The organism is Duganella kummerowiae (genome assembly GCF_053572355.1).
Map to the genome: position 1 here is coordinate 111302 of NZ_JBKFEH010000021.1, position 55551 is coordinate 166852.

Genomic DNA, 55551 nt, shown 5'->3' on the forward strand with positions numbered 1-55551 from the left:
GGTCACCTCGCTCTCGGCCACGTGCACCGGGCCGCGCGGCAGCTGCACCAGCGACTTGCGCTCGCTGCCGTCGGCCGGCGCGTTCCAGCAGCCCAGCGACTGCGGATAGGAATAGGTCTTGTACAGCAGCTTGCCGGACGGGTCGCAGAAGCCCAGGCCGAACAGGCGTTCGTCCTGGATGGCGTTGTCGAACAGGTTCTTGATCTTTTCCTTGTCGCGGGTCAGCACGTATTCGCGCAGCGGCACCTGCAGGGTGGAGGCCAGCAGCTGGGAGCGGTTATCGAGGTCGCGCACCGACCAGCGCAGGGTCAGCTTGTCCATCAGCGGCACCACGATGTAGGCGAACAGGCCCAGCAGCACGGCCAGCGGCAGGATGAAGCGCAGGGATAATTTCACGGAACGGGACAGCATGGGGATTCCTCTCATGTGTCGGCCGGGGGTGTAGGGAGATCCGGCCTCAGCTCGGTCTATTGTGTCATTGCAAAGGGTTTCAGCTTCGTTCGCTGGCGCACACAAGGACCAAGTTTTTGTGCAGCGCACCAGTGCGACACGGATCTCTGACATTGCCTACAATCGCCCGCCATGGACCTCGACTATTTCAACGATATCCGCGAGGGGCCGTGGCGCGCGCTGGCCGTGGTCGGCGTGTCGGCCGTGATCTTCGTGATCGCGGGGCTGCTGCTGCACCGGGCCGGCATCCTGCTGCTGCGCCGGATCGCACGCAACCGCCCCTTTACCACCAACGCCCTGCAATGCGGCTACCGCGCCAGCCAGGTCAGCGCCGTGCTGTTCGCGCTGCGCCTGGTGCTGAGCGGCGCGCCGGATAATACGCCGGGCCTGGTGTCCATGGCGCGCATCAACAGCGTGCTGCTGATCGCGGCCCTGACCTGGCTGGCCATCATGGCGGTCAGCTCCATCCAGCGCACCATCGCCCAGCTGCACCCGGTGGACGTGGCCGACAACCTGCGCGCGCGGCGCGTGCTGACCCAGACCCAGGTGCTCACGCGCAGCGCCAATTTCGTGATCGGCCTTCTGGGCCTGTCCTTCATCCTGCTGACCTTGCCGGGGGCGCGCCAGTTCGGCGCCTCGCTGCTGGCCTCGGCCGGGGTGGCCGGGTTGGTGGCCGGTATCGCCGCCCGTCCGGTGCTGGGCAACTTCATTGCAGGTCTGCAGATCGCGTTCTCGCAGCCCATCCGTCTGGATGATGTGCTGATCGTCAACGGCGAATGGGGCCGGGTGGAAAAGATCACCGGCACCTACGTGGTGGTGCGCATCTGGGATGAGCGGCGCATGATCGTGCCGCTGCAGTGGTTCATCGAGAACCCGTTCGAGAACTGGACCCACACCTCCTCCACCATCCTGGGCACGGTGTTCCTGTGGCTGGACTTCAACGTGCCGGTGGCGGACATCCGGCGCGAGTTCGAGCGCGTCACCCGGGCTTCCAAGCGCTGGGATGGCCGGGTCTGCGTGCTGCACGTGACCGACGCCAACGAGAAGGGCATGCAGCTGCGCCTGCTGGTCAGCGCCACCGACTCCGGCACCGCCTTCGACCTGCGCTGCGAAATCCGCGAAGCCATGATTGCCTATGTGGCCCAGCATTATCCGGATTCGCTGCCGCGCATCCGGCCCATCCTGGATTCGCCCGGGCCGCACGAGGATACGGGCGCTGGCCGGCCCGTCCGCCTCCCCGACAGTCCCGCGCCCTGAGCAGTGCATGGCGTCGTTGCCGCGCCTCGCCCTGCACACGCTGAGGCTCGATATTCATGCCAGAAATTGGTTTTTCCATGGCGCACGATTGAACCGTGGCTCTGCCTGGCCGTGTATTTGCGATAAACTTAATCTTCTTTACCGTAAATTCGCGCCATGCCCAACTCCACCCTGGACACCCAGAGTTTCCGCCGCATTCTTTCCCGCAACATCACCCTGCCGCTGGCTGCCGGCGTGGTCAGCGCCGGGGTGTTCGTCGTGCTGCTGGTGTACCTGATCTCGGTGATGAACTGGGTCGAGCACAGCGAACGGGTGATAGGCTCGGCCAACGAGATCAGCAAGCAGATGGTGGACATGGAAACCGGCATGCGCGGCTACCTGCTGGCCGGCGATGAAAGCTTCCTGGAGCCCTATGTGCTGGCCAAGCCCAAGGTGGCGGCCAACCTGAACGCGCTGATGAAGCTGGTCGAGGACAACCCGGCCCAGGTGCAGCGCCTGCGCAACGTGGAAGCCCTGCAAAAACAGTGGGACCAGTACGCCCAGGAGATGGTCAGGCTGCGCGCCACCGGCGGCGACGTGGTGGGGCCGGTCAGGACGGCGCGCGGCAAGATACAGTTCGATGAAATCCGGCGCCAGATCGACAGCTTCGTCAACGTCGAGCTGCGCATGCGCCAGGAACGCAACGACGACGCCCGCACCGTCACCATCACGGTGGCCGTGGTCTACCTGGTGCTGACCCTGGGCGTGGGCGGCTTGCTGGCCTACATGGGGCGACGCGAGATGCTGCGCCTGTCGGGCATCTTCACCACCGCGCTGGACAAGCAGACCGTGTTCAACGAGGAACTGCAGGCCCAGGCCTGGCTGCGCTCGGGCCAGACCGCCCTGGCCGAGCAGGGCATAGGCCAGCTGGCGCTGCCGGCCCTGTCGTCCGTCCTGCTGGAATTCCTGGCCGGCTACCTGGGCGTGGCCCTGGGCGCGCTGTACGTGCGCGAGGGCGACGGCCGCCTGCGCCGGGTCGCCACCTACGGCTTCCGCCAGGAGGATGCCGAGCGCACCGAAGTGCTGCAGCCTGCCGAGGGCCTGGTCGGCCAGGCGGCGCGCGAACGGCGTTTGATACGCCTCGATAACGTCCCGGCCGATTACCTCCACGTCAATTCCGGCCTGGGCCACGCGGCCCCGGCCAGCGTGCTGCTGGCCCCGGTGCATGGCGACGCCGGCGTCAACGGCGTGGTGGAGCTGGCCCTGCTGCGGCCCGTGACCCAGCGCGACATCGATTTCCTCCACCTGGTGGCGGGCAATATCGGTACCGCCATCGAGGCTACCCTGGCGCGCCAGCGCATCCAGGAAGTGCTGGCCGAGACCCAGCAGCTGAACGAGGAATTGCAGGTGCAGCAGGAGGAACTGCGCACCGCCAACGAGGAACTGGAAGAACAGTCGCGGGTGCTGGAGGAATCCCAGGCCAGCCTGGAGAACCAGAAGGCCGAGCTGGAGCAGACCAACGAACAGCTGGCCGAGCAAAGCCTGATCCTGGACCAGAAGAACGCCTCGCTCAGCATCGCCCAGCGCCAGCTGGAGGAGCGCGCCGGGGAGCTGGAAAAAGCCAGCCAGTACAAGTCGCAATTCCTGGCCAATATGTCGCATGAACTGCGCACCCCGCTCAACAGTTCGCTGATCCTGGCCAAGCTGCTGGCCGAGAACGCGGCCGGCAACCTGAACGAGGAACAGGTACGCTTCGCCAACACCATCTACTCGGCCGGCAACGACCTGCTCAACCTGATCAACGACATCCTCGACATTTCCAAGGTGGAGGCGGGCAAGCTGGAGCTGGTGCCCGAGCACCTGCCGCTGCGCCACCTGGTGGACGGCATCGCCATGACCTTCAACCCGCTGGCGGCGCAGAAGAAGCTGGAATTCCACGCCGTGCTGGAGCCGGATGCGCCGGAGACCATGTACACCGACCGCCAGCGCCTGGAACAGATCCTGAAGAACCTGATGTCCAACGCGCTCAAGTTCACCAGCACCGGCAGCATCGTGCTCAGCGTGGGCGGAGCCGATGGCAAGGTGCGCTTCTCGGTGCAGGATACCGGCATCGGCATCCGCAAGGAAGACCAGCAGGCCATCTTCGAAGCCTTCCAGCAGGCCGACGGCACCACCAGCCGCAAGTACGGCGGCACCGGCCTGGGCCTGTCGATCTCGCGCGACCTGGCCGGCCTGCTGGGCGGCGGCATCAGCCTGCACAGCGCGCCCGGCGAGGGCTCGACCTTCACCCTGACCCTGCCGGTGGTGTGGACCGCCGGCGCCGATCCGGTGGCCTCCTCGCCGGCCCCGGCCCCGCTGCGCCTGCCGCCGCCCCCGCCCAAGCAGGAAGCGGCGCCCACCCCGGCCTTGGCGCGGGTGCGCCTGTTCGACGATGACCGCGCCCGCCTGGGCGCCGGCGCCGGCCGCCTGGTGCTGGTGGTGGAGGATGATGCGCCGTTCGCCCGCATCCTGTACGAACTGGCCCACGAGCAGCAGTACCGCTGCCTGGTGGCTTTCGACGCCGACGAGGGCCTGGAACTGGCGCGCCAGCACAAGCCGGACGCCATCCTGCTCGATATCCGCCTGCCGGACCGCTCCGGCCTGTCGGTGCTGCAGCTGCTCAAGGACGACCCGGCCACCCGCCACATCCCGGTGCACGTGGTGTCGGCCTCGGACAATGGCGAGGCGGCCCTGCACCTGGGCGCGATCGGCTTTGCCGCCAAGCCCACCACGCGCGAGCAGCTGATGGAAGTGTTCAGCAAGATCGAGAACAAGCTGACCCAGAAGATCAAGCGCGTGCTGCTGGTGGAGGACGACAGCCGCCAGCGCGACAGCGTGGTGCAGCTGATCTCGGACGAGGACGTGGAAATCGTCGCCGTCGGCACCGGCGAGGAAGCCCTGGCCCTGCTGCGCGGCACCGTGTTCGACTGCATGATCATCGACCTCAAGCTGCCCGACATGCAGGGCAACGAGCTGCTGCAGCGCATGTCGGCCGAGCACATCGCCGCCTTCCCCCCGGTGATCGTGTACACCGGCCGCAACCTGTCGCGCAGCGAGGAGGCCGACCTGCACAAGTATTCGCGCTCCATCATCATCAAGGGCGCGCGCTCGCCGGAGCGGCTGCTGGACGAGGTGACCCTGTTCCTGCACAAGGTGGAAGCGCAGCTGTCCAGCGAGCGCCAGAGCATGCTGCGCACGGTGCGCGCGCGCGACCGCGTGTTCGAAGGGCGCCGCATCCTGCTGGTGGACGACGACGTGCGCAATATCTTCGCCCTGACCAGCGCCCTGGAGCAGAAGGGCGTGCTGGTGGAAGTGGGCCGCAACGGCTTCGAGGCCATCGCCAAGCTGGACGAGCAGCCCGACATCGACCTGGTGCTGATGGACGTGATGATGCCGGGCATGGACGGCCTGGAAGCGACGCGCCGCATCCGCGCCGACAGCCGCTTCGAGCGCCTGCCCATCATCGCCATCACGGCCAAGGCCATGAAGGACGACCAGGAGCAGTGCCTGGCGGCCGGCGCCAGCGATTACCTGGCCAAGCCCATCGACCTCTCGCGTTTGTACTCGCTGCTGCGGGTGTGGATGCCCAACGGTGAGCGGAGCTGAGCATGCAGCCGAGATACAGCGACATCGACATCGAGCTGAAGATGCTGATGGAAGCGATCTACCTGAAATACAGCTACGACTTCCGCGACTACACGGGCGCCTCGCAGAAGCGCCGCGTGCTGCACGCGCTCAAGGAAATGAAGTGCGAGACCGTGTCCGAGCTGCAGGCGCGCGTGCTGCACGAGGCGACCGCGTTTTCCGAGCTGCTGCAGTACCTGACCATCCCGGTCACCTCGATGTTCCGCGACCCGGCCTATTTCGCGGCCCTGCGCGAGCACGTGGTGCCGGTGCTGCGCACCTATCCCTCGCTCAAGGTGTGGGTCGCCGGCTGCAGCACCGGCGAGGAAGTGGTTTCCATGGCCATCCTGCTCAAGGAGGAGGGCCTGCTGGAGCGCACCATGATCTACGCCACCGACATCAATCCGCAGTCGCTGGACAAGGCAAGGCGCGGCGTATTCCCGCTCGACAGCATGCAGGAATACACCCAGAACTACCAGCAGGCCGGCGGCCGCAGCAGTTTTTCCGACTATTACACGGCGGCCTACAATGCGGCCCTGTTCGACCGCTCGCTGTGCGAAAACGTGACCTTCGCCGACCACAGCCTGGCCACCGACAGCGTGTTTGCCGAAACCCATTTGATCAGCTGCCGCAACGTCATGATCTACTTCAAGAAGAAGCTGCAGGAGCGGGCCTTGGGGCTGTTCCACGAATCGTTGTGCCACCGCGGCTTCCTGGGCCTGGGCAGCAAGGAAAGCATCGATTTTTCCGCCTACGCGCCGGCCTTCGAACCGGTGGTCAAGCGCGAGCGTCTGTTCCGGAAGCGCTGACATGGAGCGCGCGCACATCGAGGCAGTGCTGGCCGGACGCGCCATCGAGGCGGTGGTGATAGGCGCCTCGGCCGGCGGCGTGGGCGCCCTGCTGCATCTGCTGCCGGACCTGCCCGCCGGCTACGGGCGCGCCGTGGTGGCGGTGTTGCACTTGCCGGAAAACCGCCAGAGCCAGCTGGCCCATGTGTTTCAGCAGCGCATGGCGTTGCCGGTGCGCGAGGCGGCCGACAAGGAGCAGGTGTTGTCCGGAACGCTATACTTTGCCGGTTCCGGTTACCATCTCTCGGTCGAGGAGGACCGCAGCTTCTCGCTCAGCTGCGAGGCGCCGCTGCATTTCGCCCGTCCCGCCATCGACTATTTGATGGAATCGGCGGCCGACGCCTACGGCCCGGCCCTGCTGGGCATCCTGCTGACCGGCGCCAACAACGATGGCGCGGCCGGCCTGGCCGCCATCGGTGAAGCGGGCGGCCTGACCGTGGTGCAGGACCCGGAGCAGGCCGAGGTGCCGACCATGCCGCGCGAGGCCATTGCGCGGCGCCGTCCCGACCTGGTGCTGGGCCTGGACCAGATACGTACTTTGCTGTTGATGCTGGAGAATAAGAAATGCTAGCCCACCCCACCAAACTCCTGATCGTGGACGACCTGCCGGAAAACCTGCAGGCGCTGAACGCCGTGATCCGGGGCGAGGGACGCGAGATCTACCAGGCCTCGTCCGGCGAGGAAGCCCTGGCCCTGCTGCTCGAGCACGACTTCGCCATGGCCATCCTGGACGTGCAGATGCCCAACATGGACGGCTTCGAGCTGGCCGAACTGATGCGCGGCACCGAGAAGACGCGCCAGATCCCCATCGTGTTCGTGACGGCGGCCGGCAAGGAGCTCAATTACTCGTTCAAGGGCTACGAGGCGGGCGCCGTCGACGTGCTGTACAAGCCGCTGGATGTGCGCGCCGTGCAGGGCAAGGTCAAGGTGTTCGCCGCCATGTACCAGCAGCGCGAGGAAGTGCGGCGCCAGGTCGAGGCGCTGGAGGCGGCGCGGCGCCAGCAGGAAGCCACCCTGGCCGAGCTCAAGGCGGCCCAGGACCAGCTGCAGCGCGCCCTGGCCATGCGCGACGAATTCATGTCCATGGTGTCGCACGAGATGCGCACGCCGCTCAACACCCTGTACCTGGAAACCCAGCTGCGCAAGATCCAGCTCGAGCGCGGCAACATGGCGGCCTTCGGCGCCGAGCAGCTGCAGCGCATGGTGCAGCGCGACGACCGCCAGATCCAGGCCATCATCCGCCTGATCGACGACATGCTGGACGTGTCGCGCATCCGCAGCGGCAAGCTGTCCATCCGCCCCGGCGAGGTCGAGCTGTCCGGCCTGTTGCGGCGCGTGGTGCACGACCTGCGCCCGCAGGCCGACAACGCCGGCAACAGCATCATCCTCGATGCGCCGGAGCCGGCCAGCGGCTGGTGGGACGAGTTTCGCATCGAGCAGATCGTGGTCAACCTGCTGACCAATGCGCTGCGCTACGGCGGCAGCGAGCCGGTCGAGGTCAGGCTGCTGGTGGGGCCGGACATGGCGCGGGTCGAGGTGCGCGACCGCGGCCCCGGCATCGCGCCCGAGGTGCAGGAAACCATCTTCGAGCCTTACGAGCGCGGGGTCGGCAACGAAGTGCCGTCCGGGCTGGGACTGGGGCTGTATATCTCGCGCCAGCTGGCCCAGCTGCACCAGGGCTCGCTGACGGTGGACAGCACGCCGGGCCAGGGCGCCATATTCACGCTGGCCTTGCCACGCCGTGATGCTATAGAGTAATTGTTGCTCTATAATTCATGGGTCATGTACGAGGAGTGAGCCATGAGTGAAAAAGTCCTGCTGTTGCACGGCCCGACCCAGTCGACCGGCATCGTTTCGGTGCTGGAAAAGGAATACAAGGAACGCACCGGCGAGATCGGCCCCTACGCGCCCTATGACGGGCGCGCCAACATCCTGGGCATGGCGCTGGTGTACCGCGCCTGCGGCTTCAAGGTGGCGTTCGCGGGCTGGCACGAGGACCGCGACTGGCTGCAGGAACACATCGCGTATTTCGACTGCGCCATCACCCAGGACCAGCACCAGCTCAATACCGACAGCACCTTCTTCGGCCAGCGCATCGCCAACAACAAGGAAAAGCTGTACTTCATTTCGCTGCGCGGGCTGCAGCTGGTGCGCCAGCACTACGGCGACGACGCCCAGGTGTTCAAGCTGCGCTGCGACGTGGTGGTGGACCAGCGCGCCGCCGTCGCCAACCTGGAGCGGCTGCGCCACAGCCCCAGGGATATCGCCATCGAGTACATCCGCACCGATAACATGTTCTCCTCGCCGGACTTCATGGTCATGGGCCGGGCCGGGGTGCAGGAGCGCATCTTCGACCACCTGTACCGCAACAGCGCGGCCGGCACGTCCTTCCACGTGTCCTCGCACGTGGACCACACCTTCACCTACCTGACGTTGCAGGAACAGGGCCATATCGACCAGATCCGCAGCATGACGCGCGACGTGTTCGATTCGGTGGTGTGGCGCGGCATCCCGCGCTATCTGCAGACCGTGGATCCTGCCTACGCCCGCCACTATTCCTTCGACAGCGCCATGCAGATCAACCCGGCGGTGAAAGTGGCGCAGCTGGTGGCGCTGATATCGCCCGAAGTCTCAGGCAAGGAACAGCGCGCAGCAGTTTAAGAACCCGTTTCAAAATGACCATGGCGTCGTTACGGCTCCTAGCCGTGCAGGCGCACTGTCTTCGGAGCCGCGCCTAGCCACGCTCATGTTGAAACACGCTCTGGCCGAGCAGGCGCCCCGCGTGGTGGGCCAGGAAGTATTCCAGGTCGTCCGGCACGCCCAGGCCGTACATGCCGGCGCGGTCGCTGCCGATGTTGTAGATGCCCAGCCGCGCGCCCCTGGCGATCATGTGGTTGTAGGCCGGCGCCACGTAGAATTCGCCGTTGACGCGCTCGTTGTTGGCGATCATGGCGTCCGCCGCCGCCACGAAATCGGCGCCGCGCGCATAGTTGTAGATGCCCACCGTGGCCTCGTCGGAGGCCACCACCTTTTCCACCACCTCGACGATGGCGCCGTCCGCGCCGAAGCGCACGTAGGACCATTTGGGATGGTCGGCCGTCATGGTCATGATCAGGCCGTCCAGGCCGCGCCGGTCCATGCTGTCCAGGTAGTCGTCGATGCGCAGGTCGACGTACTGGTCGCAATTGGCGATCATCAGCGGGTCGCCATTGTCGATCAACTCGCGCGCCAGCAGCACGGTGCAGGCCGCGCCTTGCGTGACGCTGTCGACCGCAATGATGGCGCAGCCGGGCGCGATGGCCTGCAGGCGCTCGCGCAAGCCATAGCGCTCCAGGTGGGCCTGCTGGCACAGGAAGATGTAGCGGTGCGGCCGGCTCGGGCGCAGATTCGCTATCACCACTTCCACCATGGGGCGGCCGGCCACCGGGATCAGCGGCTTGGGATCAGTGTAGCCGGCGCTGGCGAAGCGGCTGCCGTGGCCGGCCATGGGCAGGACGATGTTCAGCACGGCCGTTGCTCCTGCTCCCCGCCCTGCTCCTGCTCGTGCTGCGGCCGTCCCAGGTATTTGTCATCCACCGCGCCCGGCACCTTGACCACCACCGTCACGGTATCTTCCAGCACCACGAAATCGCTCGATTCCATGGGCGGGATCACGACGATGTCGCCGCTGCGGTATTCCTTGCCGTTCATGAGCACGCGGCCGCTCTGGATCAGGGTGATCTCGGTGGCGACCTTGTGGTAGTGGCGCGCCTCGTTGGCGCCGGCGCGGTACTGCTTGACGCCGACTTCGGCGGCCTGCGTGGCCAGCGCGGTCGGCGTGAAGTCGCCGACGAACCAGCCGCGCACCATGTCGTCCAGCTTAAAGGTGTGCATGTTCGAATTCCTCTATCTTCTTGGGCGAGTAGAAGGTGTGGTAGCTGCCGGGCGGCAGCGGCACCGCCTTCAGGCGGCGGTTCAGCAGTATCAGTTCATTGAGCACGGGCGCCACGTAGTAGACCCCGTCGACCGCGTTGTCCTTGCGTATCGAGTGCTGGGCCGCCGTGACGAAGTCGGCGCCGCGCGCGAAGTAGTAGAAGCCGGCGATGGCGTGCTGGCTGATCGGGTGCTTCTCGGCGGTCTCGATGATGTCGTCGCCGTTTTCCAGACGCACGTAGGACCAGCGCGGATGCACGGAGCTGAAGGTCAGCACGCCGGCGTCGGCGCCGGCCGCGCGCAAACGCGCCAGGCCTTCGTTCAGGTCGGCGCCGAACAGCTGGTCGCCGTTGACGATCAGGAGCGGCTCGTCGTTGCCGATATGGTCCACCGCCAGCAGTGCGCTGCAGGCCGCGCCCCGGGTCTGGTTCTGCATGCGGATGATGACGCAGGAGGGCCCGGCCAGCAGGCGCAGCGTGCTGTCCAGGTGGTAGCGGGTGCAGTCCTCGTCACGCAGCAGGAAGATGAAGCGCTTGGCCTCGGCGATGGTGGACAGGTTGTCGATCGCGTGCTGTATCATGGGCTTGCCCAGGATTTCGATCAGCGGCTTGGGGAAGGGATATTCGCTGGACTCGAAGAACATGGACTGCGCGCCCAGCGGGATCAGGATGTTAAGCATGGGCCGCCTCCAGGGTGGCGATGTGCAGGGCGATGTTGCCGTGGTTGACTTCGCGTGTGTCGGTCACGCACATCACGTGGGCGCCGGCCGCGCGCGCGGCCTTGATGCCGTTCGGGTTGTCCTCCACCACCAGGCATTGTTCCGGCAGCAGGCCCAGGCGGGCAATGGCCGCCACATACATGTCGGGCGCCGGCTTGGGCGTGGCCACGTCCTCGTTGGACAGGAAGAAGTCCATGTATGGCAGCACCTCGGCCCGCTCCAGCATCAGCTGCACGGAATTGCGCACGGAGTTCGAGCACACCGCCATGCGGTAGCCGTCCGCCTTCAGGCGCGACAGCGCGAACTGGTGGTGGAAGGTGGGCTTGCACTTGCTGTAGATCACTTCCATGGTGTAGATCTGCTTCATCTCGTTGATGAAGCCGTGCAGCGCTTCCGGCAGGCCGCGCTCCAGCGACAGCATGCGCAGCTTGGTTTTGGTCGGCAGGCCGTCGTAGGTGACCAGGTGGTCGTAGCGGCTGATGGCCATGCCGAACAGGTCGAGCGCGCGGTTCAGCGCTTCGAAGTGCCACTCCTTGGCGTCGATCAGCACGCCGTCCATGTCGAAGATGACGGCTTTAATCAGGGACATGGAAAAACTCCTTGGCGTGATCGGGGAAATCGGTGCACAGGCGCAGGCCCGGGTGCTGGTGCAGCCGCGCCGTGCGCAATTGCTCCCACAGCGCCAGGTGCGGGCGGCGGTGCAGCTCGGGCGAGACGATGCAGACTTCCTTGCCCTGTTGCAGCCAGCCCGCCACCAGGTCCATGCCGTACCACTCGCCGTGGAAGGCGTCCAGCCAGACCCCGGCCGCGCGCTCCAGGAAGGAGGGCGCGGTTTCGTATTCGCTGCTGCGGGTGTAGGCCGGGATGGACTGCGCCAGGTAGCCCAGCGCGTCCGGCACCGCCATGTCGAACACGAAGGCGCCGACTATGGCGTGGCGCGCCAGGGCGTCACTGACGGCGGTTTGCAGGCCGTCGGCCTTGATGTTCAGGGCCAGCGGACCGCGCTGAGGATGGCGCGCGCACAGGGCCAGGAAGGCGTCCAGCGTGAGCTCGCCGCCGCGCGGCATGTCGTGGGCGATGACCACGGCGCCATGGGCGTCGCGCAGGTCGGCTTCTATGCCGTGGCCGGCGGTCAGGGCCCGTTCGAAGGCGGCCACGGAATTCTTCTCGGAAGGCTGCAGCCAGTGCCCACGGTGCGCGATCAGTTTCATGTCAGGCGGTCTACACGGTATGGAAGGGCGATTGTACCTGCTATTGCCGGTGAACAAAACTGCGGTAATTACAGCGATCTATTACCAGCGCACGGCTGGGCAATCCGGCCTCATCCCTGGCCAAATTCCGCTAAGATAAAACTGATAGAAATGACAACATGGCGGCGGGCGCCCGCCATCGCGTCCCCCTGCCGCAGCGCCTTAGGAGACCGCAACGATGAAACATACCGCCGCAGCCGCCATCCTGGTATCGGCCGCCCTGCTGACCGCCTGCCACAAGAAGGAAAAAGCCGAAGAAGCGCAAGCAGCCGCCACCCCTGCCCCAGCCGCCGCGCCGGCACCGGCAGCACCGCCGGCCGAACCGAGCGCGGACCAGCAGGAGCGCGAGAACAAGCAGAAGCTGCTGGACTACGGCGTCATGGAAGACAAGTACATCAATGACCCGCGCGGCCAGTGGGCCACGGAAGCGACTGCCAGCTCGGTGTTCGGCGACGAAAATGGACGCAAGCCGTCCGAGAACAACCTGCCCAAGAGCGCCACCGGCGCACCTGATGGCAACGAATGGACCAACAACAATATCGACAAGGGCTTCGACTGGCTGCAGCTGGGCTACGCCAAGCCGGTCAACGCCACTGAAGTGCGGGTGGTGATCCCCGACGACAAGGGGCCGGAAGCGGTCAACAAGATCGAGCTGCAGGACACGGATGGCAAGTGGAACACGGTGTGGGAAGGCCTGAGCGACGTCAAGCGCGATACGCGCGGCGGGCGCACCTGGTTCGTCAAGACCTTCGAGAAGACCGTCTACAAGGCCAAGGCCGTGAAAATCACCTTTGCCAACAACGTGCAGCACACCTACAAGGAGGTGGATGCGGTGCAGCTGGTGGGCGATCAGTAAGCGGCAACGTCCGGTGGCGCAGCGCTTGCCGCCGCTGTGCTAGCGGCGGGCGGCGTCGCGGGCGCGCTGCTGCAGGTAGGCTTGCAGGTCGGCGAAGCTGACCTTGCCGCTGTGGCGGGTGTCGATCTGCTCGAAGTGCTGGGCCACGAAGCCCAGGCCGGCCTTCTGCGCCTCTGCCTTGCTCAGGCTGCCGCTGGCGTCCAGGTCGGCTTCCTCGAAGCGCTGGCGCAGCTTGTCCATGGCCTGCTGGCGCAGCGCCGCGCCCTCGGCCGGGCGTTCGCGCGCGGGCGTGCGCTTCTCGGGCGGCAAATACGGGTCCAGCGGCGCCGCGCCCGGCGCCGGATCGGCCGGGTGGGGACGGGCCGGTGGCTGTATGGTTTGCGCCTGCAGCGCCGGCGCGGCCGCCAGCGCGGCCAGCAGCAACATCAGTATGGTTTTCATGCCGCTCTCCTTATCGCCCCGCCGTCACGCTGTTGTAGAAGGCCGCCAGGTCGGCCAGCTGGGTCTTGCGCACGCCGTCGTCCAGGTAGCTCATGTGGCCGGCGCCGTAGTATTTGTAGCTCAGTCCCGCCACCGGGCCCAGGCGTGCCAGGTCCATCTCGGTCTGGTAATAGGGCGTGGCCAGGTCGTAGTAGCCGTTCAGGGCGATGATCTTCATCGATGGATGCTGCGCCAGCGCCGCCGCCAGGTCGGGGATGGTGTCCGGCAGGCTCTTGCCGTCGTGCCGGAAGTTCCAGGAGCTGACGATGTTGATCGAGGTCGCGTAGGCGGTGCGCGCGCTGTAGTGCAGTTCGCCGCTCAGGTAGGCCGGCAGCAGGCTGGTAAACAAGCCATTGGTGACAGTATAGGACGGGTCGCCGTCGGCGGCCAGGGCGCTGCCCAGCGGCGCCGAGACGCGCGCATCGTAGCGCCCCACCATCATGTTGGGCACGGCGTTGGTCTGGTACAGGCCGGGCTGCAGGTTGAAGTTCTGCTGCCAGATCAGGGTGGACATGCCGGTATAGCCGGCCAGCTGCGACACCACCGACGCCGGCGGCGCCACATTGCTGGCCAAATAGGACGCCAGCGCCGTGCGGTAGCTGCCGGCCGCGAAGGCGCGCGCCTGCTGCAGGTAGCTGCCCAGGTCGGTCGGCAGTGGAGTGCTGCGCTGGTAGTAGGCGCTGGTGGCGGCGTAGGTCGGGAAATAGCCCTCGCAGCTGATGGTGGTCTTTTCGTACAGGCCGCAGTTGGTGTTGTAGTTCATGACGGCCGACTGCAGCATGATGCCGTCCACCTGCACCCCGGCCGATTCCAGCAGGTTGGCCAGCACCGCCGTGCGCGGCGTGCCATACGATTCGCCGTACAGGAACTTGGGCGAGGCGCCGCGCTGGTTCACCTCCAGGTAGCGCCGGATGAAATCGCGGAAGGCCGCCGCGTCCGCGTCCACGCCCCAGAACGTCATGTTGTAGTTGGGCGCGATGGCTTGCGAGTAGCCGGTGCCGATGGCGTCCACGAACACCAGGTCGGACTGCTCCAGCAGGGTTTCCTGGTTGTCCACCAGCTGCGCGGCCGGGATGGTGGAACTGGGAATGCCGGTCACCACCCGGCGCGGCCCGAAGGACCCCAGGTGCAGCCACATGGTTGACGATCCCGGCCCGCCGTTGTAGAAGAAGGTGACCGGACGTTTGGCCGGATCGGCGCCCGGCACCGTGTAGGCCACATAGAAGAAGGAGGCCGAGGGCTGGCCGGTCTTCAAATCGCTGGCGGTCAGGTGGCCGGTGGTGGCGGTGTAGTTGAACGGCTTGCCGTTCAGCGTGATCTTGCTGGCGATGACGGCCGCGCCCTCGTTGGGCGCGGTGAGATAGGCCAGGGCGGCGCTGGAATAGCTGTTGCTGTCGGCGTAGGCGCCGGCCGTGGTGTCGCTGCCGGCCGCCGGCGGCGTCGCCGTGGTGATGCCGCCGCTGCCGCCACCGCCGCCGCAGCCGGCAAGCAGGGCAAGGACCAGCGCCGCGCCGGTCCTGGGAATGGAATATGCCACGTTGGTCTCCGCTTCATCGCCTCTGGCCGAGGCTGGCAGCGTGATTATGCGGCGGCCCGCTTATTTTTTCCAGAACCCCGCGTGTGCGATGCGCGCCTCGTCCTCGCGTAGCGGGCCTATCACCTCGGTGGGACGCTGGCCGGCGGCGAACACCTGGCGGCAGGGCAGCGACAGGGTGGGGTTTTCCGGATCGCTGCCGGTCAGCTCCAGCAGGCTGGCTTCCGACATGGCATACACCACCCGGCCCACGCCGCTCCAGTAGGTGCCGCCGGCGCACATGGCGCAGGGCTCGGCGTTGGCGTACAGGGTGGCCGTGGCCAGCTGCTGCGGACTGTGGCGCTGCGAGGCCAGGCGCAGGGCGTTCATTTCGGCGTGCGCGGTGCGGTCGCTGCTGGAGGCGTTCATGGCTTCCGAGATGACGGTGCCGTCGGCCGCCACCACCGTGGCGGCGAACGGGTGATGGCCCTCGTCGCGCGAACGCTGGGCCAGGGCCAGCACCTGGGTGAGGAAGTGATGGTCTTGCGCGGTGGGTGTGCTCATTCTTGCGTCTCAATCGTTGCGCAGCACGCCGTAGCGCAGCTGCTGCTGTTTCAGATAGCCCCGGTAGGCCAGCGACATGCGGTCGCACGCTACCGACACTTCGGCGCCCGGCGCCAGCGGCAGGCGCTGCGGATACTGGCTTTCCAGTATCGGTTTATCCTGCAGGAAGATGGTGTCCTGGAAGCCGCGCAGGTCGTCATCGCCGGTCTCAAAATCGGCCAGCGCCATGATGATCCAGACCCGGGTGGCGGTCTCGGTCAGCGGCTGGGTGAACAGGGCGATGGCGTCCACCTTGCTGCCGGGCGTCTGCTTGGTCAGGATGGTGGTGAGCGGCCGCACCACGCGGTAGGTGTAGGAGACCTGGTTGCCGCCGGTGGCGGCCTTGCTGGCCTGCGGCTGCCAGGCGCGGCAGTCGCGGGTCCGGATGCCGCTGCCGTAGTGCGGGTCGTCGAAGGTCTCGACCGTGTAATCGGCGATGGCGGCCTGCTGCTGTTCGCCCAGGATGCCTTCGTGGACGAAGGCGAAGTGCGCCATGTCGAGGAAGTTCTCGACGATGCGCGGGGCGCTGCTGGCCACGTCGTAGGGGCCGCACCAGACCTTGCGCAAGCCGGCGTCGGCGCATTCGGGGAAGGCCGGCGGCCCGGGGTGGGCCGGCGTGCCCAGGCAGACCCACAGCAGGCCGTAGGCTTCCTGCACCTGGTAGGTGGCCACCTGGGCCTTGAGCCGGTCGCCGGACAGGTCGGGCAGGGCGGGAATGTGGCGGCAGCGGCCTTCGCTGCCGAAGGTCCAGCCGTGGTAGGGGCAGCGCAGCGTATCGTCCACGATGGCGCCCATGGACAGTCTGGCGCCGCGGTGCGGGCAGCGGTCTTCCCAGGCGTGGGCCTGGCCGGCGCTGTCGCGCCACAGGACCAGCCGGGTGTCGAGCAGTTCGCTGGCGGCCATGGCGCCGGGGGCGAGCCCGGTGGACAGGGCGACCGGGTGCCAGTCGTTCATGACCACGGGGTCGCGCAGGGGAATATTCATTATCGTGTCCTACGTTGTAGTCGCGTCGCTGCCGCGCAGGCGGCAGCCCATGCCGGGTGGGCGTCTACGCGGCCTCGGCATGGACTCCCGCTTTCACGGGAGTGACGGTTCATGGCCTGGTGGCGCTTACTTCGGTATCGTGCCTTCCACGCCCTGCACGTAGAAGTTCATGCCCAGCAGGTCCTTGAGCGGCACCACGGTGCCGGCCGGGTACTTGACGGCGCCCGACTGGTCCTTGATGGGGCCGGTGAAGGGGTGGAACTTGCCGGCCGCGATGGCGGCTTTCTTTTCCTCGAAGATCTTGGCCGCGTCGGCCGGGACCACCGGGTTCAGGGGCGACATCTTGACCATGCCTTCCTTCAGGCCGCCACGGGTGTCGGCCGATTTCCAGGTGCCGGCAATCACGGCCTTGGCGGTGTCGATGTAGTAGCCGCCCCAGTTGTTGGTGGCCGCCGTCAGGTGGGCCTTGGGCGCGAACTTGCTCATGTCCGAGTCCCAGCCGAAGGCGTACACGCCTTTTTCCTGGGCTACCTGCAGGGTGGCCGGCGAGTCGGTGTTCTGGGCCAGCACGTCGGCGCCCTGGGCCACCAGGGTCTCGGCGGCCTGGCGCTCCTTGGCCGGGTCGTACCACGAGTTCACCCAGATCACCTTGGTCTTGATGCCGGGGTTCACGCTCTGGGCGCCCAGGGTGTAGGCGTTGATGTTGCGTATCACCTCGGGAATCGGGAACGAGGCCACCAGGCCGATCACCTTGGACTTGCTCATCTTGCCGGCCAGGATGCCGTTCAGGTAGGCGCCTTCGTACAGGTTGGTCTCATAGGTGCCCAGGTTCTTGGCCTGCTTGAAGCCGGTGGCGTGCAGGAACACCACGCCAGGATAGGCCTTGGCCACTTTCTCGGTGGGGTTCATGTAGCCGAACGAGGTGGTGAAGATCAGCTTGTTCCCGTCGGCGGCCAGCTTGCGGATCACGCGCTCGGCGTCGGCGCCTTCGGGCACGCTTTCCACGTAGGTGGTCTTGACCTTGGCGCCCAGCTCCTTTTCCAGGGCCTGGCGGCCGGCGTCGTGGGCGTAGGTCCAGCCGGCGTCGCCCACCGGGCCAACGTAGACAAAGCCCACTTTCAGCGGTTCGGCGGCGTACGACGGGGCGGCGGCCAGGCCCAGGGCGGCCAGCGCGGCCAGGGCGATCAGTTTGCGGCGGTTCATCATGCGGTTCCTTATACGGTGGGTGGGTGCTTAGAAGTGGTATTCGGCGCGGACCATGGGGGTCTTGGCGGTGGCGCCGGGATTGTTCTTGTCGGGATTGCCGAACTTGTTCTTCCAGTACTGGTACTCGACGCCGACCTTGAAGGTGTTCTTGGGGGCGCCCACGGCTGCGCTCAGGTCGTACATGACCTGGGCGTCGATGTTGGTCTCGGGCGCAGTGCCGCCGCCAAACTCATTGGTGCCCTTGGCGGAGATGAAGTTGGCGTAGCCCTCGAACGACAGCGGGATGCCCAGGCTGAACGGCACGCCCCAGGCGGCGGTCAGCATGGCGTGCGTCTTGTACGAGTAGCGCGGCGTGGCCTGGTTGGTGAAGGTGTTGTAAGGCGCGTTCGATTCCCACAGGGCCAGCAGGCTGACGTCCAGGAAGCCCGGCACGTCCAGCATCAGGGTCGGACCTGCCACCACCATGCGCTTCTTGGAGTTGTAGCCGGCGTCGGTCTTGCTGTTGTAGTCGAAGCCCAGGGTGGCGCCCAGGCCGCGGATGCCGGGGCCGGAGAAATTGTTGCCGGTGATCTTGCCCAGGTCCAGCGTGTGGCGGTACACCACGTAGGCCTCGTGGGCGCCGCTGTTGGAGCCGGCCGCCGACGGGTCCAGGTCGGACGACATCAGCAGGTCCACGCTGAAGAAGTTCTTGCCGTACTTGTATCCCGACACACTGCTGAGGTTGACGATGTTCTTGGTGATGTCGTTATTGTTGAACGGCTCGGCGAACTTGGTGCCATAGCGATAGCTCAGCGAGGTGTCGCTCCAGTCGGCGGCGCCGGCTGCGCAAGCGCAGCTGGCGAGTAGGGCGAGGGCGGCGGTGCGCTTTACGAGATGGGACATTTAGCAAACTCCTGGGTCAGGTTGACGGTGATAGGAAGACAGCCGAAACACAAAATAAAGTCTTTGAATCCAATTCGCAGATCAGATTGGATTCAATCTCGCTTACCTTCCTAGCAATTAGCGGGCCAGACTATTTCCTATGGGAGAGGCCGGCCTTAGTCCCTTCGGATGCACCATTAGCGGGAAGCAAGCTCCCGGCTGGTGCGATTGCACGCACGCTTTGTATGCAATCTTGATCTACATCAGTATCCGCTGAGCGCTTCCGCCAGGTTGATCTTGCGGTCAGGCTCGCCCAGTCGCAGGCGCGCCTCGATCTCCAGCAGATGGTGCTCGATCAGGTGCAGCGCCTCCTGCTCCTTGCCTTGTTCGATCAGCGACATCAGGTCCTGGTGTTCGTCGTTCTCGCACATGGGCGCGCCGGGCGTCTCATACAGGGCGATGATCAGCGAGCAGCGCGACACCAGCTCCTGCATGAAGCGCTGCAGCACCTGGTTACCGGCCAGTTCGGCCAGCAGCAGGTGGAATTCGCCGCCCAGGCGTATCCAGTTGGCGCGGTCGCCGCTGCGGCGGGCCTGGTCCTCGGCGTCCAGCGCCTCGCGGATCTGGCGCAGCGAGGACGGGGTGGCGCTGCGTATCACCAGCGGCACGATCTCGCGCTCGATGGCGCGGCGCGCCGCGAAGATGTCGCGCGCCTCTTGCGGCGAAGGCGAGGCGATCACGGCGCCGCGATTGGGCCGCAGCTCGATGATGTGGTCGTGCGCCAGGCGCTGCAGGGCCTTGCGCACGGTGGTGCGGCTGACCTGGTACAGCTCGCAGAAATCCGCCTCGCCCAGATGGGTGCCGGGCGGCAGGCGGTGGCTCATGACGGCGTTCACCACGGCGCGGTAGATGCGCAGGTCGATGGCGGTGGTGCCGCGCTTGGTGCGCACGGCCTGTTCCGCCTGTGCAGCGGGTTCCGGCTTGGAACTGGCGGGCTTGCGCTTGCCTTGTGGGCGCGCAGGATGCGGGTTGCTCATTGCTGGTTTCTCCGAAAGCGATTGCTCGATGCCTTCGTAAAGCAGGAATTGTGCTCACCCGTGTGCCTGCGGTTTGTATCAACCGTGGCGATGGATTGTGTACGAAATCTGTGCCGTTTTGGTGACCAAATCGCCGCGCGCGCACTTTTGTGGTGAACTTGCATGTTTTATTCAGTGCATTTTTTTGTGCCAAGGCTCAGCAGGCATGCGGGCTGCCCGGGACGGCCGTGGCACGTAACTTGCGTCTGCCTTTAGGCTGAACAGATCAAATACTTGTATACAGTTTCCAGATTCAGAGGGAGGTAGGCCGATGAATGACACGGTGGTCCCGCCGCTGCGCGTCGAACCGCGCTTGCAGATGCTGGGCATCTCGAAGATATATCCGTCCGTGGTGGCCAATGCGGACGTCAACCTGACCGTCATGCCGGGCGAGATACACGCCGTGCTGGGCGAGAATGGCGCCGGCAAGAGCACGCTGATGAAGATTATCTATGGCGTCACCAAGCCGGACGCCGGGCAGATCATGTGGGAAGGCCGCCAGGTGCAGATACAGTCGCCGCATGATGCGCGCAAGCTGGGCATCGGCATGGTGTTCCAGCACTTCGCCCTGTTCGAGACCCTGACCGTGGCCGAGAACATCGCCCTGGCCCTGGACCAGAAGACCACGCCGGCCGAGCTGGCGCCGCGCATCCGGGCCGTGTCGGAACAATACGGCCTGCCGCTCGATCCGGCCAAACTGGTGCACAGCATGTCGGTGGGCGAACGCCAGCGGGTCGAGATCGTGCGCTGCCTGCTGCAGTCGCCGCGCCTGCTGATCATGGACGAGCCGACCTCGGTGCTGACCCCGGACGCCGTGCAGAAGCTGTTCGAGTCGCTGCGCCGCCTGGCCGCCGAGGGCGTCAGCATCCTGTACATCAGCCACAAGCTCGACGAGATCCAGGCCCTGTGCGACCAGGCCACCGTGCTGCGCGGCGGGCGCGTGTCCGGCACCGCCATCCCGAAACAGGAAAGCGCGCGCTCGCTGGCCGAGCTGATGATAGGCCGCGAGCTGCCCACCTGCAGCCACCAGCCGCGCGAGCCGGGCGCCGTGCTGCTGCAAGTCGACAAGCTCAGTTTGCGCAGCGACGATCCCTTCGGCACCCACCTGAAGGAGGTCAGCCTGAGCCTGCGCGCGGGCGAGATCGTCGGCATCGCCGGCGTGTCCGGCAATGGCCAGCAGGAGCTGCTCAAGGCCCTGTCGGGCGAGCGCACGGTGGACCTGGCGGGCGCGATCCGCCTGTGCGGCCAGGATGTGGGCAGGCTGGACGCGGCCCAACGCCGCCAGCTGGGCCTGGGCTTCGTGCCGGAGGAGCGGCTGGGACGGGGCGCCGCGCCCGAGCTGTCGTTGGCCGACAACGCGCTGCTGACCGGCTACGTCGCGGCCGCCAACACCGGCATGTTGAAGCGCGGCCTGATCCAGCGCGGCGCCGTGCGCGACTTCGCGCGCCAGGTGATCGCGCGCTTCAACGTGAAATGCGGCGGGGAGGCCTCGGCCGCCTCCAGCCTGTCCGGCGGCAACCTGCAGAAATTCATTGTCGGGCGCGAGATCGCGCTGGCGCCCAGGGTCATGATCTTTGCCCAGCCCACCTGGGGCGTGGACATCGGCGCGGCCATGCTGATACGCCAGGCCATCATCGACATGCGCGACCAGGGCGTGGCGGTGCTGGTGCTGTCCGAGGAAATCGACGAATTGTTCATGATGAGCGACCGCCTGGCCGTGATTGCCGACGGCCGTTTGTCGCGCACGGTGCAGGCCTCGGCCACCAGCATCAACCAGATCGGCGTGTGGATGAGCGGCGACTTCGACCACACCGAACCACCTGCCAACACGCAAGGAGCGCCCCACCATGTCACGGCTTGAACTCCGTCCCGAACCATCGCGCCGCATGATGCTGGCCTCGCCGTTGATCGCGGCCGTGGCCATGCTGATCACCGGCTCGGTGATGTTCTTCTTCCTCGGCCAGGAGCCGCTGCACGCGTTCTACGTGTACTTCATCAAGCCCGCCACCACGCTGTACGGCGTGGGCGAGCTGCTGCTCAAGGCCACCCCGCTGATCCTGTGCGGCGTGGGCTTGGCGATCGGCTTCCGCTCCAATGTGAACAACATCGGCGCCGACGGCCAGCTCACCATGGGCGCCATCGCGGCCGGCGTGGTGGCCCTGTATTTCGACGGCGTGGAGGCCTGGTGGGTGCTGCCGCTGATGATCATCGCCGGCGCCCTGGGCGGCATGGCCTGGGCCGCGATACCGGCCCTGCTGCGCACCCGTTTCAACACCAGTGAAATCCTCACCAGCCTGATGCTGGTGTACGTCGCCTATCTCTACCTCAGCTACCTGGTGCACGGCCCGCTGCGCGATCCGGCCGGCTTCAATTTCCCGCAATCGAAGATGTTCAGCGACTCGGCCACCCTGCCGCTGCTGATGGAAGGGCTGCGCACCAACGCCGCCTTCCCGTTGTCGCTGCTGGTGGTGGCGGGCGCCTGGTTCTTCTGCAACAAGACCTTTGCCGGCTACCGCATGCAGGTCAGCGGCATGGCGCCGGCCGCCGCCCTGTACGCCGGCTTTTCCGAACCGCGCAATGTGTGGGTGGCCTTCATGATCAGCGGCGGCCTGGCCGGCATCGCCGGCGTGGGCGAAGTGGCCGGTCCGCTGGGCCAGCTGCAGCCGTCGGTGTCGCCCGGCTACGGCTTTGCCGCCATCATCGTGGCCTATGTGGGCCGCTTGCATCCGCTGGGCGTGCTGCTGGCTTCCTTGCTGATGTCGCTGCTGTACATCGGCGGCGAGTCGGCCCAGATCGAGATGCAGCTGCCGTCCGCCATTACCGGCCTGTTCCAGGGCCTGCTGCTGTTCTACCTGCTGGCGGCCGACCTGTTCATCCACTACCGCTTCAAGCCGCGCCAGCGTGCGCTGCCGGCGGTCTCCGCCACCCCCGCCACCGTTGTGGAGAGCCATTGATGAATACCGAATTGTTGATCGCCTTCCTGGCCAGCACGGCCGGCGCCGCCACGCCGCTGATCATGGCCTCCATGGGCGAGCTGGTGACCGAGCGCTCCGGCGTGCTGAACCTGGGCCTGGAAGGCATGATGCTGGTGGGCGCCGTGGTCGGCTTCATGGTCACCCTGGGCACCGGTTCCATGAGCCTGGGCCTGCTGGCGGCCGCCGCCGCCGGCATGGCGCTGGCGCTGATCTTCGCCTTCCTGGTGCTGACCCTGCAGACCAACCAGGTCGCCACCGGCCTGGCCCTGACCCTGTTCGGCATCGGCCTGTCGGCCTTCATCGGGCGCGGCCTGGTGGGGCAGACCGTGGCGCCCATGCCGCACCTGGCCTTCCCCGTGCTGTCCGATATTCCCTTCATCGGGCCGCTATTGTTCCGCTTCGACGCCATGGTGTACGCCTCGCTGCTGGCGGTGGCGCTGATCGGCTGGATGCTGGCGCGCACCCGCCTGGGCCTGGTCATCCGCGCGGTGGGCGAATCGCCGCACAGCGCCCACGCCATCGGCTTCCCGGTGATCGGCCTGCGCTACGGCACGGTGCTGTTTGGCGGCGCCATGGCCGGCCTGGGCGGCGCCTACCTGTCGCTGGCCCTGACCCCCATGTGGGTGGAGGGCATGACGGCGGGCCGCGGCTGGATCGCGCTGGCGCAGGTGGTGTTCGCCACCTGGAAGCCGCGCAACGTGATCACCGGCGCCTACCTGTTCGGCGGTGTGACGGTGCTGCAGTTCCACGGCCAGGGGCTGGGGTTGGACGTGCCCTCGCAATTCCTGTCCATGCTGCCGTACATCGCCACCATGGTGGTGCTGGTCATTATCTGCCGCAATCCGCAAACCATCCTGCTCAACAAGCCCATGTCGCTTGGCCAGAATTTCAAGGCTGACTGAACGACAACGCCGGCCGCCCGGCCGGCGTTGTAATTGCGCTGCATGGCCGCGCGATTACGACAATTTGTGAGAATTGTCCTAAATCAAGAGTGTATAGTGGAACGGTCAGCGCATGCGGCCGTCCAACCGCCCCATCCCTATTGCCAGCGGCTGCCGCGCTGGTGCGCTGCCTGCGGCCCCCAACCCCGGCCCGCGTTGCACTCCCACAAACATAAACAGAGGATAGCGACATGCGCACAAACATGCCGGTGACACAGAACGAGTACGTGCTGGAGGATGGCCGCACCATCGTTTCGACCACCGATTTGCAGGGCAACATCAATTACGCCAATCCGTACTTCATCGAGGTGTCCGGTTTTACCGAGGAAGAACTGATGGGGGCGCCGCAGAACATCGTGCGCCATCCCGACATGCCGGTGGAAGCCTTTGCCGACCTGTGGGCCACCATCAAGGCAGGCGAGCCGTGGACGGGAATGGTCAAGAACCGCTGCAAGAATGGCGATTACTACTGGGTGCTGGCCAACGTCACTCCGGTGATCGAGCAGGGCCGGCCGGTGGGCTATATGTCGGTGCGCACCAAGCCGACCCGCGAGCAGGTGCGCCAGGCCGACGCCGCCTACCGCGAGATCAAGAACGGTAATCCGCGCAAGCTGCTGGTGCTCAAGGGCCGGGTGGCCGGCAGCGGCCTGCTGGCCAGCTTCAAGCGCGCCACGCGGCTGTCGTTCAGCGGCCACCTGGCGCTCAACGCCGCCATCCAGAGCGTGCTGATGCTGACCTTCGCAGCCGCTTTCTTCAGCCACGACCGTCCCTGGCTGGGGGCGTTCGCCGTGGCCGGCTTGCTGGTGACCCTGAATTTCTGGCGCACCCTGTACATCACGGTGGCCGATCCGCTCAAGCGCGCCACCCATTACGCCCGCAAGATGGCGGGTGGCGACCTGACCGGCGTGATCGAGGTCCGGCGCGACGATGAGGTCGGCCAGCTGCTGGCCGCGCTGCGCCAGATGAATGTCAACCTGCACAGCATCATCGGCGATGTGCGTTCCAGCTTCGAGGAGATATCCCAGGCCACGGGCGAGATTGCCACCGGCAATATGGACCTGTCGGAACGCACCGAATCGCAGGCCTCCAGCCTGCAGCAGACGGCGGCCAGCATGGAGCAGCTCAATTCCACGGTGCGCCAGAGCGCCTCCAGCATTGCCAACGCCAACGAGCTGGCCGGGCGCGCCTCCGGCGTGGCCGAACAGGGCGGGGAAATCGTCAACAAGGTGGTCACCACCATGGACGACATCAGCGCCTCGTCCAACAAGATCCTGGACATCATCGGCATGATAGACAGCATAGCCTTCCAGACCAATATCCTGGCCTTGAACGCGGCGGTGGAGGCGGCCCGCGCCGGCGAGGATGGGCGCGGGTTTGCCGTGGTGGCCTCCGAGGTGCGCAGCCTGGCGCAGCGCTCGGCCACGGCGGCCAAGGAAATCAAGGGCCTGATCGATGTCTCGATCGAGAAGGTCAACGCCGGCACGCTGCTCACCAGCAGCGCCGGCGCCACCATGAGCGAGGTGATCGCCTCGGTGCTGCGGGTGACCCAGGTGATGGACGAAATTTCGATGGCGACCCGCGAGCAGACCCAGGGCATAGGCGAGGTCAACGAAGCCGTCATCAAGATCGACGACATCACCCAGCAGAACGCCGCGCTGGTGGAGCAGGCGGCGGCGGCGGCCGGCAACCTGGCGCAGCAGACCCGCAGCGTGTCCCAGGCCATGGCCGTGTTCAAGCTCAAGGCCGAAGGCGCGGCGGCGCGGCCGGCTGCTGCCAAGCCGGCGGCGCCGCGCCCCGCTGCCGGACGCGAGGTGCGCCAGCTGGCCTGAGCCCGCGCATCGCTTATCATGGCGTTCCACCAAGGGGGAGCGATACGATGGGCGATACGGTACGCATACGGCTGCAGGGACAGGGCTGGGAATTCGAGGCGGCGGCGGGCGTGCCGCTGCTGCTGGCGGCCGAGCGGGCCGGCATCCGCCTGCCCAGCTCCTGCCGCAATGGCAGCTGCCGCACCTGTCTGTGCCGCATGGAAGGGGGCAGCGTGCGCTATCTGATTGAATGGCCGGGCGTGAGTTCCGACGAAAAGCGCGAAGGCTACATCCTGCCCTGCGTGGCCGTGGCCGAAACCGGCCTCACCCTGATCGCCCCCGCCGCCCGCAAGCTGCCCACCTCCGCGTAATCTCAACTCCAATCTCATACATCGCTCTACAGTTGGCAGACGTGCTAACCTTGGAGTGTCGCGTGAAAGTCCTCGGGCGTGATCTGCTGACGGCATTTGCTGCGCGCATGAAAAGTACACGAAACGGTTGCGTCAACATGGCGAATGAGATCCACAACGAGACAGCGTACCGCGCCGCAATGGCCGAGATCGATGCGCTGATGGCCTTGCAGCCTGCCCCCGGCAGCGCGGAAGGAAGCCGCTTGTTTGCGCTTGCGACCCTGGTCGAAGCATACGAAAAACGTGTCTATCCGTTTCCCGAGCCTACGGTGGATGAGCTTGCTGCATTCATTGAGCAAGAGCGGGATTCCTATCGCGGGCCACTCTGACCTTACAGATCGTCTCCGTGTCGGGCGGATGCCGGTTGGCGCCGCCAGGCGCCGGGCCCCATGCCGTGCTGGCGCTTGAAGGCGCGGTGGAAGGCGGCTTCCGATTGGTAGCCGACCGCCTCGCCCACCGCGCCGGGCGGGGCGCCGCCGTCCAGCAATTGCGCGGCGCGCGCCATCCGCAGGCGCAGCAGCACCTCGGCCGGTGTGGCGCCGGCCGCGCGGCCGAACAGGCGGGCAAAGGTGGCGCGCGAGACATGGCAGGCGGCCGCCATCTGTTCCATGGTCCAGGCCCGCTCCGGCTCGGCCAGCATGCCCAGCAGCGCCGGCTGCAAACGCGGCTGCGCCAGCAAGGCCCATAGGCCGGGCGCGGCCAGCGCATGTTCCCCATCCTGCTGCGCCAGCCAGGCGCGGACCAGCAAGGCAAACAATGCCGACGCCAGTTGCGCCACGATCAGGCTGGCGCCGGGCCGCGCCGTTTCGGTTTCCGCTTGCAGCAGGGCGATCAGGCTGCGCAGGCCTTCGGCTTCGGGGTGGCCGGCGCTGCGCACCACCAGCACCGGCGGCAGGGCCGCCAGCAGGGCGTGGCCGCGCCGCGCCTCATAGCGGAATTCGCCGCACAGGATGTTGGTCAGCTCGCCTTCACCGCCGTTGTGCTTGGACAGCAGCACAGTGCCGCCGGCGCCGCTGCGCACCGGCAGCGCCGCCTGCGCATCGCCCAGGTACAGCCGGTGTGCGCCGCCGTGCGGGAACAGGACGATGTCGCCGGCTTCCAGCGCCGCGTCTTCCAGCCCGCCCGCGTCCAGCCTGGCTGCCCCGCGCGTGATCACATGGTAGGGCGCGGCGCCGGCCGCCACGGCCTCATGCTCCAGCAGCCAGGGCGCGCCGAAATGGCAGCGGATATCGAGCGCGGCTTGCAGGGGATACAGGGAAAGCAGGTGGCTGAGGGCGTCCATGGCGGCGATCGGTGAGACGAATGAGCAAATTTTAGCGCATTACGGGCATTAACTGTATCGGGTGACCGGCCTATACTGGTTTCCATGGCATCGACATCACCGTGAAGTCGAGCAAACCTGAAAGGAAGCATCATGTCCCGTCTGTTCCAGCAACCCGTTTCCGAAGCCAGCGGCCAGGCCGCCCACCTGTTTGGGGCCATCAAGGGCGCGATCGGCATGGTGCCCAACGCCTATGCCGCCATCGGCAGCAACAGCCCGGTGGCCCTGGAAGCGGCCCTGCATGTGGATGGCGCCCTGCGTAAAAGCAGCCTGAGTGCGCGCGATATCGAGGTGATCAAGCTGGCCGTCAGCCAGGATGCGCTGTGCGACTACTGCCTTGCCGCGCACTCGCTGATGGGCCGCAAGGCCGGCCTGGACGCCGCCGCCATCCACGGCGTGCGCCACAACCAGCCCAGCGGCGACGCTAAAACCGACGCCCTGGCCAGCTTCGTGCACACCCTGACGGCCATGCGCGGCACCGTGCCGCAAGCGGCGGTCGATGCCGTGAAGGCGGCCGGCTACACGGATGCGCAGATCGTCGATACGCTGCTGGCCATGTCCAGCATCAATTTCACCAATCTGTTCAACCGCGTCAACGACACCGTACTGGACTTTCCGCCGGCCGCCGCCTGAGCCTCGGCTCAGCGTCACTCCTCAGGGCCGCGCTTGCGCAGGCGGCCCAGCAGGGCCTCGGTGGTCTCGCTCATGGGCAGGTTGTGGCGGCGCAGCAGCTGTATGTTGAGCACCATGTTTTCCAGCACCAGCTTGGCCGCCACCGCCAGCATGGTGAGCTGGCGGTCTTCTTCGCTGAAGTCGCGCATGGCGTCCGCCATCTCGCACAGATGGCTGGCGATCAGGCCGCGCAGCTCGCTGTCGTCGAACGGCAGGTCGGCGAAATCGATGGGGTCTTCCTGTTCCACTTCCTGCATCAGCAGTTCCAGTTGTTCCGGGGTGATGGTCATGCCTTGCTCTCCGGTGATGGCCCGGTTTCATTGTACGCCCAGGCGCGCTAGAATCGCTGCACCATGGCGCGATTGCACTTTACCCAGCAACTGGGCCGTTTCCTCGACGTGCCCGAAGTGAACACCGACGCCGCCGAACTGCGCGGCGCGCTGGAACACGCCTTCGTCAGCCAGCCGCGTTTGCGCGGCTACGTGCTGGACGAGCAGGGCGCGCTGCGCGCCAACGTGGTGATTTTCATCGACGGCCGGCGCTGCCGCGATCCGCGCCTGCTGGACGATGCGCTGCGCCCCGATTCCCAAGTCTACATCCTGCAAGCCCTTTCCGGAGGTTGACACCATGAGTACCAACGCCTGGTTGGCTACCAGAAAAGGCCTGTTCGAACTGGCGCGCGTCGATGATGGCGCCTGGGCGCTGGCCGATCCCGTCTTCGTCGGCGATCCGGTCTCCATGGTGCTGCCGGATCCGCGCGACGGCAGCGTCTACGCGGCCCTCCACCTGGGCCACTTCGGCGCCAAGCTGCATCGCCGCGCCCCGGATGGCGTCTGGAGCGAAGTGGCGGCGCCGGCCTATCCGCCCAAGCCGGCCGATAGCGAGGACAAGACCGAATGGACGCTGCGCCAGATCTGGTCGCTGGCGGCCGGCGGTGCCGACCAGCCCGGCCTGCTGTGGGCCGGCACCCTGCCGGGCGGCCTGTTCGTCTCGCGCGACCACGGCGCCAGCTGGGCCCTGGTGGACGCCCTGTGGAACGCGCCCGAACGCAGCCAGTGGATGGGCGGCGGCTACGACGTGCCCGGCATCCACAGCATCTGCGTCGATCCACGCAACAGCAACAGCGTGCTGGTAGGCGTGTCCTGCGGCGGCGCCTGGCTGACCACGGACGGCGGCGCCAGCTGGTCGCTGCGTGCCCACGGCATGCGCGCCAGCTACATGCCGCCCGAACTGGCCGACAGCCAGGCGATCCAGGATCCGCACCGCATCGTGCGCTGCCCGGGCCAGCCGGACCAGCTATGGTGCCAGCACCATAACGGCATCTGGCGTTCGGTGGACAACGGCGCCCACTGGACTGGGGTCGATACCGGCGAACTGCCCGATTTCGGCTTCGTCACGGCGGTGCATCCGCAGCATGGGGAAGTCGCCTGGTTCGTGCCGGCCGAGGCCGACCAGCGCCGCGTGCCGCGCGATGCGGCCCTGATGGTGACCCGCACCGGTCCGGATGGCATGCAGGCCTTGCGCGACGGCCTGCCGCAACGCCACTGCTACGACCTGGTCTACCGCCATGGCCTGGCGGTGGCCGATGACGGCCGCACCCTGCTGATGGGATCGACCACCGGCTCGGTCTGGCTGTCCGAGGACGGCGGCCAGCGCTGGCGCACCATCTCCACCCATCTGCCGCCGGTGTATGCGGTAGCCTTCGGCTCGGTCGCCTGAGTATTTGCCAGGAAGTCTTTCAAAAAAGAAAATAATGTGGCATGGTAACTCCATGACCACCCCTATCCTGTTGCCTGCGCTGCGGCGCCAGGTAGCGGCCGCCCTGGCCGTCCTGTCCCTGTCCGGCGCCACCGCGGCCGCACCGGCGCCCGGCGATCCGTTGCCTATCGATCCGCTAGTCAGGGTCGGCAAGCTGGACAATGGATTGACCTACTACATCCAGAAAAACGCCAAGCCGGCCCAGCGCGTGGAACTGCGCCTGGTGGTACGGGCCGGCTCGGTGCTGGAGGATGAGGACCAGCGTGGCATGGCCCATTTGCTGGAGCACCTGGGCTTCAACGGCAGCACCCATTTCAAGAAAAGCGAACTGATCGACTATCTGGAATCGATAGGAGTACGCTTAGGCGCCGACCTGAACGCCGGCACCGGCTTCGATACCACCACGTATCAGCTGCCCATCCCGAACGACAAGCCGGGCAACCTGGAGCGCGCTATGCTGGTGCTGGAAGACTGGGCCCACGGCCTGACCCTGGGCGACAAGGAAATTGAGGAGGAGCGTCCCATCGTGCTGGAGGAAAAGCGCCTGCGCAGCGGCTACGGCGAGCGTCAGCTGGAAGCCATCCTGCCCAAACTGGCCAACGGCTCGAGCTACCAGGACCGGCTGCCGATCGGCACCGAGGACGGCATCCGCCACGCCACCCCGGCCGCTGTGCGCCGCTTCTATACCGACTGGTACCGGCCCGACCTGATGGCCGTGATCATGGTCGGCGACGTCGATCCGGAGCAGGCCGAGGCCATGGTCAAGCGCCATTTCGCCCAGATGAAGATGCCGGCCCGGCCACGCCCGCTGCCGCGCTATCCGGTGCCGCCGCTGGCCGCGCCGGACGGCGTGGTGTACGTCGACAAGGAAGCGCCCGGCAACCGGGTGGACCTGATGTACTCGATTTACCAGTACCAGCAGCCCACCACCGTCGGCGGCTACCGCGATGACCTGGTGCGGTCGCTGTTCCGCTCCATGATGGGCAGGCGCCTGGCAAGGCTGCCCACCTTGCCGGAACCACCGCTGTCGCAGCCCGCAGTGGGAGAATTCGGGCTGCCGTTCGGGGCCAACCAGCGCACCTACCAGGCGACCGCCATCGTGGGCAAGGCCGGTGTGGACGCTGCCATCGACGCACTGGTCAGCGAGAGCCGCAGGGCGCGCGAATTCGGCTTCACGCAGGACGAGCTGGAAGTGGCGCGGCGCGACGTGCTGGCCGGCGCCGAGTTGCGCTACAAGGCGCGCGAGACCCAGCAGTCGGCCGCGCTGGTGGAGCGCTACATCGCCAATTTCGTGATGGACCTGCCGATGCCGGGGGCCGCCAGCGAGTACGCCTATGCCCAGGCATTCCTGCCGCAGATCACGCTGGCCGAGATCAACGCCCACGCCCTGGCCATCATCCCGGACGGGCCGCCCAAGCTGGTGCTGTATAGCGGCAATGACAAGGCCGGGCCGGCGCCCACCGTCGCGGCGCTGCAGGCCGGCATCCAGGCCGCACAGCGCCTGCCGGTGGAGCGCCTGAGCGAGAAGCCGCTGCCGGCCAGCCTGATTGCCGAGCTGCCGGCGCCGGGCTGCATCGTCGGGCAAAGCGAGGATGCGGCGCTGGGCCTCACCACGCTGGTGCTGTCGAACGGCGTCAGGGTGGTGCTCAAGCCTACCGCCTTCAGCAAGAATCTGGTGCAGATGGAAGCCGTGCGCCCGGGCGGAACCATGCTGTTCGCCGACGCTGACAAGACAGCGGCGCGCTACGCCAGCGCGGTGCAGTACGCCATGGGCATAGGCCAGTTCTCGCCGCTCGACCTGAGCCGCATGCTGGCCGGTAAGAACGCTTTCACGCGCGCCAGCATGAGCAGCTATGCCGACACCCTGGCCGGCAACAGCCGCAGCGAGGCTATCGAGACCATGCTGCAGCTGAACTATCTGCGCGTCACCAGTCCGCGCCGCGACGAGGATCTGTTCCGCTCCTATGTCAGCCGCACCGCCGCCCAGGTGCGCAACCTGCTGGCCTCGCCCGAAGAGCGTTTTGCCGAGCAGCGCCTGCTGACGCGCTATGGCAACCATCCGCGTGTGGAGCTCACGCCGCGCCCCGAGGAAGTCGAGGCGCTCAAGCTGGACCGCATCGGCACCCTGTTCCGTTCGCACATGGGCAGCGCACGGGACATGACCTTCATCCTGGTCGGCGACTTCCAGGTGGTCGCCGTCAAGCCGCTGCTGGAACGCTACGTGGCCACGCTGCCGACCGCCGCGGTGGCCCCAAGCTACCGCGATCCCGGCATCCGCCAGGTGCCGGGGGTGGTGCGGCGCGAGTTCCGTGCCGGCGTCGAGCAGAAAAGCCTGGTCAGCTTCGATTTCGGCGGCGAGCTGCCATATTCCCAAACCGAGGCCACGGTGTTCAGCATCATGGCCGATGTGCTCAAGCTGCGCATCACGGCCGGGCTGCGCGAGAAGCAGCAATTGATCTATACCGGCTCGGTGGGCGGCAGCTACGACAAGATCCCGCATGGCGCCTACAGCCTGACGGTGCAGCTGCCGACCTCGCCCGAGAAGGTGGCCAAGGTGGAAGCGGCGCTGTGGAACGAGATAGCCAGCCTGCAGGCCCAGGGGCCGACCGCTGCCGAGCTGGACAAGGCCAAGCTGGCGCAGACACAGGGCTATCGCCGCGCCCTGAATGAAAACGGCTACTGGATGCAGTCGCTGCGCAAGGCTCAGCTGGAGGGCAGCGACCCGCACGATATCCTGACGGTCGAGCAGCGCGTCAACGCCGTCACGGCGGCCCAGGTGCAGGCCGCCGCGCGGCGCTTCCTGAGCCGCGAACAATATGTCGAAATGGTGCTGCTGCCGGAAACCACGGCAACGGCAGCGGCCGCCCCAGCGGCCAGCCAGCCCTGAACCACGAGGTAATACCATGACCCTGTTCCGCATCCTCATCCTGTCGGCGGCGCTGCTGCTGGACGCCGCCGCCTGGGGCGCACCCGCGCTCACCGACCCGCTGCCCATCGACCCCCAGGTCAAGCTGGGCAAGCTCGATAACGGCCTGACCTACTACATCCACCGCAACGTCAAGCCGGCCCAGCGCGCCGAGCTGCGCCTGCTGGTGCGGGCCGGCTCGGTGCTGGAGGACGATGACCAGCGCGGCCTGGCCCACTTCGTCGAGCACATGGGTTTCAAGGGCAGCACCCACTTCAAGCAGCATGAGCTGGTCACCTATCTGCAATCTATAGGGGTGCGCTTCGGCGCCGACCTGAACGCCTTCACCGGCTTCGACAGCACCATCTACCACCTGCCCATCCCGACCGACAAGCCGGGCAACCTGGAGCAGGGCATACAGGTGCTGGAAGACTGGGCCCATGGCATGACCCTGGACCCGGCCGCGATGGAGGAGGAGCGCACCATCATTTTGGAGGAAAAGCGCCTGCGCAGCGGCTATGCGGCGCGCCGTTCCGACGCCATGCTGCCCAAGCTGGCCAACGGCACCCGCTATCAGGAACGGCGCACCATCGGCACCGAGGACAGCATCGCCCACGCCACCCCGCAGGCGCTCCGCCGCTTCTATGCCGACTGGTACCGGCCCGACCTGATGGCCGTGATCGTGGTCGGCGACATCGACCCGGCCGAGGTGGAGCGCATGGTGCGCCGCCATTTCGGCCAGATCAGGATGCCGGCCCAGCCGCGTCGGCTGCCGCACTACCCGCTGCCGCCCCTGCAGCAGCCCGACAGCCTGGTGTTCATCGACAAGGAAGCCCCCGCCAACACGGTGCAGCTGGTGTACTCGCTGTACCAGCGCCAGCCGCCCAGCACGGCCGGCGGCTACCGGGAGGAATTGCTGCGCCAGGTGTTCAGCACCCTGATGAGCATGCGGCTGACGCGCCTGACCATGCTGTACGAGCCGCCCCTGGTGCAGGGCGCGGCTGGCGAGGGCGGCCTGCCGTTCGGCAGCAACCAGCGCATGTACACGGCCAACGCCACGGTCGGCAAGGCCGGCGTCAACGCGGCGGTCGATGCGCTGGTGCGCGAGAACCGGCGCGTGCGCGAATTCGGCTTTACCGACGCAGAGCTGGCGGTGGCGCGCAGCAATGTGCTGGCCGCCTACGAAGCCCGCTACAAGGCGCGCGACACGCGCGAATCGGCCGCCCTGCTGGCGCTGTACGTGAACCACTACCTGGCCGGCGCGCCCATACCCGGCATCGCCGCCGAGGTCGAGTATGCCCGGGCCTGGCTGCCGAACGTCACGCTGGATGAGATCAATGCCTATGCCCTGGGCCTGATCCCGGCCGGGCCGCCCCGGCTGGTGCTGTACAGCGGCAGTGGCGAGGCGCCGTCCGGCGCGGAACTGCTGGCGCGGGCCCAGGCCGCGCAGTCGCTGCCGGTGACCCGGCTGGTGGACCGTCCGGTGCCGTCCAGCCTGATGGAATACAAGCCCGAGCCGGGCAGCATCGTCCAGCAGAGCGAGGACAAGGCGCTGGGACTGACCCGGCTGCTGCTGTCGAACGGCGTCAAGGTGGTGCTCAAGCCGACCACTTTCAGCAAGGACGCGGTGCAGATGCAGGCGGTGCGCCCGGGCGGCCAGATGCTGTTCCCCGACGCCGACAAGAACCCGCTGCGCTTTGCCGCCGCCGTGCAGGGCGCCATGGGCGTGGCCGGCTTCACGCCGTCCGACCTGTCGCGCATCCTGGCGGGCAAAACCGCCAACGCCGGCGCCAGCATGAGTGCCTACGCCGACCACCTGAACGGCGGCTGCCGCAGCGCCGACATCGAAGCCATGCTGCAGCTGACCTACCTGGGCATGACCAATCCGGGCCGCGACGAACGCCTGTTCCGCGCCTTCGTCGCCCGCAATGCCGAGCAGGTGCGCAACAGCCGCGCCGCGCCGGAAGCGCGCTTTGCCGAGGAGCGCCTGAAAACCCTGTACGGCGGCCATCCGCGCGTGGACCTGGCGCCGCGCGCCGAGGATTTCGAGACCCTGAACCTGGAGCGCGCCACCAGCCTGTTCCGCTCGCGCATGGGTAGCGCCAAGGGCATGACCTTCATCCTGGTGGGCGACTTCGAGGTCGAGGCCATCAAGCCGCTGCTGGCGCAATACCTGGCCACCCTGCCCACCGGCGAGGTGGCGCTGCAGTACCGCGATCCCGGCATCCGCCAGGTGCCGGGCGTGGTGCGGCGCGAAGTACGCGCCGGGGTCGAGCAGAAAAGTGTGGTCAGCGTCGATTTCAGCGGCGACGTGCCGTATTCGAAGGAGGAATCGCTGGCCTTCCGCGCCCTGGTCAACGTCCTCAACATCCGCATTGCCGAGGAATTGCGCGAGCAGCGCAAGCTGATCTACAGCGGCAACGCCAGCGGCCGCTACGAGATGGTACCGCGCGGCTCCTACGCCCTCAGCGTCAGCCTGCCGGCGGCGCCGCACAATGTGGCCAAGGTGGAAGCGGCCTTGTGGGAGCTGATCGCCACCTTGCAGGACCAGGGGCCGCAGGCGGCCGACCTGGACAAGGTTAAGCAGGCCATGCTGCAGGCCCACCGCAAGGCGCTGGGGGAGAATGGCTATTGGCTGCAGATACTGCGCATCGCCGCGCTGGAAGCCACCGATCCGGCCGACGCCCTGACCCTAGAAACGCGCCTACGTGCGCTCACTGCGGCCCAGGTACAGGCGGCGGCGCGCCGCTTCCTGACCCGCGACCACTATGTGGAGATGGTGCTGCTGCCGGAGCCGGCGGCAGGAACACCGGGCGTCGCCACGCCGGGCGTCGCCACGCCGGGCGTCGCCACGCCGGCGGCGCAGCTGTGAAACGCTAGCTGTAGTAAGCGAGGAACATGTCGACCGCCGTCTCCAGCACGCGCTGCTGGGCGGCCTCGTCCAGGGGCGGCTGGCCCATGGTGACCTGGGGCCAGAACGCGAAGGTTTTCAAATGGCCCTGCAGCAGCTGGGACGCCATGGCCAGGTCGGCGCCGGGCAGCAGGCCGGCGGCCTGGGCGCCGCGCAGCCAGGCCGTCAGCGCTTCCTCCTTCTGGCTCAGGCGGGCCACCATGTCCTTGGCCCGCTCGGGCGAATGGATGCCTTCGGCAATCGCCACCCGCGCCAGGTCGAGGAAATACTCGTCGTTCAGCATGGCCATTTTCTGGCCCAGCAGCGCCAATAACTGCCCGCGCAGGGGCTCGCCCGGCTGGTAGGGACGCGGCTGCACCGCCGCCGTGCTGCACCACAGCTGCTCCAGGATGTGGCTGAACAGCGCTTCCTTGCTGGGGAAGTGGTTGTAGACGGTGCGCTTGGAGACGTCGGCCGTGGCCGCGATCTTGTCCATGCTGGTGGCTTCGAAGCCATGGGCACGGAATTCGGCGATGGCGGCATCGACAATGGCTTGTCGCTTGCGGTCTGTCAGGCGCTGGGGGCAGGGGATGATCATTACCTGATTTTACACCGTTTAGTTTACTTTTTCAAAAAAAGGAACTACACTGTGTAGTGTACATCCTACTGACAGGAGCCCCAGCATGGCCTACACCGCCTACACCGCCCATAACGACGAACTCGATAGTATTGCCCCGCCGCGCGCGCCGCGCCAGGGACGCCAGTTCCGCAATCCCGTGCGGATGCAGAAAATGGGCTTGTTCAAGGGCTTGAGCATCATGCTGCGCTTTTTGTTCGACAAGCCGCAGGATACGGTGCCCCGCCAGGCCATTCCGGTACACGCCCTGAGCCGCCAGCAGCTGCTGGATGCGCCCGACCGCAGCTTGTACCGCCTGGGACACTCGACCGTGCTGCTCAAGCTGCACGGCGGCTTCTGGCTGACCGACCCCGTGTTTTCCGAGCGCGCCTCGCCGGTGCAGTGGGCCGGTCCCAAGCGTTTCCACGAAGCGCCCATCAGCATAGACGAGCTGCCGCCCATCAAGGGCGTGATCCTGTCGCACGACCATTACGACCACCTGGATCAGGCGGCCGTGCTGGCGCTGGTGGACAAGACCGAGCATTTCATCACGCCGCTGGGCGTGGGCGACATCCTCGTCAAATGGGGCGTGCCGGCCGCCAAGGTGCGCCAGCTGAACTGGTGGCAGAGCACGCGGGTCGAGGGTGTCACCTTGTCCTGCACCCCGGCCCAGCACTTCTCGGGGCGCGGCATGTTCAACCGCAACCAGACCCTGTGGTGCTCGTGGGTGATCGACGATGGCGCCAGCCGGGTGTTCTTCAGCGGCGACAGCGGCTATTTCAAGGGTTTCAAGGAGATAGGCGCCAAGTATGGCCCCTTCGACCTGGCCATGGTGGAAACCGGCGCCTACGACCCGCAGTGGCCTGACGTGCACATGCTGCCGGAGGAATCGCTGCAGGCCCATATCGACCTGGGCGGCAAGGTCATGCTGCCCATCCACAACGGCACCTTCGACCTGGCGCTGCACGCCTGGCACGACCCCTTCGATAAAATTTCCGCGCTGGCGGCCGAGCGCCGCCTGCCCATCGCCACGCCCGAGATCGGGCAGCGCCTGGACATACTCCATCCCGTGGCCGACGGCCAGTGGTGGCGCCAGGTGGTGGCGCAGGAGGAAGCGGCGGCTGCCGCCGCCGCGTAAGCGTCAAACCAGTGTTGACGGCCCCTCAGGCCGTCACGCTGATCAATTTGCCTATGGTCTGGCCCAGGCTGTTGACGCTGGGCTTGGCGGCCGCCAGTTCGGCAGGCAGCACCTGCTGCGCAGGGGGCGGGTTCTGGATGGCATTATCGAGGCGTACGGCGGGCGTGGCGGGTGTGGCTGCCGATGTGGCCTGCTCGCTCTTGCGCTGGTTCTCGGACAAGGTCTGCTTGTCCTTGTACAGCTGCTCCTTGCTGTCCTGCAGGCGGCTGGCGTCCTCGGTCACGCGCACCTGGTCCTGCTGCACTTGCCTTTCGGCACGGGCAACCGACGCTTGCAGTGCATTGATGGACATCGCCGTAGCCATATTCCCAGTCGGAGCTTGGAGAAATGTTGGACGTGGAGGGACCGCTTGCTCAACGGTCGCGTTACCCCCCAGCGTAAGCCAAAATTCTCGAGGAATCCAGAAAATTCTGCTGATTCCCCGTTTGGTGTGCGACTGCCCTCAGTTGCGCCGGCGCCGCAGCATTGCCAGGATGCCCAAGCCACCGATCAGCATGGCGTAGGTGGAGGGTTCGGGCACAGCGGTAATGACGCTGCTTCCCGACACATGGCTGGTGGCGCTCACAAACGCAACGGCGTCCTGGTCGCTCAGGTTCGAGTAGCTGAGGCTCAGCAGGCGGCTCAGGGTGCTCTCGCCAGGGCTCAGCGTAGACAGGCTGAGTACGTCCTGCTCCCCACCAATCTCGATCGACACGGTGGCATAGGCGTTGGAATAGTTACCGTTCGCGAGGTTATAGTTACCGGAATTGCCTACCTGCACCGTAGCATCAGCGGTAATGACCAGCTGGGTATGGGCCGATAGCGTGAAGTCGCTGAAATTCAGTAGCGACACCAGGCTATCATAACTGACGCTGTTGGAGGCCTTGCCGCCGAAGCCAGGCTGCAGGGAGTAGCCCGATGCGGCAGCGCCAGCGCCATAGATATGCGCCGTCCCGACACCTTCGGTAAGGGCTGCACCGGCCTTGGCACGGTCCGACAATACGGACTGCGTGGCGCTCAGCACTTCCGTGTCATACGAGAAGAAGCTTTTGGACTCGCCAGGCTTGTTCTGTTCGAATACCGAACCGGAGGTCAGGGCCAGGGCATTGAAGGTAATGCTGGGGTCGATGCCGTCGGTAGTATCCAGGTCGATCAGCTGGATGGAAAAATTGCTGAGGCTGGCGGAGGCGTGGGAGCTCTGCGCCTGTACTCCACCGCATGCTGCCGCAGTAAGTAAAACACCAGCTATCGATTGCTTGATCATGAGGCTATCCTTTCCTGACCGGCATCCGCACCGGCCTTATCAACAGAGTAATGGGGATACTATCATGAAAAAATAGCCACATATCAATTTTTAAATAGGAAATCTTTGTTTCTATATCACATATTGCGCCTATACTGTCCGCCCACCTCGAACAGGGCCGTGGTGATCTGGCCCAGGGAACAGACGCGCACCGCTTCCATCAGCTGCTCGAACACATTCGCGTTGGCGATCGCGGCTTGCTGCAGGGCGTGCAGGGCGGCCGGTGCGGCGTCCGCGTGGCGGGCGTGGAACTCGGCCAGGCGCGCCAGCTGCGACTGTTTTTCTTCGTCGGTGGAACGGGCCAGTGCTATGGGCGCCGGCTCGGCCGCCGCCTTGGGGTTGCGGAAGGTGTTGACGCCGATGATGGGCAGGCTGCCGTCGTGCTTGCGCTGCTCGTACAGCATGGACTCTTCCTGTATCTTGCCGCGCTGGTAGCCTGTCTCCATGGCGCCCAGCACGCCGCCGCGCTCGGCGATGCGCTCGAATTCCTGCAGCACCGCTTCCTCCACCAGGTCGGTCAATTCCTCCAGTATGTAGGAGCCCTGGTTGGGATTCTCGTTTTTTGCAAGTCCCCATTCGCGGTTGATGATCAACTGGATGGCCAGCGCCCTGCGCACCGATTCGTCGGTGGGCGTGGTGATGGCTTCGTCGTAGGCGTTGGTGTGCAGTGAGTTGCAGTTGTCGTAGATGGCGATCAGGGCCTGCAGCGTGGTGCGGATATCGTTGAAGTCGATTTCCTGCGCGTGCAGTGAGCGGCCCGAGGTCTGTACGTGGTATTTGAGCTTTTGCGAACGCTCGTTGGCCCCGTATTTGTCGCGCATGGCCACGGCCCAGATGCGGCGCGCCACCCGGCCCAGCACCGTGTATTCCGGGTCCATGCCGTTGGAGAAGAAGAACGACAGGTTGGGCGCGAAATCGTCGATGTGCATGCCGCGCGCCAGGTAGGCTTCGACAAAGGTGAAGCCATTCGACAAGGTGAAGGCCAGCTGCGAAATGGGATTGGCCCCCGCCTCGGCGATGTGGTAGCCGGAAATCGACACCGAGTAGAAATTGCGCACCTGGTGCTGGACGAAGTACTGCTGGATATCGCCCATCACCTTGAGCGAGAACTCGGTGGAGAAGATGCAGGTGTTCTGGCCCTGGTCTTCCTTGAGGATGTCGGCCTGCACCGTGCCGCGCACATTCTGCAGCACCCAGGCGCGTATCTTGGCGGCTTCTTCGGCGTCCGGCTGGCGCTGGTGTTCGGCCGCGAATTTGTCGATTTGCTGGGCTATGGCCGTGTTCATGAACATGGCCAGGATGGTGGGCGCCGGGCCGTTGATGGTCATCGAGACCGAGGTGGCCGGATCGCACAGGTTGAAGCCGTCGTACAGCACCTTCATGTCGTCCAGGGTGGCGATGGACACGCCGGAGTTGCCGACCTTGCCGTAAATGTCGGGCCGCTGCGCCGGATCGGCGCCATACAGCGTGACCGAGTCGAAGGCGGTCGACAACCGCTTGGCCTCCATCCCGGCCGAGACCAGCTTGAAGCGGCGGTTGGTGCGGAAAGCGTCGCCTTCGCCGGCAAACATGCGGGTCGGGTCCTCGCCCTCGCGCTTGAAGGGGAACACGCCGGCCGTGTAGGGGAAGGAACCCGGCACGTTTTCCAGCATGAGGAAGCGCAGGATTTCGCCATGGTCCTCGTAGCGCGGCAGCGCCACCTTGCGGATGGCGGTGCCGGACAAGGTGCGCTGCACCAGGCGGGTACGGATTTCCTTGTCGCGTATGGTCACCACATAGTCCTCGCCGGCGTAGGCGGCCTGCAGCTGCGGCCATTGCGCCAGCAGCTTGCGGGCGGCGGCGTCCATGGCGCCGTCGCGCTCGTCGATCAAGTCATCCAGGCCGCTGGGCAGGCCGGCGGTCTTGCCGGCGGCCGCCAGCATGCGCTTGGCTTCCGTCAGCTGCTGGCGTTCGCGCGCCAGCCGGACCTGGCGGCGCGTGTGCTGGTGGTAGCCGCGCACGGTGTCGGCAATCTCTGCCAGGTAGCGGGACCGGGCCGGCGGCACGATCACGTGCTTGCCGCTGGAATGGCGTTCGCCGGTGGCGGCCAGCTTGCCGGGCACGGTGCGCAGGCCGCGTTCGGCCAGCGCCGGCAGCAGGCCGTGATAGAGAGCAGTCACGCCATCGTCGTTGAAGCGCGAAGCCTGGGTACCGTACACCGGCATATCTTCCGGGCTGGCGTGCCACAGTTCGCGGTTGCGCTGGTATTGCTTGGCCACGTCGCGCAGGGCGTCCAGCGCGCCCTTGCGGTCGAACTTGTTGATGGCGATGAAGTCCGCGAAATCCAGCATGTCGATTTTTTCCAGCTGCGAGGCGGCGCCGAATTCCGGCGTCATCACGTACATGGACAAATCCACATGCGGCACGATGGCGGCGTCGCCCTGGCCTATGCCGGAAGTCTCCACGATCACGAGGTCGAAGCAGGCCACCTTGCAGGCCGCGATCACGTCCGGCAGCGCCTGAGAAATCTCGGACCCGGCCTCGCGCGTGGCCAGCGAGCGCATGAACACGCGCGACTGGCCATTCCATGGGCCGATGGCGTTCATGCGGATGCGGTCGCCCAGCAGTGCGCCGCCCGACTTGCGGCGCGAGGGGTCGATGGAAATCACGGCGATGTCCAGCGCGTCGCCCTGGTCGAGGCGGATGCGGCGTATCAGCTCATCCGTCAGCGAGGACTTGCCGGCCCCGCCGGTGCCGGTAATACCCAGCGTGGGCACCTTGAGCTCGCGGGCGGCGGCCGCCAGTTCGGCCCGCAGGCCGGGCGCGGCGCGTTCGTTTTCCAGCGCCGTGACCAGCTGGGCCAAGGTACGGTGGCGTTCGGCGACGGTCCGGCCGGCGCGCTGCGCCTCCAGCGTGGCCGGGGCGTACTGGCACAAATCGATGTCGCACTGCTGCACCATCCACTGGATCATGCCGGCCAGTCCCATGCGCTGGCCATCCTCGGGGCTGAAGATGCGCGTCACGCCATAGGCATGCAGGTCGGCGATTTCGTCCGGCACGATGACGCCGCCGCCGCCGCCAAACACCTTGATGTGGGCGCCGCCGCGCTGGCGCAGCAGGTCCAGCATGTACTTGAAGTATTCGACGTGGCCGCCCTGGTAGCTGGAGATGGCGATGCCCTGCACATCCTCGGCCAGGGCGGCCGTCACCACCTCGTCCACCGAGCGGTTGTGGCCCAGGTGGACCACTTCGACGCCGTTGGCTTGCAGGATGCGGCGCATGATGTTGATGGAGGCGTCGTGGCCGTCGAACAGCGAGGCGGCGGTGACGAAGCGGACTTTATTGTTGACAGCAACCGCGCGCGGCGGATTGGAGAGGTCGTTCATGATGGTGTCCCTGTAATTCTGTATGTGGCGATCCGGCCGCGATACCGCCGCCGGCGTCGCACCCGCGCACGCGGGTGCCTATGCTGAAGCTGCGCCGTCAGGCGGCGTGCTGGTGTCCCGCATCATGGAAGCGCGCCAGCAGGCGCTCCTGGTCGGCGCGGTAGGCGGCCACCGCCTGTTCCTTCACATGGCCGTAGCCGCGCACTTTTTCCGGCAGCGCGGCCAGTTCCACGGCAATCGCGTGGTTTTCCGGCGTCAGGCCGTCGGCCAGCTGCCGCACCAGGGCGCGGTATTCCGCGATCAGGGTGCGCTCCATGCGCCGCTCGGCCGTGTAGCCGAACAGGTCGAAGGCGCCGCCACGCAAGCCTTTGAGTTTGGCCAGCAGCTTGAATGCGCTGAACATCCAGGAACCGAATTCCGCCTTCACCAGGTGGCCCTGGGCGTCCCTTTTTGCCCACAGCGGTGGCGCCAGGTTGAACTTGAGCTTGAAGTCGCTCTCGAATTGCTGCTTGAGCTGTTCCATGAAGCGGCCATCCGTGTACAGGCGCGCCACCTCGTATTCATCCTTGTAGGCCATGAGCTTGAAGGCGCCGCGCGCCACCGCCATGGACAGCTTGCCACCCAGGCCCAGCGCAGTCTCGCGCTCGCGCACGGCGGCCACCAGCTGCTGGTACTGCGCGGCGTAGGCCGCGTCCTGGTACTCGGCCAGGAAGGCGCTGCGCCTGGCGATCACGTTGTCCAGGCTGTGCGGCATTTGCAGCACCACGGCCTGGGCCGGCGCCGCGCTGCGCTCCACGCGCTTCAGGTCGGCGGCGGCGCGCCGGCCCCACAGGAAAGCCTGCTTGTTGGCCGCCACCGCCACGCCATTCAATTCGATGGCGCGCAGCAGGGCCGCTTCGCTGAGCGGCACGCGGCCGCGCTGCCAGGCATAGCCCAGCATGAACAGATTGGTGGCGATGGAGTCGCCCATCAGCGCCGTCGCCAGTTTGGTGGCGTCGACGAATTCGGTGGCCTCGGCGCCCACCGCTTCCTCGATCAGGCCGCGCACCTGTTCGACCGGATATTCCCAGTCGGCGTTCTGGGCGAAGTGGCCGGTGGGCTGCTGGTGCAGGTTGACCACGGCCAGGGTGCGGCCCGGACGCATCTTGGAGATGGCGTCGGCCGCGCCGGTGGTGAGCATGTCGCAGCCGAGGATCAGGTCGGCCTCGCCGGTGGCGATGCGCTGGGCGCGTAAGTGGGCCGGCGAGCGCGCGATCTTGACGTGCGAGGTGACCGAGCCGTTTTTCTGCGACATGCCGGTCATGTCCAGCACCGAGGCGCCCTTGCCCTCGATGTGGGCCGCCATGCCCATCAGCGCGCCCACCGTGATCACGCCGGTGCCGCCTATGCCGTTGATCAGGATGTTGTAGGGCTGGGCGCAGGACGGCAGCACGGGCGCCGGCAGCTCGCCCCAGCCTTCGTTGGGATCGCTGCGCACCGGGCGGCCTTTTTTCAGGCTGCCGCCTTCCACCGTGACGAAGCTGGGGCAGAAGCCGCGCACGCAGCTGTAGTCCTTGTTGCAGGACGACTGGTCTATGGTGCGCTTGCGCCCGAATTCCGTCTCGCGCGGCAGGATGGAGGTGCAGTTGGACTGCGTGCCGCAGTCGCCGCAGCCCTCGCACACGGCTTGGTTGATCACCATGCGCTTGGCCGGATCGGGGAATTCGTGCTTTTTCCGGCGGCGGCGCTTCTCGGCGGCGCAGGTCTGGTCGTAGATCAGCACCGACAAGCCCGGCACCTCGCGCAGTTCGCGCTGCACGGCGTCCATCTCCTTGCGGTCGTGCAGGCTGACCTGGGCGGGCAGGGCGGAGCGGTCGGTGTAGCGGCCCAGGTCCTCGGTCACCAGGGCAATGCGCTGCACGCCCTCGGCCGCCATCTGCCGGGCGATCATGGGCACCGAGGTCACGCCGTCCACCGGCTGGCCGCCGGTCATGGCAACGGCGTCGTTGTACAAAATCTTGTAGGTCATGTTGACCTTGGCCGCCACGGCGGCCCGTATCGCCAGGTAGCCGGAGTGGAAATACGTGCCGTCGCCCAGGTTCTGGAACACGTGCGGGATGCTGGAAAACGCGGCCTGGCCTATCCAGGGCGCGCCTTCGCCGCCCATGTGGGTGGTCAGCTTGTTGTGCTCGGGGTAGATCGAGGTCGCCATCACGTGGCAGCCGATGCCGGCCAGCGCCAGGCTGCCGTCCGGCACCTTGGTCGAGCTGTTGTGCGGGCAGCCGGAGCAATAGAAAGCGGGACGGAACGGCGTGTGCACGGCTTTTTGCAGCACGGCGTCCTTGGCGTCCAGGAAGGTGAGCCGGGCCTTGATGTGGTCCAGCGTGACCGGATCGGCTATCAGGCGCTTGATGCGGCTGGCGATCACGCGCGCCACCTGCGACACCGAGAAATCGGCCTTGGAGGTCAGCAGCCATTCGCCGCGCGGGGCCACCCATTCGCCCTTTTCGTCGAACTTGCCGATCACGCGCGGGCGCACGTCGTCGCGCCAGTTGTACAGCTGTTCCTTGAGCTGGTATTCGACGATCTGGCGCTTTTCCTCCACCACCAGGATTTCATCCAGGCCCTGGGCGAATTCGCGCACGCCGTCCGGTTCCAGCGGCCACGGCATGGCGACCTTGTACAGGCGCAGGCCCACCCGGGCCGCCATGGCTTCGTCCACGCCCAGTTCCTCCAGCGCTTCCAGCACGTCCAGGTAGGACTTGCCGGAGGCGATGATGCCCAGCCGCGCATCGGGGCTGGTGATGGTGGTGTGGTTGAGGCGGTTCTCTCGCGCATAGGCCAGGGCCGCGTAGATTTTATAGTCCTGCATCAGCGCTTCCTGGTTGCGCGCCTGCTGGCCCAGCGGGATGCTGGACAAACGCGCATTCAGGCCGCCTTCCGGCATCACGAAGTCCTTGGGCAGCTTGATCTCGACGCGGAACGGGTCGGCGTCCACCGAAGCCGAGGATTCCACCGTGTCGGCCAGCGCCTTGAAGGCCACGGCGCAGCCGGAATAGCGCGACATGGCCCAGCCGTGCAGGCCCAGGTCCAGGTATTCCTGCACATTGCAGGGATATAGCACCGGGATCATGGAGGCCGAGAACAAATGGTCGGACTGGTGAGGCAGGGTGGAGGAATAGGCGCCATGGTCGTCGCCGGCCACCAGCAGCACGCCGCCGTGTTTGGCGGTGCCGGCATGGTTCATGTGCTTGAAGACGTCGCCGCAGCGGTCCACGCCCGGGCCCTTGCCGTACCACATGGCGAATACGCCGTCGTACCTGGCCGGGCCGATCAGGTCGACCTGCTGCGAGCCCCACACGGCGGTGGCGGCCAGGTCTTCGTTCACGCCCGGTACGAACTGCACGTGGTGGGCTTCCAGCTGCGCCTTGGCGGCCCACAGGTTTTCATCCAGCCCGCCCAGCGGCGAGCCGCGGTAGCCGGAAATGAAGCCGGCAGTATTCAGGCCGGCCGCCAGGTCGCGCTGGCGCTGCAGCATGGGCAGGCGCACCAGGGCCTGTATGCCCGATAGATAAATGGAACCGGTGGTGGCGGTGTACTTGTCCGCAAGGCTGACCGTGGTCAGCGGGGCCGCGTCCTGGTCGGACGTCTGGTGGCCGGGTGCCTTGGTGGCTGGCATGGCGATGTCTCCGTTGGTCTCAGATCGTGCCGGTCCCTGGGAGCGCCGGATGGACGCGCCGGTAACCAGCCTGCAGCCGCCGGATATGGCGGCTTTTGCGGCCAGTATGCCGCTTGGTTGACGTATACGGAAATAGGGGATGCCTATGGGGGTATCAGAAAAAGTGATGACCTAGCTGACCCTGGCCCCCAGCCACTGCCCGGTCTCGCACAGGCTGGTGCTGACCTGGCGCACCAGGCGCGCCACGGCGGCGGCCGCATTGGTGAGCGGGATGTTGCGCGAGGCGCACAGCACCACGGTGCGCGAAATGGCCGGGCTGTGGATGGGATGGGAGCGCATGCTGCCGGCCGCCAGCTCGGCCAGCACCGGCGCGGCCGGCAGGATGGTGGCGCCCAGTCCGGCCAGGATGGCGGATTTGAGGATGGCGATGGAATTGATTTCCATGGGCGCCGCCACCTCCAGCCCGGCGCCGCGCGCCACCCGCTCGATGCGCGGGCGCACCCCGTGCGGGGCGCCCGGCAGTATCAGCGGCGCCCGCAGCGCTTCGGCCAGGCTCAGGCCGCGCTGGTCCTGCGAGCCGGCGCCGTGCGCCGCGTCGGCGCGGCAGATGAAGCGCAGTTCCTCCTCCACCAGGGGCGTGCAGTCGAAGGCGCCCAGCTGGCCGTCGTCGAACAGCACGGCCAGGTTGACGCGGCCGGCGCGCAGCTGCTCGGCCAGGTTGCCGGTCAGTTCCTCGGTCAGCTGCAGGGTGATTTCCGGATATTGGGCCCGCACGGCCTCCAGCAGCGGCAGGGCCAGCGCGCCGGAGATCGAGTGCGGCAAGCCCAGGGTGACGCTGCCGGCCGGGCGCTCGGCCGACTGCACCACGGCCGAGCGGGCGTCGGCCACCTGCTTGAGGATGGCCTGGGCGTGCTGGTAGAACACCTTGCCGGCGTCCGTGCACAGCACGCCCTGCGGCGAGCGGTGCAGCAGCTGGGCGCCCAGTTCCTGCTCCAGCTGGCGCAGCTGCGCGGTCAGGGCTGGCTGCGCCACGTGCAGCACCCCGGCCGCGCGCGACAGCGAGCCGTGTTCGACAATGGCGACAAAGTAGCGTAGTTGCCTGAGTTCCATGCAGTCCGTAGAGAAACTATTTGTTATACTCGATTGTACTGCGCGCGCTGGCGCGCCTCTTTCAAGGCAGGTCTCCATGCTCAAGAAAGTCCCTTCCGGCCAGCTCAAGGTGGGCATGTACGTCCACGACCTGAGCACCGATTGGCTGAACCACCCCTTCCTGCGCAACCGCTTCCAGATCGCCAGCGAGGAGGAGATCCGCAAGATCATCGCTGCCCGCATCGCCACCGTGGTGATCGACACCGGCAGGGGCCTGGACGTGGACGCCCCCACCGTGCAGGAGGCCGAGGCCGCCAACGAGCAGGAACTGGCGCAGGCGGCTGCCACGCCGCCCCCGGTGCCCAGGGTGGCCACCGGCGAGGAAATGGCGCGCGCCCGCGCCATCCGCCACCAGGCCGCCACCCTGGTGCGGCTGGTGATGCGCGATGTGCGGCTGGGCAAGGCGGTGGAGCTGGACCAGGTCGAGCCGGTGGTGCAAAGCGTGACCGAATCCATCCTGCGCAACCAGGGCGCCCTGGTGGGCCTGCTGCGCATCAAGAACAAGGACGATTACACCTTCCTCCATTCGGTCAGCGTGTGCGCGCTGATGGTGGCGTTCTGCCACGCGCGCGGCCTGGATGCGGAAACCACGCGCCAGGCCGGCCTGGGCGGGCTGCTGCACGACACCGGCAAGTCCATGGTGCCGGACGCCATCCTCAACAAGCCGGGACCGCTGACGCCGGAGGAATGGGAAGTGGTGCGGCGCCACCCGCGCGACGGCTACGAGATCCTGCGCCAGAATCCCGGCATCGGCGCTATCCCGCTGGACATCACCTTGCACCACCACGAGCGGCTGGACGCCAGCGGCTATCCGGAAGGGCTGGACACGGGCGCCATCAGCGAGCTGGCGCAGATGGCCGCCATTGTCGACGTGTACGACGCCCTGACCTCGGACCGCAGCTACCACAAGGGCATGGCGGCGGCCGCCGCGCTGCGCAAGATCCACGAGATGAAGACCCACTTCAACCCGCAGCTGGTGCAGGAATTCATGCGCTGCGTGGGCATCTACCCGGTCGGCACCCTGGTGCTGCTGGAATCGGGACGGCTGGGGGTGGTGGTCGAAGCCCACGAGACCAACCTGCTGGCGCCCAAGGTGCATGTGTTCTTCCACACGCGCCAGAAGCACTACATCAAGCCGGAACTGGTGGACCTGGCGCGCGGCCTGGGCTTTGGCGGCGGCGATCGCATCGTCGGCCATGAATCGCCCGAGAAGTGGCAGGTGGACCCGCTGCGCTTCATTTCCCTGGCCTAGAAGCTGTTCCAGGATCAGCATGGCGAGACGCAACGACGCCATGGTCATTCTGGAACAGCTTCTTCTAGAAGAATTCGACCGTGTCGTTGGAGGCCACGGTCTGCAGCAGGCCGTCGCCCACCAGCTGGTCGTAGTGGCAGGCCAGGTTGCGGCCGTGGCTCTTGGCGTAGTACAGGGCCTGGTCGGCCCGCCCCAGCACCACCACCGGCGCCTCGTAGGGGCGGATGCTGACATAGCCCACGCTGACCGTCACCTTGCCCACCTGCGGGAAGGTGTGCGCCGCCACGTTGGCTCGGAAGCGCTCTATGGTCTTGCTGGCGTCGGCCAGGGTGGAGGAGCGCAGCAGCACCACGAATTCCTCGCCGCCGAAGCGGAACACGCGGTCCTGGGCCCGGAACGATGAGGTCAGCAGGTTGGCGATCAGGATCAGCACCTCGTCGCCGTACAGGTGGCCGAAGCGGTCGTTGACGTGCTTGAAGTGGTCCACGTCCACCACCGCCAGCCATTGCTGCTCCTGCTCGCGCGGGCTGCGCCGCTCCGCCACGCCAGGCAGGGCCGCGTCGCGCGCGCTGCCGGCGGCCAGCATCTTGGCCAGCTGGTCGTCGAAGGTCTTGCGGTTCAGCAGGCCGGTGAGCGAATCGCGTTCGCTGTAGTCCAGCAGGTTCTGGAAGTTGCGGTAGACGCTGACGATGGCGGCGATCAGGTGCATGGTGTCGCTGCTGTAGGGCGCGGGATGGACGATTTCCAGGCAGGTGTCGGCCTTCTCGCCCATCCAGATCGGCAGCCACAGGGTGCGCATGCCGTCCGCGTCGGCGATGTCGGCGCTGGTCTCTCGGCGTGCCAGGCAGGCCGCCAGGGCCGGATAGGCGGCGATGGCCTGGTCCGGGCCCGCCGTGTCGGCCGGTTCCATGCGCGCCTGCTGCCCGGCCTCGGCAATCGCGCGCGGCCGCAGGAACAGCCGGCCGCCCACGCTGGCCAGGGTCCATACCCGCACCCGGCGCGCGCGCGCCAATTCCTGTACCGCCGCGATCACCGAGAGGTCCAGCATCGAGTGGTCCCGGTGGCCGGTCATGTCCACCATGTGTTTCAGTAGCGAATCCATAGCCTTCTCTGGAAGATAGTCACACTGCTGTCGTGTTGCGCCCGTTCCTGGCGCCGGAGAGGCGTGTCGGCAGGCGCACATTGCTGGGATTGCAGGGCCTTCCAAAGGGCAGCTGAACAGGATAATTGCTTTTTGCAAGTAAGGCAATTCGGTTAAGTTCAAAAATGCCATTCTTGCCGAAAATCGCGCGAATTACCGCCACAACTACCGCCACAGCCTCTGCCATCATCATAGAAATAGTTCCATGTGGAAAGCTTGCGTCATGTCAACTCGATGGCTGACGGCTGCCCGTATAGTTGCCTGCAATGGTGCTGAAGTGATGCAAGGCAATGTTTTGCTGGCGCCAGATCCTGTCCACACACTTTGGGAGCCGATGATGAGTACCTTGCTGAGTGCTGCAAAACGTTTCGCCCGCGACGAGCGGGGCATTACCGCGATCGAGTATGGCCTGATCGCGGCCGTCATGGCGGCCGCCATCGCGGCCGCCTTCAAACTGCTGGGCCCGGCGCTGCAAAGCGCCTTCAAAGACATCGCGGACACCATCAATCCGCCGGCCACGCCGTGATGGCGCTGCCCGCCGCCGCAGCCGGCGGCGGGCATTTCCTTGCGATCAAGACATGAACGCCATCGAACTGCTGTTGATACTGCTGGTCGCCCAGGCGGCCGTGACCGACCTGGCGGTGCGCAAGATCCCCAATGTGCTGGTGCTGGGTGGTCTGCTGCTGGCCCTGGCGCTGCACCTGGTGGCCGAACCGCGCTGGGGCGCGGCCGGGTACTGGCTGGCCGGCGCCCTGGCCGGCTTTTTTTTATTCCTGCCTTTGTACGCCGGGCGCGGCATGGCCGCAGGCGACGTCAAGCTGATGGCCATGGTGGGCGCGTTCGCGGGCCCGGGCGGCGCCCTGCGCATCGCCATGCTGACCTGGATGGTGGGCGGCCTGATGGCGTTGGCCATGCTGGCCGCGACCGGCCGCTGGCGCCAGGGCATGCGCAACCTGAGGGTGCTGTGCCGGCCGCTGTGGTGGCGTCTGCTGGGCGTGCCGCTGGCGCCGCTGGCGCTGGAAGAAGGCAGCTCGGCGGGCAGCATGCCCTATGGCCTGGCGATTGCGGCCGGCACCTTCCTGGAGCTGGCCTGGCGCCGCGCCTGACGTCATCTTTTGCTGTTGCTCAATATCCCATCGGAAACGGCAGCCTAGAATGATTCCTCAGTGTAACAAACCGGGAGCCTGCCATGCTGGAACTGGATGTGTCGCCGCCACCCGTGGCGGAAGCGCCGCTGCTGCCGCCCCAGGCGCGCAGCCTGCGCGAGACGGGGCTGGAACACCAGCTGGTGCTGGAGTTGCTGGCCAAGGCCATGTACCTGGGCGGCAAGACCCATCTGCCCATCCTGGCCGGCAAGCTGCGCCTGTCCATCAACGTGCTGCGCGAGGTGCTCGATTTCATGGTGGCCGAGCAGCTCGCCGAGGTCAGCTGGCGCGGCGAGTCCGACCTCGACGTGCAGTACCAGCTGACCGTGGCCGGCAAGGAGCGCGCCGCCGCCTGGCTGGAGCGCAACCCCTACGTGGGGCCGGCGCCGGTGCCGCTGGAGCTGTACCGCGCCGCCGTCGAGCGCCAGGCCGGCCAGCTGCGTCCGCCCACGGCCGATGAACTGTCCGAGGAACTGGCCGACGACTTCCTGCCGGCCGCGCTGCAGGGGCGCCTGGGCGCGGCCCTGCACTCGGGCCGGCCGCTGCTGCTGCACGGCGCGCCCGGCAGCGGCAAAAGCACGCTGGCGCGCAAGCTGGGCGGCTTGCTGCAGGGCCTGGTGGCGGTGCCCTACGCCCTGGTGGCGGGGCGCGACATCATCCAGGTGCATGACGCCGCCGTGCACCTGCCGCCCATGCCGCGCCAGGAGCAGCAGGCGCGCGCGGTGCTGGAGCGGCGCAGCAGCGACACCCGCTGGGCCCTGTGCCGCCGCCCGCTGGTGCTGCTGGGCGCCGAACTGGAGGCGGCCACCCTGGAACTGCGTCCCGATGCGGCGGCCGGCTGCTACCAGGCGCCGCCCCAGCTCAAGGCCAACAACGGCATGCTGGTGATCGACGACCTGGGACGCCAGCGCATCGGCGCCGCCGCCCTGCTGCAGCGCCTGGCGCTGGCCTGTGAGCAGGGCCTGGACCAGCTGGCGCCGCACGGCGGCGGCAACAAGGTGGAGCTGCCGTTCCGGCTGCAGCTGGTGCTGGCCACCAGCGCCGCCCCGGAGGACCTGCTGGACGCGGCCGCGCTGCGCCGCCTGGGCTACCGGGTCGGCCTGGGGGCGCTGGGCGAGGCCGAGTACCGCGGCCTGTTCCGCCTGCAGTGCCGCGCGGCCGGTATCGCTTGCGACGAGGGCGCGCTGCGCCACCTGGTGGCCGAGCTGCACGGCGGCAGCGGCCAGCCGCTGCTGGTCAGCACCCCGCGCGAGATCCTGGGCCGCATCGCCGATTTCGCCGGCTACGCGGGCCAGCCACCGCGCATGACGGTGGCGGCCGTGGAGCAGGCCTGGATCAGCATGTACGCCGGCGCCGCGCCCCATCCGGACCGGCTGGCGGGGAGCCTGGCATGAAGAACCGGCGCGCATTGCTGATGATGGCGCTGGCCGTGGTGCTGGGGCTGGGCGCCGTGCTGCTGGCCTCGCGCTGGCTGCTGCACCGTGGACCGCCGCCGGCCAGCCGCATCGTGGTGGCGGCGGCCGACGTCAGCCTGGGCCAGCGCCTGGGGCCCGACATGCTCAAGCTGGCCGAATGGCCGGCCGACAGCCTGCCGCGCGGCGCCGGGTCCGACCCGGCCCGCCTGGCCGGACGGGTGCTGCGCACCAGCGTGCTGCGCGGCGAGCCGCTGACGGAATCCAAGCTGGCCCCGGTGGGCACCCTGGGCGGACTGTCGGCCCTGATCGCGGACGGCCGGCGCGCCATCACGGTGCGCGTGAACGACGTGGTCGGCGTGGCCGGTTTCGCCCTGCCCGGCAACTATGTGGACATCATCGTCCACACCCAGGCCGAGGGCAGCGGCCAGGCCATCTCCAAGATCGTGCTGGAGCGCATCCTGGTGCTGGCGGTGGCGCAGGAGGTCAGCCGCGACGAGACCCGGCCGCGCGTGGTGAACGCCGTCACGCTGGAGGTGACCCCGTCCCAGGCCGAGCAGCTGGACCTGGCGCGCGGCGTCGGCAGCCTGTCGCTGGCGCTGCGCAACCAGATCGACCCGCGCCCCGGCACCACGTCCGGCGCCACCAAGGCCAGCCTGCTGGGGATGGCGGAGGCGGCGGCGCCGCCCGCTGCCACCGCTGCAGTCGCGCCGCAGCCGGTCCCGCACCGGGTGCAGGCCGCCGCCGCCCCGCCGCGCCAGTGCAGCGGCGTGATCGACGGCATGCGCAGCGCGCGCGAATGCCTGTGAGGCCGGCCATGGCTACCCGTATCCCGCCTGGTATCACCATCCCCATGCCGGCCGCCGTCCTGGGCGCCGGCCTGGCCCTGGCCCTGGTCGCCGCGCCGCCCACCGGGGCCGCCACCCAGGCCGCCACCGCTCCCCAGGCCGCCACCGCGCAGTCACGGCCCGGCCAGCCTTCGCCGTCCTCCCGGGGCGCGGCGGATGGTCCCGCGCTGAGCTGCGCGGCCCAGGCCGGGCTACCCGGCGCGCTCACCCTGGCGCTGGGCAAATCGACCATGGTGCGCCTGCCCGAGCCGGTGCAGAACCGCAGCGTCGGCAACCCGGCCGTGCTGCAGACCATGCTGGTGGCGCCCGATACCCTGTACGTGGCGGCGGCCGACATCGGCAGCACCAACATGATCGTGCAGGGCAGGAGCGGGGTGTGCAGCGTGGTCGAGGTCACCGTGGGCCTGGACCCGGCCGCGCTGCAGGCCGCCCTGGCCGAGCTGATGCCGGAGCAGAAGGGCATACGGGTCAGCGCCGCCGCCGACACCCTGGTGCTGAGCGGCAGCGTGGACGATGGCGAGACCGCCGACCGTGTGATGGAGCTGGCTGCCGCCTTCGTGCGACGCCCGGCGCGCGCGCTGTCGCTGCGCGGCGGCGAGGAAGCCCAGGCCGCCGGCGCCGCCAGCAGCCTGAATGCGTCCAGCCCGCGCCTGGTCAACCTGATGAACGTGAATGCGCCGCAGCAGGTCATGCTGGAGGTGAAAATCGCCGAGGTCTCCAAGACCCTGCTGGAGCGGCTGGAGCTCAACACCGGTATCACTTTCGGCTTTGGCGGCTGGACCGGCGCCCTGCTGTCGAACTTCCTGAGCGGCGCCGCGCGCGGCGCGCTGTCGCTGGCGCGCACGGACGGCAAGCACCTCACCGCCAACGCGGAAAAGCAGGATGGCCTGCTGCGCATCCTGGCCGAACCCAACGTGATGGCGGTCAGCGGCCAGGAGGGCAGCTTCCTGGCCGGCGGCAAGATCTTCGTGCCGGTCTCGCAGGACAACAACAAGGTCACGCTGGAAGAAAAGGAATACGGCGTCGGCCTGCGCTTCACGCCCACCGTACTGGCCGGCGGCCGCATCAACCTGCGGGTGGCGCCCGAGGTGTCCGAGCTGTCGCGCGAGGGCGTCGGATTGTCGGTTTCCGGGGGCGGCGCCGGTTCCGTGCTGCCCCTGATCACCACCCGGCGCGCCGCCACCACGCTGCAGCTGTACGACGGCCAGAGCTTTGCCATCGGCGGCTTGCTGAAGAACAACCAGACCAGCAACATCCACGCCATGCCGCTGCTCGGTGAGCTGCCGGTGCTGGGCGCGCTGTTCCGCAGCACCGACTTCCAGCACGACCGCAGTGAACTGCTGTTCGTGGTCACGGCGCACCTGGTCAAGCCGCTGCCGCCCGGACTGGCCCTGCCCACCGACGCCACCACCACGCCCGGGCGCGCCGGCCTGTTCCTCGGCGGCCGCATGGAAGGCCGCCCCTCAGACAAGGAGCAACAGCCATGAGATCCGTTCCCCCTGTGCTGCCGGCCGCCTTGCTGGCTGCCCTGTTGTCCGGCTGCGCCGCCACCAGCCCGCACTGGGATCGCCATTACGGCCAGGCCGCGCGCGCCGCGCTGGCGGCCCAGGTGCTGGACCCGGAGGCGGCCGGCCATGCGCCGCCCGGGGGCGGCATCGATGCGCGCGCCGCGCGCGCCGCCTACCAGCGCTACCAGCGCAGCTATGCCGAACCGCCGGCGCCGGCCGCCTTCACCATCGGCGTGAGCGCCAAATGAAGGCGTGCGCTGGTTTCGCCCGCGCGCGCCAGGGCGGGGTCCTGATGGTGTGCTTCGCCATGATGCTGGTGGCGCTGCTGGCCTTCATGGGACTGGCGCTGGACCTGGCGCGCGCCTACAGCCGCAACGCCGAGCTGCAGCTGCTGGCCGACGACGTGGCGCTGGCCGCCGCCGGCGTCCTGACCGGCGCCAGCGAGGGCGTCAACGCGGCGGTGACGCAGGCCGCCACCGTGGCCGCCGCGCACCGCTATGCGATGGCGACCGGGGTGCGCTGGAATCCCGACGCGCTCAGCTTCGGCAGCGATCCCGGAGCGCCGGCCGGCGCCTGGCGGAGCGCCGCCGCCGCCGCCGCCGCGCCGGACGGGCTGCTGTATGCGCGTGTCGACACCGCGCGGCTGGACCCCGCCCACGGCGAGGTGGCGCTGACCCTGCTGCGCGCCATCCTGCCGGGACGCCAGGCGCTGCAGCTGTCGGCCCTGGCCGTGGCCGGCCATGGCCAGCTGCGCGTCACGCCGTTGGCGCTGTGCCCACTGTCGGCCACGCCCGCCGCCGCGCGCAGCCACAGCGGTCTGGCGCCGGAACTGGTCGAATACGGCTTCCGGCGCGGTGTGGCCTACAACCTGCTGCAACTGAACGGGGCCGGCGCCAGCCCCGAGCACTTCCTGCTGGACCCGCTCGATCCCCTGGGTGCGCCGGGCGCCGCGGCCAACCTGGGCAGCAGCGTGCTGGCGCCATTCTTCTGCAGCGGCAGCGTGCCGCTGGCGCGCATCGGCGGCGCCGACATCACCGTGGCGCGCGGCACGCTGCCGTTCGCGTTGTACCCCCAGCTCAATTCCCGTTTTGCCCAGGGCCTGGGCACGGTGTGCCGCAACAGCGTGGCGCCGCCCGACACCAACATCCGCACCCACAGCGGCAGCTGGATGAGCGTGGCTCCGGCCGCCAGCGCCGCCCCGCGCGTGCAGGACGGCCAGCTCGCCACCGTGGCCGAGCGCAGCGCGCCGATGGCGGCCGGCGACAATGCCGCTTCCTACGGGCCGCTCTGGACCTATGGGCCGGCGCTGCAGTCGGACGCGGCGCGCACGCCCTACACGGTGGCCGACTGGAGCAAGCTGTACCCGACCGACAGCGCGCCGCAGCCGGCCAGCGCGGTGTACACGGTGCCGCCCTACCAGCGCACCACCTCGGCCTATTTCCTGGCGCCGGGCTCGGCCTACAGCGCGGTGGCCGAGCGCCGCATGCTGAATATCCCCTTGCTGCAATGTCCGGTGGCGGCTGGCGCCGTGGCCCAGGCGCGGGTGATAGGGGTGGGACGCTTCTTCATGCTGGCGCCGGCCACTGGCAGCACCATCATCGCCGAATTCGCCGGCGCCGTGGCCGAGCAGTCGCTGGGCGG

The 55551-nt window shown here is 67.2% G+C and carries 50 protein-coding genes (2 of these 50 only partly in view); 27 read left to right on the forward strand and 23 right to left on the reverse strand.

Annotation, left to right across the window (positions count from 1 at the left end):
• Positions 1-411: the 5' portion of an alpha,alpha-trehalose-phosphate synthase (UDP-forming) gene (locus ACLB1G_RS25130; RefSeq protein WP_491629995.1), read on the reverse strand. Its footprint begins 1884 nt before the window's first position; 411 of the gene's 2295 nt are visible here — the first part of the coding sequence; the start codon lies at positions 409-411; its stop codon lies beyond the left edge, outside the window.
• A gap of 171 nt (positions 412-582) precedes the next feature.
• Between ACLB1G_RS25130 and ACLB1G_RS25135 the strand changes: the two genes are divergently transcribed.
• The 6 genes from ACLB1G_RS25135 to ACLB1G_RS25160 all read left to right on the forward strand — a co-directional run bounded on the left by ACLB1G_RS25135 (position 583) and on the right by ACLB1G_RS25160 (position 8858).
• Positions 583-1707, forward strand: coding sequence for a mechanosensitive ion channel family protein (locus ACLB1G_RS25135; RefSeq protein WP_491629996.1), 1125 nt, complete (start codon positions 583-585; stop codon positions 1705-1707).
• A 156-nt stretch (positions 1708-1863) separates the two neighbouring features.
• The gene (locus tag ACLB1G_RS25140) at positions 1864-5331 is read left to right on the forward strand and encodes a response regulator (protein ID WP_491629997.1); all 3468 of its coding nucleotides are present in this window, start codon (positions 1864-1866) and stop codon (positions 5329-5331) included.
• A gap of 2 nt (positions 5332-5333) precedes the next feature.
• Entirely contained in the window at positions 5334-6158 is an 825-nt protein-coding gene (locus tag ACLB1G_RS25145; RefSeq protein ID WP_491629998.1) for a CheR family methyltransferase, read from the forward strand.
• A 1-nt stretch (position 6159) separates the two neighbouring features.
• Positions 6160-6768 (forward strand): chemotaxis protein CheB, encoded by a 609-nt coding sequence (locus ACLB1G_RS25150; protein WP_491629999.1) that lies wholly within the window; start codon positions 6160-6162, stop codon positions 6766-6768.
• The gene (locus ACLB1G_RS25155) at positions 6762-7955 is read left to right on the forward strand and encodes a hybrid sensor histidine kinase/response regulator (protein ID WP_491630000.1); all 1194 of its coding nucleotides are present in this window, start codon (positions 6762-6764) and stop codon (positions 7953-7955) included. The genes ACLB1G_RS25150 and ACLB1G_RS25155 overlap by 7 nt, the downstream gene beginning before the upstream one ends.
• A 42-nt stretch (positions 7956-7997) precedes the next feature.
• Positions 7998-8858, forward strand: coding sequence for a hypothetical protein (locus ACLB1G_RS25160; protein WP_491630001.1), 861 nt, complete (start codon positions 7998-8000; stop codon positions 8856-8858).
• Positions 8859-8931: 73 nt separating this feature from the next.
• On the opposite strand, the gene ACLB1G_RS25165 is transcribed toward ACLB1G_RS25160, so the two are convergent.
• The 5 genes from ACLB1G_RS25165 to ACLB1G_RS25185 are packed head-to-tail and all read right to left on the reverse strand — an operon-like array spanning position 8932 to position 12038.
• Positions 8932-9705: a glycosyltransferase family 2 protein gene (locus ACLB1G_RS25165; protein ID WP_491630002.1), complete on the reverse strand. Its 774-nt coding sequence runs from the start codon at positions 9703-9705 to the stop codon at positions 8932-8934.
• Positions 9699-10070: a cupin domain-containing protein gene (locus tag ACLB1G_RS25170; RefSeq protein ID WP_491630003.1), complete on the reverse strand. Its 372-nt coding sequence runs from the start codon at positions 10068-10070 to the stop codon at positions 9699-9701. The genes ACLB1G_RS25165 and ACLB1G_RS25170 overlap by 7 nt, the downstream gene beginning before the upstream one ends.
• Positions 10057-10788 carry a glycosyltransferase family 2 protein gene (locus ACLB1G_RS25175; RefSeq protein WP_491630004.1) on the reverse strand — a complete coding sequence of 244 codons (732 nt, stop codon included), beginning with the start codon at positions 10786-10788 and terminating at the stop codon, positions 10057-10059. Before ACLB1G_RS25175 ends, ACLB1G_RS25170 begins: the two co-directional genes overlap by 14 nt.
• Positions 10781-11416, reverse strand: a complete 636-nt coding sequence (locus tag ACLB1G_RS25180; RefSeq protein ID WP_491630005.1) for an HAD family hydrolase — start codon at positions 11414-11416, stop codon at positions 10781-10783. Before ACLB1G_RS25180 ends, ACLB1G_RS25175 begins: the two co-directional genes overlap by 8 nt.
• Positions 11403-12038, reverse strand: coding sequence for a PI-PLC domain-containing protein (locus ACLB1G_RS25185; protein WP_491630006.1), 636 nt, complete (start codon positions 12036-12038; stop codon positions 11403-11405). The genes ACLB1G_RS25180 and ACLB1G_RS25185 overlap by 14 nt, the downstream gene beginning before the upstream one ends.
• A gap of 217 nt (positions 12039-12255) precedes the next feature.
• On the opposite strand from ACLB1G_RS25185, the gene ACLB1G_RS25190 reads away from it, so the two are divergent.
• The gene (locus tag ACLB1G_RS25190) at positions 12256-12933 is read left to right on the forward strand and encodes a hypothetical protein (protein WP_491630007.1); all 678 of its coding nucleotides are present in this window, start codon (positions 12256-12258) and stop codon (positions 12931-12933) included.
• Positions 12934-12972: 39 nt separating this feature from the next.
• Here ACLB1G_RS25190 and ACLB1G_RS25195 read toward each other — a convergent pair whose 3' ends face one another.
• From ACLB1G_RS25195 to ACLB1G_RS25225, 7 genes are all read right to left on the reverse strand, one after another.
• Positions 12973-13374 carry an EF-hand domain-containing protein gene (locus ACLB1G_RS25195; RefSeq protein ID WP_491630008.1) on the reverse strand — a complete coding sequence of 134 codons (402 nt, stop codon included), beginning with the start codon at positions 13372-13374 and terminating at the stop codon, positions 12973-12975.
• 10 nt (positions 13375-13384) lie between these two features.
• On the reverse strand, positions 13385-14938 hold the full coding sequence (locus ACLB1G_RS25200) for a S10 family peptidase (protein ID WP_491630074.1): 1554 nt from the start codon (positions 14936-14938) through the stop codon (positions 13385-13387).
• 72 nt (positions 14939-15010) lie between these two features.
• Positions 15011-15490, reverse strand: coding sequence for a nucleoside deaminase (locus ACLB1G_RS25205; RefSeq protein ID WP_491630009.1), 480 nt, complete (start codon positions 15488-15490; stop codon positions 15011-15013).
• A gap of 9 nt (positions 15491-15499) precedes the next feature.
• Positions 15500-16513: an aromatic ring-hydroxylating dioxygenase subunit alpha gene (locus tag ACLB1G_RS25210; RefSeq protein ID WP_491630010.1), complete on the reverse strand. Its 1014-nt coding sequence runs from the start codon at positions 16511-16513 to the stop codon at positions 15500-15502.
• A gap of 126 nt (positions 16514-16639) precedes the next feature.
• A complete protein-coding gene (locus ACLB1G_RS25215; protein ID WP_491630011.1) occupies positions 16640-17719 on the reverse strand; it encodes a BMP family ABC transporter substrate-binding protein in 1080 nt (359 codons plus the stop codon).
• 27 nt (positions 17720-17746) lie between these two features.
• Entirely contained in the window at positions 17747-18601 is an 855-nt protein-coding gene (locus tag ACLB1G_RS25220) for an outer envelope protein (protein WP_491630012.1), read from the reverse strand.
• Between the two features lie 242 nt (positions 18602-18843).
• Complete coding sequence (locus tag ACLB1G_RS25225; RefSeq protein ID WP_491630013.1) at positions 18844-19617, reverse strand: GntR family transcriptional regulator; 774 nt, start codon at positions 19615-19617, stop codon at positions 18844-18846.
• A gap of 310 nt (positions 19618-19927) precedes the next feature.
• Here ACLB1G_RS25225 and ACLB1G_RS25230 point away from each other — a divergent pair, with 310 nt between their 5' ends.
• The 6 genes from ACLB1G_RS25230 to ACLB1G_RS25255 all read left to right on the forward strand — a co-directional run bounded on the left by ACLB1G_RS25230 (position 19928) and on the right by ACLB1G_RS25255 (position 26119).
• Positions 19928-21517, forward strand: a complete 1590-nt coding sequence (locus ACLB1G_RS25230; RefSeq protein ID WP_491630014.1) for an ABC transporter ATP-binding protein — start codon at positions 19928-19930, stop codon at positions 21515-21517.
• Entirely contained in the window at positions 21504-22610 is a 1107-nt protein-coding gene (locus ACLB1G_RS25235) for an ABC transporter permease (protein WP_491630015.1), read from the forward strand. The genes ACLB1G_RS25230 and ACLB1G_RS25235 overlap by 14 nt, the downstream gene beginning before the upstream one ends.
• Positions 22610-23533 carry an ABC transporter permease gene (locus ACLB1G_RS25240; RefSeq protein WP_491630016.1) on the forward strand — a complete coding sequence of 308 codons (924 nt, stop codon included), beginning with the start codon at positions 22610-22612 and terminating at the stop codon, positions 23531-23533. Before ACLB1G_RS25235 ends, ACLB1G_RS25240 begins: the two co-directional genes overlap by 1 nt.
• A 230-nt stretch (positions 23534-23763) precedes the next feature.
• The gene (locus ACLB1G_RS25245; RefSeq protein WP_491630017.1) at positions 23764-25401 is read left to right on the forward strand and encodes a methyl-accepting chemotaxis protein; all 1638 of its coding nucleotides are present in this window, start codon (positions 23764-23766) and stop codon (positions 25399-25401) included.
• Positions 25402-25448: 47 nt separating this feature from the next.
• Positions 25449-25751 (forward strand): 2Fe-2S iron-sulfur cluster-binding protein, encoded by a 303-nt coding sequence (locus ACLB1G_RS25250; protein WP_491630018.1) that lies wholly within the window; start codon positions 25449-25451, stop codon positions 25749-25751.
• Between the two features lie 62 nt (positions 25752-25813).
• Positions 25814-26119 (forward strand): hypothetical protein, encoded by a 306-nt coding sequence (locus ACLB1G_RS25255; RefSeq protein WP_491630019.1) that lies wholly within the window; start codon positions 25814-25816, stop codon positions 26117-26119.
• Between the two features lie 2 nt (positions 26120-26121).
• Here ACLB1G_RS25255 and ACLB1G_RS25260 read toward each other — a convergent pair whose 3' ends face one another.
• Positions 26122-27072 (reverse strand): AraC family transcriptional regulator, encoded by a 951-nt coding sequence (locus ACLB1G_RS25260; RefSeq protein ID WP_491630020.1) that lies wholly within the window; start codon positions 27070-27072, stop codon positions 26122-26124.
• Positions 27073-27204: 132 nt separating this feature from the next.
• Here ACLB1G_RS25260 and ACLB1G_RS25265 point away from each other — a divergent pair, with 132 nt between their 5' ends.
• On the forward strand, positions 27205-27744 hold the full coding sequence (locus ACLB1G_RS25265; protein WP_491630021.1) for a carboxymuconolactone decarboxylase family protein: 540 nt from the start codon (positions 27205-27207) through the stop codon (positions 27742-27744).
• Positions 27745-27758: 14 nt separating this feature from the next.
• On the opposite strand, the gene ACLB1G_RS25270 is transcribed toward ACLB1G_RS25265, so the two are convergent.
• Positions 27759-28073 carry a hypothetical protein gene (locus ACLB1G_RS25270; protein WP_491630022.1) on the reverse strand — a complete coding sequence of 105 codons (315 nt, stop codon included), beginning with the start codon at positions 28071-28073 and terminating at the stop codon, positions 27759-27761.
• 63 nt (positions 28074-28136) lie between these two features.
• Here ACLB1G_RS25270 and ACLB1G_RS25275 point away from each other — a divergent pair, with 63 nt between their 5' ends.
• From ACLB1G_RS25275 to ACLB1G_RS25290, 4 genes are read left to right on the forward strand one after another with little or no spacing between them, the layout of a single operon-like run.
• Positions 28137-28406 carry a MoaD/ThiS family protein gene (locus ACLB1G_RS25275; protein ID WP_491630023.1) on the forward strand — a complete coding sequence of 90 codons (270 nt, stop codon included), beginning with the start codon at positions 28137-28139 and terminating at the stop codon, positions 28404-28406.
• Positions 28407-28410: 4 nt separating this feature from the next.
• On the forward strand, positions 28411-29502 hold the full coding sequence (locus ACLB1G_RS25280; RefSeq protein ID WP_491630024.1) for an exo-alpha-sialidase: 1092 nt from the start codon (positions 28411-28413) through the stop codon (positions 29500-29502).
• Positions 29503-29554: 52 nt separating this feature from the next.
• Positions 29555-32428: a M16 family metallopeptidase gene (locus tag ACLB1G_RS25285; RefSeq protein ID WP_491630025.1), complete on the forward strand. Its 2874-nt coding sequence runs from the start codon at positions 29555-29557 to the stop codon at positions 32426-32428.
• A gap of 16 nt (positions 32429-32444) precedes the next feature.
• Entirely contained in the window at positions 32445-35318 is a 2874-nt protein-coding gene (locus ACLB1G_RS25290; RefSeq protein ID WP_491630026.1) for a M16 family metallopeptidase, read from the forward strand.
• A gap of 4 nt (positions 35319-35322) precedes the next feature.
• Here the strand turns inward: ACLB1G_RS25290 and ACLB1G_RS25295 are convergent, their stop codons facing one another.
• Positions 35323-35934 (reverse strand): TetR/AcrR family transcriptional regulator, encoded by a 612-nt coding sequence (locus ACLB1G_RS25295; protein ID WP_491630027.1) that lies wholly within the window; start codon positions 35932-35934, stop codon positions 35323-35325.
• Positions 35935-36019: 85 nt separating this feature from the next.
• Here ACLB1G_RS25295 and ACLB1G_RS25300 point away from each other — a divergent pair, with 85 nt between their 5' ends.
• A complete protein-coding gene (locus tag ACLB1G_RS25300) occupies positions 36020-37090 on the forward strand; it encodes an MBL fold metallo-hydrolase (RefSeq protein WP_491630028.1) in 1071 nt (356 codons plus the stop codon).
• 25 nt (positions 37091-37115) lie between these two features.
• On the opposite strand, the gene ACLB1G_RS25305 is transcribed toward ACLB1G_RS25300, so the two are convergent.
• From ACLB1G_RS25305 to ACLB1G_RS25325, 5 genes are all read right to left on the reverse strand, one after another.
• Entirely contained in the window at positions 37116-37442 is a 327-nt protein-coding gene (locus ACLB1G_RS25305; RefSeq protein ID WP_491630029.1) for a hypothetical protein, read from the reverse strand.
• A 150-nt stretch (positions 37443-37592) separates the two neighbouring features.
• Positions 37593-38393: a PEP-CTERM sorting domain-containing protein gene (locus ACLB1G_RS25310; protein WP_491630030.1), complete on the reverse strand. Its 801-nt coding sequence runs from the start codon at positions 38391-38393 to the stop codon at positions 37593-37595.
• Between the two features lie 116 nt (positions 38394-38509).
• On the reverse strand, positions 38510-41797 hold the full coding sequence (gene icmF / locus ACLB1G_RS25315) for a fused isobutyryl-CoA mutase/GTPase IcmF (RefSeq protein WP_491630031.1): 3288 nt from the start codon (positions 41795-41797) through the stop codon (positions 38510-38512).
• Between the two features lie 97 nt (positions 41798-41894).
• Entirely contained in the window at positions 41895-45455 is a 3561-nt protein-coding gene (locus ACLB1G_RS25320) for an indolepyruvate ferredoxin oxidoreductase family protein (protein WP_491630032.1), read from the reverse strand.
• A gap of 171 nt (positions 45456-45626) precedes the next feature.
• Positions 45627-46565, reverse strand: coding sequence for a LysR substrate-binding domain-containing protein (locus ACLB1G_RS25325; protein ID WP_491630033.1), 939 nt, complete (start codon positions 46563-46565; stop codon positions 45627-45629).
• 76 nt (positions 46566-46641) lie between these two features.
• Between ACLB1G_RS25325 and ACLB1G_RS25330 the strand changes: the two genes are divergently transcribed.
• A complete protein-coding gene (locus ACLB1G_RS25330) occupies positions 46642-47856 on the forward strand; it encodes an HD-GYP domain-containing protein (protein ID WP_491630034.1) in 1215 nt (404 codons plus the stop codon).
• Positions 47857-47920: 64 nt separating this feature from the next.
• On the opposite strand, the gene ACLB1G_RS25335 is transcribed toward ACLB1G_RS25330, so the two are convergent.
• Complete coding sequence (locus ACLB1G_RS25335) at positions 47921-48958, reverse strand: GGDEF domain-containing protein (RefSeq protein ID WP_491630035.1); 1038 nt, start codon at positions 48956-48958, stop codon at positions 47921-47923.
• A 19-nt stretch (positions 48959-48977) separates the two neighbouring features.
• Positions 48978-49190: a hypothetical protein gene (locus ACLB1G_RS25340; protein ID WP_491630036.1), complete on the reverse strand. Its 213-nt coding sequence runs from the start codon at positions 49188-49190 to the stop codon at positions 48978-48980.
• A gap of 30 nt (positions 49191-49220) precedes the next feature.
• Here ACLB1G_RS25340 and ACLB1G_RS25345 point away from each other — a divergent pair, with 30 nt between their 5' ends.
• From ACLB1G_RS25345 to ACLB1G_RS25375, 7 genes are all read left to right on the forward strand, one after another.
• Complete coding sequence (locus tag ACLB1G_RS25345; RefSeq protein ID WP_491630037.1) at positions 49221-49523, forward strand: Flp family type IVb pilin; 303 nt, start codon at positions 49221-49223, stop codon at positions 49521-49523.
• 52 nt (positions 49524-49575) lie between these two features.
• Positions 49576-50103: an A24 family peptidase gene (locus tag ACLB1G_RS25350; RefSeq protein ID WP_491630038.1), complete on the forward strand. Its 528-nt coding sequence runs from the start codon at positions 49576-49578 to the stop codon at positions 50101-50103.
• 83 nt (positions 50104-50186) lie between these two features.
• Positions 50187-51536: an ATP-binding protein gene (locus ACLB1G_RS25355; protein WP_491630039.1), complete on the forward strand. Its 1350-nt coding sequence runs from the start codon at positions 50187-50189 to the stop codon at positions 51534-51536.
• Positions 51533-52363 (forward strand): Flp pilus assembly protein CpaB, encoded by an 831-nt coding sequence (gene cpaB / locus ACLB1G_RS25360; protein WP_491630040.1) that lies wholly within the window; start codon positions 51533-51535, stop codon positions 52361-52363. The genes ACLB1G_RS25355 and cpaB overlap by 4 nt, the downstream gene beginning before the upstream one ends.
• An 8-nt stretch (positions 52364-52371) precedes the next feature.
• Positions 52372-53889 (forward strand): type II and III secretion system protein family protein, encoded by a 1518-nt coding sequence (locus ACLB1G_RS25365; RefSeq protein WP_491630041.1) that lies wholly within the window; start codon positions 52372-52374, stop codon positions 53887-53889.
• Positions 53886-54158, forward strand: coding sequence for a hypothetical protein (locus ACLB1G_RS25370; RefSeq protein WP_491630042.1), 273 nt, complete (start codon positions 53886-53888; stop codon positions 54156-54158). Before ACLB1G_RS25365 ends, ACLB1G_RS25370 begins: the two co-directional genes overlap by 4 nt.
• Positions 54155-55551: the 5' portion of a pilus assembly protein TadG-related protein gene (locus tag ACLB1G_RS25375; protein ID WP_491630043.1), read on the forward strand. It continues 22 nt past the right edge of the window; 1397 of the gene's 1419 nt are visible here — the first part of the coding sequence; it begins with the start codon at positions 54155-54157; its stop codon lies off the right edge, out of view. Before ACLB1G_RS25370 ends, ACLB1G_RS25375 begins: the two co-directional genes overlap by 4 nt.

What these genes read in the sequence shown, in the direction of transcription:
- ACLB1G_RS25285 (WP_491630025.1), top strand. Translation starts at nt 29,555, where the DNA reads ATGACCACCCCTATCCTGTTGCCTGCGCTGCGGCGCCAGGTAGCGGCC.
- ACLB1G_RS25270 (WP_491630022.1), bottom strand. Translation starts at nt 28,073, where the DNA reads ATGACCATCACCCCGGAACAACTGGAACTGCTGATGCAGGAAGTGGAA.
- icmF (WP_491630031.1), bottom strand. Translation starts at nt 41,797, where the DNA reads ATGAACGACCTCTCCAATCCGCCGCGCGCGGTTGCTGTCAACAATAAA.
- ACLB1G_RS25245 (WP_491630017.1), top strand. Translation starts at nt 23,764, where the DNA reads ATGCGCACAAACATGCCGGTGACACAGAACGAGTACGTGCTGGAGGAT.
- ACLB1G_RS25295 (WP_491630027.1), bottom strand. Translation starts at nt 35,934, where the DNA reads ATGATCATCCCCTGCCCCCAGCGCCTGACAGACCGCAAGCGACAAGCC.
- ACLB1G_RS25330 (WP_491630034.1), top strand. Translation starts at nt 46,642, where the DNA reads ATGCTCAAGAAAGTCCCTTCCGGCCAGCTCAAGGTGGGCATGTACGTC.
- ACLB1G_RS25210 (WP_491630010.1), bottom strand. Translation starts at nt 16,513, where the DNA reads ATGAATATTCCCCTGCGCGACCCCGTGGTCATGAACGACTGGCACCCG.
- ACLB1G_RS25340 (WP_491630036.1), bottom strand. Translation starts at nt 49,190, where the DNA reads ATGATGATGGCAGAGGCTGTGGCGGTAGTTGTGGCGGTAATTCGCGCG.
- ACLB1G_RS25190 (WP_491630007.1), top strand. Translation starts at nt 12,256, where the DNA reads ATGAAACATACCGCCGCAGCCGCCATCCTGGTATCGGCCGCCCTGCTG.
- ACLB1G_RS25195 (WP_491630008.1), bottom strand. Translation starts at nt 13,374, where the DNA reads ATGAAAACCATACTGATGTTGCTGCTGGCCGCGCTGGCGGCCGCGCCG.
- ACLB1G_RS25370 (WP_491630042.1), top strand. Translation starts at nt 53,886, where the DNA reads ATGAGATCCGTTCCCCCTGTGCTGCCGGCCGCCTTGCTGGCTGCCCTG.
- ACLB1G_RS25205 (WP_491630009.1), bottom strand. Translation starts at nt 15,490, where the DNA reads ATGAGCACACCCACCGCGCAAGACCATCACTTCCTCACCCAGGTGCTG.
- ACLB1G_RS25215 (WP_491630011.1), bottom strand. Translation starts at nt 17,719, where the DNA reads ATGATGAACCGCCGCAAACTGATCGCCCTGGCCGCGCTGGCCGCCCTG.
- ACLB1G_RS25355 (WP_491630039.1), top strand. Translation starts at nt 50,187, where the DNA reads ATGCTGGAACTGGATGTGTCGCCGCCACCCGTGGCGGAAGCGCCGCTG.
- ACLB1G_RS25185 (WP_491630006.1), bottom strand. Translation starts at nt 12,038, where the DNA reads ATGAAACTGATCGCGCACCGTGGGCACTGGCTGCAGCCTTCCGAGAAG.
- ACLB1G_RS25320 (WP_491630032.1), bottom strand. Translation starts at nt 45,455, where the DNA reads ATGCCAGCCACCAAGGCACCCGGCCACCAGACGTCCGACCAGGACGCG.
- ACLB1G_RS25225 (WP_491630013.1), bottom strand. Translation starts at nt 19,617, where the DNA reads ATGAGCAACCCGCATCCTGCGCGCCCACAAGGCAAGCGCAAGCCCGCC.
- ACLB1G_RS25140 (WP_491629997.1), top strand. Translation starts at nt 1,864, where the DNA reads ATGCCCAACTCCACCCTGGACACCCAGAGTTTCCGCCGCATTCTTTCC.
- ACLB1G_RS25310 (WP_491630030.1), bottom strand. Translation starts at nt 38,393, where the DNA reads ATGATCAAGCAATCGATAGCTGGTGTTTTACTTACTGCGGCAGCATGC.
- ACLB1G_RS25260 (WP_491630020.1), bottom strand. Translation starts at nt 27,072, where the DNA reads ATGGACGCCCTCAGCCACCTGCTTTCCCTGTATCCCCTGCAAGCCGCG.
- ACLB1G_RS25280 (WP_491630024.1), top strand. Translation starts at nt 28,411, where the DNA reads ATGAGTACCAACGCCTGGTTGGCTACCAGAAAAGGCCTGTTCGAACTG.
- ACLB1G_RS25145 (WP_491629998.1), top strand. Translation starts at nt 5,334, where the DNA reads ATGCAGCCGAGATACAGCGACATCGACATCGAGCTGAAGATGCTGATG.
- ACLB1G_RS25350 (WP_491630038.1), top strand. Translation starts at nt 49,576, where the DNA reads ATGAACGCCATCGAACTGCTGTTGATACTGCTGGTCGCCCAGGCGGCC.
- ACLB1G_RS25160 (WP_491630001.1), top strand. Translation starts at nt 7,998, where the DNA reads ATGAGTGAAAAAGTCCTGCTGTTGCACGGCCCGACCCAGTCGACCGGC.
- ACLB1G_RS25175 (WP_491630004.1), bottom strand. Translation starts at nt 10,788, where the DNA reads ATGCTTAACATCCTGATCCCGCTGGGCGCGCAGTCCATGTTCTTCGAG.
- cpaB (WP_491630040.1), top strand. Translation starts at nt 51,533, where the DNA reads ATGAAGAACCGGCGCGCATTGCTGATGATGGCGCTGGCCGTGGTGCTG.
- ACLB1G_RS25150 (WP_491629999.1), top strand. Translation starts at nt 6,160, where the DNA reads ATGGAGCGCGCGCACATCGAGGCAGTGCTGGCCGGACGCGCCATCGAG.
- ACLB1G_RS25265 (WP_491630021.1), top strand. Translation starts at nt 27,205, where the DNA reads ATGTCCCGTCTGTTCCAGCAACCCGTTTCCGAAGCCAGCGGCCAGGCC.
- ACLB1G_RS25275 (WP_491630023.1), top strand. Translation starts at nt 28,137, where the DNA reads ATGGCGCGATTGCACTTTACCCAGCAACTGGGCCGTTTCCTCGACGTG.
- ACLB1G_RS25325 (WP_491630033.1), bottom strand. Translation starts at nt 46,565, where the DNA reads ATGGAACTCAGGCAACTACGCTACTTTGTCGCCATTGTCGAACACGGC.
- ACLB1G_RS25135 (WP_491629996.1), top strand. Translation starts at nt 583, where the DNA reads ATGGACCTCGACTATTTCAACGATATCCGCGAGGGGCCGTGGCGCGCG.
- ACLB1G_RS25305 (WP_491630029.1), bottom strand. Translation starts at nt 37,442, where the DNA reads ATGTCCATCAATGCACTGCAAGCGTCGGTTGCCCGTGCCGAAAGGCAA.
- ACLB1G_RS25235 (WP_491630015.1), top strand. Translation starts at nt 21,504, where the DNA reads ATGTCACGGCTTGAACTCCGTCCCGAACCATCGCGCCGCATGATGCTG.
- ACLB1G_RS25240 (WP_491630016.1), top strand. Translation starts at nt 22,610, where the DNA reads ATGAATACCGAATTGTTGATCGCCTTCCTGGCCAGCACGGCCGGCGCC.
- ACLB1G_RS25220 (WP_491630012.1), bottom strand. Translation starts at nt 18,601, where the DNA reads ATGTCCCATCTCGTAAAGCGCACCGCCGCCCTCGCCCTACTCGCCAGC.
- ACLB1G_RS25365 (WP_491630041.1), top strand. Translation starts at nt 52,372, where the DNA reads ATGGCTACCCGTATCCCGCCTGGTATCACCATCCCCATGCCGGCCGCC.
- ACLB1G_RS25250 (WP_491630018.1), top strand. Translation starts at nt 25,449, where the DNA reads ATGGGCGATACGGTACGCATACGGCTGCAGGGACAGGGCTGGGAATTC.
- ACLB1G_RS25290 (WP_491630026.1), top strand. Translation starts at nt 32,445, where the DNA reads ATGACCCTGTTCCGCATCCTCATCCTGTCGGCGGCGCTGCTGCTGGAC.
- ACLB1G_RS25155 (WP_491630000.1), top strand. Translation starts at nt 6,762, where the DNA reads ATGCTAGCCCACCCCACCAAACTCCTGATCGTGGACGACCTGCCGGAA.
- ACLB1G_RS25345 (WP_491630037.1), top strand. Translation starts at nt 49,221, where the DNA reads ATGTCAACTCGATGGCTGACGGCTGCCCGTATAGTTGCCTGCAATGGT.
- ACLB1G_RS25300 (WP_491630028.1), top strand. Translation starts at nt 36,020, where the DNA reads ATGGCCTACACCGCCTACACCGCCCATAACGACGAACTCGATAGTATT.
- ACLB1G_RS25180 (WP_491630005.1), bottom strand. Translation starts at nt 11,416, where the DNA reads ATGTCCCTGATTAAAGCCGTCATCTTCGACATGGACGGCGTGCTGATC.
- ACLB1G_RS25230 (WP_491630014.1), top strand. Translation starts at nt 19,928, where the DNA reads ATGAATGACACGGTGGTCCCGCCGCTGCGCGTCGAACCGCGCTTGCAG.
- ACLB1G_RS25335 (WP_491630035.1), bottom strand. Translation starts at nt 48,958, where the DNA reads ATGGATTCGCTACTGAAACACATGGTGGACATGACCGGCCACCGGGAC.
- ACLB1G_RS25170 (WP_491630003.1), bottom strand. Translation starts at nt 10,070, where the DNA reads ATGCACACCTTTAAGCTGGACGACATGGTGCGCGGCTGGTTCGTCGGC.